Origin of the sequence: Nostocoides japonicum T1-X7, assembly GCF_001046855.1 — a bacterium.
In the GTDB taxonomy this organism is placed as follows: Bacteria; Actinomycetota; Actinomycetes; order Actinomycetales; family Dermatophilaceae; genus Nostocoides; species Nostocoides japonicum.
Window position 1 is genome coordinate 919217 of sequence record NZ_HF570958.1, and the last position, 41140, is coordinate 960356.

General features: G+C 69.9%; 44 protein-coding genes, 1 tRNA gene and 3 pseudogenes. 17 read left to right on the top strand and 31 right to left on the bottom strand.

The features are described 5' to 3' along the window. From BN12_RS04145 to BN12_RS04160, 4 genes are all read left to right on the top strand, one after another. Nucleotides 1-914 (top strand): molybdopterin molybdotransferase MoeA (locus BN12_RS04145; protein WP_053079946.1); only part of this gene is annotated, 914 nt, incomplete at its 5' end. Next, nucleotides 914-1474, top strand: coding sequence for a cyclic pyranopterin monophosphate synthase MoaC (moaC, locus tag BN12_RS04150; protein ID WP_083454400.1), 561 nt, complete (start codon nt 914-916; stop codon nt 1472-1474). The genes BN12_RS04145 and moaC, both read left to right, overlap by 1 nt. After that, nucleotides 1471-1965 carry a MogA/MoaB family molybdenum cofactor biosynthesis protein gene (locus BN12_RS04155; protein WP_048550311.1) on the top strand — a complete coding sequence of 165 codons (495 nt, stop codon included), beginning with the start codon at nt 1471-1473 and terminating at the stop codon, nt 1963-1965. The genes moaC and BN12_RS04155 overlap by 4 nt, the downstream gene beginning before the upstream one ends. Then, nucleotides 1931-2668 (top strand): GNAT family N-acetyltransferase, encoded by a 738-nt coding sequence (locus BN12_RS04160; RefSeq protein ID WP_235432295.1) that lies wholly within the window; start codon nt 1931-1933, stop codon nt 2666-2668. Before BN12_RS04155 ends, BN12_RS04160 begins: the two co-directional genes overlap by 35 nt. Before the next feature lie 24 nt (nt 2669-2692). Here the strand turns inward: BN12_RS04160 and BN12_RS04165 are convergent, their stop codons facing one another. The 7 genes and pseudogenes from BN12_RS04165 to rpmB form a co-directional block, all read right to left on the bottom strand. Then, a complete protein-coding gene (locus BN12_RS04165) occupies nt 2693-3076 on the bottom strand; it encodes a CobW C-terminal domain-containing protein (protein WP_053079947.1) in 384 nt (127 codons plus the stop codon). Further along, complete coding sequence (locus BN12_RS23635; RefSeq protein ID WP_083454402.1) at nt 3016-3207, bottom strand: GTP-binding protein; 192 nt, start codon at nt 3205-3207, stop codon at nt 3016-3018. Before BN12_RS23635 ends, BN12_RS04165 begins: the two co-directional genes overlap by 61 nt. 4 nt (nt 3208-3211) lie before the next feature. Next, nucleotides 3212-3373: a 50S ribosomal protein L32 gene (rpmF, locus tag BN12_RS04170; RefSeq protein WP_048550314.1), complete on the bottom strand. Its 162-nt coding sequence runs from the start codon at nt 3371-3373 to the stop codon at nt 3212-3214. Further along, a pseudogene (ykgO, locus tag BN12_RS23640) lies at nt 3373-3496 on the bottom strand (type B 50S ribosomal protein L36). Before ykgO ends, rpmF begins: the two are co-directional and overlap by 1 nt. Further along, nucleotides 3493-3780 carry a type B 50S ribosomal protein L31 gene (locus BN12_RS04175; protein ID WP_048550317.1) on the bottom strand — a complete coding sequence of 96 codons (288 nt, stop codon included), beginning with the start codon at nt 3778-3780 and terminating at the stop codon, nt 3493-3495. Before BN12_RS04175 ends, ykgO begins: the two are co-directional and overlap by 4 nt. Nucleotides 3781-3822: 42 nt before the next feature. After that, a pseudogene (gene rpsN, locus BN12_RS04180) lies at nt 3823-4124 on the bottom strand (30S ribosomal protein S14). Beyond that, nucleotides 4124-4360, bottom strand: coding sequence for a 50S ribosomal protein L28 (rpmB, locus tag BN12_RS04185; protein WP_048550320.1), 237 nt, complete (start codon nt 4358-4360; stop codon nt 4124-4126). The pseudogene rpsN and the gene rpmB overlap by 1 nt, the downstream one beginning before the upstream one ends. A 199-nt stretch (nt 4361-4559) precedes the next feature. Between rpmB and BN12_RS04190 the strand changes: the two genes are divergently transcribed. The 6 genes from BN12_RS04190 (at nt 4560) to BN12_RS04215 (ending at nt 9807) form a co-directional block, all read left to right on the top strand. Then, nucleotides 4560-5552, top strand: coding sequence for a hypothetical protein (locus tag BN12_RS04190; protein WP_157635335.1), 993 nt, complete (start codon nt 4560-4562; stop codon nt 5550-5552). Between the two features lie 254 nt (nt 5553-5806). Beyond that, on the top strand, nt 5807-6475 hold the full coding sequence (locus BN12_RS04195) for a DUF4956 domain-containing protein (protein WP_048550324.1): 669 nt from the start codon (nt 5807-5809) through the stop codon (nt 6473-6475). Nucleotides 6476-6480: 5 nt separating this feature from the next. Next, complete coding sequence (locus tag BN12_RS04200; protein WP_157635336.1) at nt 6481-7278, top strand: polyphosphate polymerase domain-containing protein; 798 nt, start codon at nt 6481-6483, stop codon at nt 7276-7278. 41 nt (nt 7279-7319) lie between these two features. Further along, nucleotides 7320-7676 carry a hypothetical protein gene (locus tag BN12_RS04205; RefSeq protein WP_048550329.1) on the top strand — a complete coding sequence of 119 codons (357 nt, stop codon included), beginning with the start codon at nt 7320-7322 and terminating at the stop codon, nt 7674-7676. 35 nt (nt 7677-7711) lie between these two features. Continuing rightward, nucleotides 7712-9139: a sensor histidine kinase gene (locus BN12_RS04210; protein ID WP_200901141.1), complete on the top strand. Its 1428-nt coding sequence runs from the start codon at nt 7712-7714 to the stop codon at nt 9137-9139. Then, the gene (locus BN12_RS04215) at nt 9136-9807 is read left to right on the top strand and encodes a response regulator transcription factor (protein WP_048550331.1); all 672 of its coding nucleotides are present in this window, start codon (nt 9136-9138) and stop codon (nt 9805-9807) included. The genes BN12_RS04210 and BN12_RS04215 overlap by 4 nt, the downstream gene beginning before the upstream one ends. A 467-nt stretch (nt 9808-10274) precedes the next feature. Here the strand turns inward: BN12_RS04215 and BN12_RS04220 are convergent, their stop codons facing one another. Further along, nucleotides 10275-11432 (bottom strand): AI-2E family transporter, encoded by a 1158-nt coding sequence (locus BN12_RS04220; RefSeq protein WP_048550332.1) that lies wholly within the window; start codon nt 11430-11432, stop codon nt 10275-10277. Between the two features lie 117 nt (nt 11433-11549). Between BN12_RS04220 and BN12_RS04225 the strand changes: the two genes are divergently transcribed. Next, nucleotides 11550-11622, top strand: a tRNA-Ala gene (locus BN12_RS04225). Nucleotides 11623-11800: 178 nt separating this feature from the next. On the opposite strand, the gene BN12_RS23345 is transcribed toward BN12_RS04225, so the two are convergent. From BN12_RS23345 to BN12_RS04280, 12 genes are all read right to left on the bottom strand, one after another. Beyond that, nucleotides 11801-12706 (bottom strand): recombinase zinc beta ribbon domain-containing protein, encoded by a 906-nt coding sequence (locus BN12_RS23345; RefSeq protein ID WP_162233030.1) that lies wholly within the window; start codon nt 12704-12706, stop codon nt 11801-11803. A gap of 152 nt (nt 12707-12858) precedes the next feature. Next, entirely contained in the window at nt 12859-13080 is a 222-nt protein-coding gene (locus BN12_RS23350; protein ID WP_053079949.1) for a recombinase family protein, read from the bottom strand. A gap of 285 nt (nt 13081-13365) precedes the next feature. Then, on the bottom strand, nt 13366-14232 hold the full coding sequence (locus BN12_RS04235; RefSeq protein WP_053079950.1) for a nucleotidyl transferase AbiEii/AbiGii toxin family protein: 867 nt from the start codon (nt 14230-14232) through the stop codon (nt 13366-13368). After that, nucleotides 14229-14822, bottom strand: coding sequence for a type IV toxin-antitoxin system AbiEi family antitoxin domain-containing protein (locus BN12_RS04240; protein WP_235432296.1), 594 nt, complete (start codon nt 14820-14822; stop codon nt 14229-14231). Before BN12_RS04240 ends, BN12_RS04235 begins: the two co-directional genes overlap by 4 nt. Nucleotides 14823-14908: 86 nt before the next feature. Then, nucleotides 14909-16534, bottom strand: coding sequence for a DUF6119 family protein (locus tag BN12_RS04245; RefSeq protein WP_162233031.1), 1626 nt, complete (start codon nt 16532-16534; stop codon nt 14909-14911). A 95-nt stretch (nt 16535-16629) separates the two neighbouring features. Further along, the gene (locus BN12_RS04250) at nt 16630-17970 is read right to left on the bottom strand and encodes an AAA domain-containing protein (protein WP_048550336.1); all 1341 of its coding nucleotides are present in this window, start codon (nt 17968-17970) and stop codon (nt 16630-16632) included. Continuing rightward, nucleotides 17970-19385, bottom strand: coding sequence for a hypothetical protein (locus BN12_RS04255; protein ID WP_048550337.1), 1416 nt, complete (start codon nt 19383-19385; stop codon nt 17970-17972). Before BN12_RS04255 ends, BN12_RS04250 begins: the two co-directional genes overlap by 1 nt. Beyond that, nucleotides 19382-20551: a hypothetical protein gene (locus BN12_RS04260; protein ID WP_048550339.1), complete on the bottom strand. Its 1170-nt coding sequence runs from the start codon at nt 20549-20551 to the stop codon at nt 19382-19384. The genes BN12_RS04255 and BN12_RS04260 overlap by 4 nt, the downstream gene beginning before the upstream one ends. Further along, nucleotides 20548-21363 carry a hypothetical protein gene (locus BN12_RS04265; RefSeq protein WP_157635338.1) on the bottom strand — a complete coding sequence of 272 codons (816 nt, stop codon included), beginning with the start codon at nt 21361-21363 and terminating at the stop codon, nt 20548-20550. Before BN12_RS04265 ends, BN12_RS04260 begins: the two co-directional genes overlap by 4 nt. A 43-nt stretch (nt 21364-21406) precedes the next feature. Next, the gene (locus BN12_RS04270; protein ID WP_157635339.1) at nt 21407-22654 is read right to left on the bottom strand and encodes a hypothetical protein; all 1248 of its coding nucleotides are present in this window, start codon (nt 22652-22654) and stop codon (nt 21407-21409) included. An 84-nt stretch (nt 22655-22738) separates the two neighbouring features. Continuing rightward, nucleotides 22739-23080, bottom strand: coding sequence for a helix-turn-helix domain-containing protein (locus tag BN12_RS04275; RefSeq protein WP_048550345.1), 342 nt, complete (start codon nt 23078-23080; stop codon nt 22739-22741). Between the two features lie 152 nt (nt 23081-23232). After that, entirely contained in the window at nt 23233-24057 is an 825-nt protein-coding gene (locus BN12_RS04280; protein ID WP_083454404.1) for an IS5 family transposase, read from the bottom strand. Nucleotides 24058-24815: 758 nt separating this feature from the next. Between BN12_RS04280 and BN12_RS04285 the strand changes: the two genes are divergently transcribed. After that, entirely contained in the window at nt 24816-25754 is a 939-nt protein-coding gene (locus BN12_RS04285; RefSeq protein ID WP_048550347.1) for an amidohydrolase family protein, read from the top strand. A 19-nt stretch (nt 25755-25773) separates the two neighbouring features. On the opposite strand, the gene BN12_RS04290 is transcribed toward BN12_RS04285, so the two are convergent. The 3 genes from BN12_RS04290 to BN12_RS25730 form a co-directional block, all read right to left on the bottom strand. Then, the gene (locus tag BN12_RS04290; RefSeq protein WP_048550348.1) at nt 25774-26565 is read right to left on the bottom strand and encodes a helix-turn-helix transcriptional regulator; all 792 of its coding nucleotides are present in this window, start codon (nt 26563-26565) and stop codon (nt 25774-25776) included. 341 nt (nt 26566-26906) lie between these two features. After that, nucleotides 26907-27302 (bottom strand): (R)-mandelonitrile lyase, encoded by a 396-nt coding sequence (locus BN12_RS04295; protein ID WP_048550350.1) that lies wholly within the window; start codon nt 27300-27302, stop codon nt 26907-26909. 266 nt (nt 27303-27568) lie between these two features. Continuing rightward, a complete protein-coding gene (locus BN12_RS25730) occupies nt 27569-28213 on the bottom strand; it encodes a CGNR zinc finger domain-containing protein (protein WP_200901143.1) in 645 nt (214 codons plus the stop codon). Nucleotides 28214-28297: 84 nt separating this feature from the next. On the opposite strand from BN12_RS25730, the pseudogene BN12_RS23645 reads away from it, so the two are divergent. Next, nucleotides 28298-29455: pseudogene (locus BN12_RS23645) on the top strand (MFS transporter); the annotation flags it as partial. A 36-nt stretch (nt 29456-29491) separates the two neighbouring features. Here the strand turns inward: BN12_RS23645 and BN12_RS25995 are convergent. Both BN12_RS25995 and BN12_RS04310 read right to left on the bottom strand, forming a co-directional pair. Continuing rightward, nucleotides 29492-30313 (bottom strand): ABC transporter permease, encoded by an 822-nt coding sequence (locus BN12_RS25995; protein WP_048550355.1) that lies wholly within the window; start codon nt 30311-30313, stop codon nt 29492-29494. Next, entirely contained in the window at nt 30310-31137 is an 828-nt protein-coding gene (locus BN12_RS04310; RefSeq protein WP_048550356.1) for an ABC transporter ATP-binding protein, read from the bottom strand. Before BN12_RS04310 ends, BN12_RS25995 begins: the two co-directional genes overlap by 4 nt. Nucleotides 31138-31197: 60 nt before the next feature. On the opposite strand from BN12_RS04310, the gene BN12_RS04315 reads away from it, so the two are divergent. Continuing rightward, nucleotides 31198-32013 (top strand): TetR/AcrR family transcriptional regulator C-terminal domain-containing protein, encoded by an 816-nt coding sequence (locus tag BN12_RS04315; RefSeq protein WP_048550358.1) that lies wholly within the window; start codon nt 31198-31200, stop codon nt 32011-32013. 71 nt (nt 32014-32084) lie between these two features. Here BN12_RS04315 and BN12_RS04320 read toward each other — a convergent pair whose 3' ends face one another. Next, entirely contained in the window at nt 32085-33119 is a 1035-nt protein-coding gene (locus tag BN12_RS04320; RefSeq protein WP_083454407.1) for a hypothetical protein, read from the bottom strand. 74 nt (nt 33120-33193) lie between these two features. Between BN12_RS04320 and BN12_RS04325 the strand changes: the two genes are divergently transcribed. Continuing rightward, complete coding sequence (locus BN12_RS04325) at nt 33194-33802, top strand: TetR/AcrR family transcriptional regulator (protein ID WP_048550360.1); 609 nt, start codon at nt 33194-33196, stop codon at nt 33800-33802. A 45-nt stretch (nt 33803-33847) separates the two neighbouring features. Here BN12_RS04325 and BN12_RS04330 read toward each other — a convergent pair whose 3' ends face one another. The 4 genes from BN12_RS04330 to BN12_RS04345 are packed head-to-tail and all read right to left on the bottom strand — an operon-like array spanning nt 33848 to nt 37381. Then, nucleotides 33848-34504 (bottom strand): response regulator transcription factor, encoded by a 657-nt coding sequence (locus BN12_RS04330; protein WP_327152638.1) that lies wholly within the window; start codon nt 34502-34504, stop codon nt 33848-33850. After that, nucleotides 34495-35667 carry a sensor histidine kinase gene (locus tag BN12_RS04335; RefSeq protein WP_048550363.1) on the bottom strand — a complete coding sequence of 391 codons (1173 nt, stop codon included), beginning with the start codon at nt 35665-35667 and terminating at the stop codon, nt 34495-34497. The genes BN12_RS04330 and BN12_RS04335 overlap by 10 nt, the downstream gene beginning before the upstream one ends. Nucleotides 35668-35705: 38 nt before the next feature. Next, complete coding sequence (locus BN12_RS04340; RefSeq protein ID WP_157635341.1) at nt 35706-36434, bottom strand: hypothetical protein; 729 nt, start codon at nt 36432-36434, stop codon at nt 35706-35708. Continuing rightward, complete coding sequence (locus tag BN12_RS04345; RefSeq protein WP_048550367.1) at nt 36431-37381, bottom strand: ATP-binding cassette domain-containing protein; 951 nt, start codon at nt 37379-37381, stop codon at nt 36431-36433. The genes BN12_RS04340 and BN12_RS04345 overlap by 4 nt, the downstream gene beginning before the upstream one ends. A 261-nt stretch (nt 37382-37642) precedes the next feature. On the opposite strand from BN12_RS04345, the gene BN12_RS26000 reads away from it, so the two are divergent. After that, nucleotides 37643-37963: an RNA polymerase sigma factor gene (locus BN12_RS26000; protein ID WP_235432297.1), complete on the top strand. Its 321-nt coding sequence runs from the start codon at nt 37643-37645 to the stop codon at nt 37961-37963. Further along, nucleotides 37899-38600 (top strand): RNA polymerase sigma factor, encoded by a 702-nt coding sequence (locus BN12_RS04355; RefSeq protein ID WP_048550371.1) that lies wholly within the window; start codon nt 37899-37901, stop codon nt 38598-38600. Before BN12_RS26000 ends, BN12_RS04355 begins: the two co-directional genes overlap by 65 nt. Nucleotides 38601-38782: 182 nt before the next feature. Here BN12_RS04355 and BN12_RS04360 read toward each other — a convergent pair whose 3' ends face one another. Further along, nucleotides 38783-40507: a glycoside hydrolase family 13 protein gene (locus BN12_RS04360; protein WP_048550373.1), complete on the bottom strand. Its 1725-nt coding sequence runs from the start codon at nt 40505-40507 to the stop codon at nt 38783-38785. Nucleotides 40508-41140: the final 633 nt, after the last annotated feature.

Consider the following 41140-nt stretch of genomic DNA (forward strand, 5'->3'; position numbering starts at 1 on the left):
CCTTCGTGCCCGTCGAGGCGACCGACGGCGGCGTCGAGCGGGTCTCGATCCGCGAGCCCGCTCCGGTCGGGCAGCACGTCCGCCGCCGCGCGGGCGACGTGCAGCGCGGTCGCACCGTCCTCGCCGGTGACGGACGGGTCCTGTCGCCGGGCCGGGTCGCGCTCGCCGCGGCCTCCGGTGTGTGCGAGGTCGTCGTCGGCGCTCGGCCCCGCGTCGCCGTCGTCTCGACCGGTGACGAGCTCGTGCCCGTCGGCCAGGTGCCGGGGGAGGGGCAGATCGTCGACAGCAACTCCCTCATGCTCGCCCTCCTCGTCACGGCGGCCGGAGCCGAGGTCGCCGTGCGGACCTCCGCCCGCGACGACGAGGCGTCCGTCTCCGCCACCCTCGCCGAGGCCGGCGACACGGCCGATCTCGTCATCACGACCGGCGGGGTCTCGATGGGCGCCTACGACACCGTCAAGCAGGTGCTGTCGTCCTCGGGTGCCGGTCGGTTCTCCAAGGTCGCCATGCGCCCGGGTATGCCGCAGGGCAGCGGTCGGGTCGGGTCCCGCGGCACTCCGGTCATCACCCTGCCGGGGAACCCGGTCAGCGCGCTCGTCTCCTTCCACGTCTTCGTCCTGCCCGCTCTCGCGGCGCTCGGCGGCGCGTCCGTCGACGCGTCGCGATGGCCCGACCCGCTCGGCCGAGGCACGGAGGCGGTCGCCGGCGAGGAGTGGCCGTCGGCAGCTCACAAGGTCGAGCTGACCAGGGTCCGCGTCGACGAGCGCCGGATCTGCCGGTCGGGAGGTCAGGGGTCGCACATGCTCGGCGCGCTCGCCGAGGCGACGCATCTGGCCGTCGTCCCTGCTGAGGTCGAGCGCGTCCACGTCGGTGACGTCCTGCTCTGCCTGCCCCTCCTCGGGACGGTCCCCTGATGTCCGCAGACCCCGGCACACCCTCCGACCCTGGCGGTCTGGCACCCGATCGGGGCCTGAGCACCACCTCGGACCCCGGCCCACCGCCCGGCGCCCCGCTGACCCACGTGCGGGCCGACGGGTCGGCGCACATGGTCGACGTGTCGGGCAAGGCGGTCACCGTCCGGGAGGCGAGCGCGGCCGGCCGGGTCCTCGTCTCCGAGACGGTCGTGGCCGCCCTCCGTGGCGACGGAGTGTCCAAGGGCGACGCCCTCGCGGTCGCGCGCGTGGCCGGCATACAGGCCGTCAAACGGACACCGGAGCTCATCCCGCTCGCCCATCCCATCGCCGTGCACGCCGTCGCCGTCGACCTCGCCGTCGCCGACGACGCCGTCGAGATCACGGCGACGGCGCGGACCGCCGACCGGACGGGCATCGAGATGGAGGCGCTCACCGCGGTGAGCGTCGCGGCCCTGACCGTCGTCGACATGGTCAAGGCCGTCGACAAGCACACCCGCATCACCGACATCCGGGTCACCGCGAAGTCCGGCGGTCGCTCGGGGGACTGGCGCGAGACGTGAGCGCGGGCCCGCTCGACGGGGTCCGGGCCGTCGTCATCACGTGCTCGACCCGGGCCGCGGCCGGCATCTACCCCGACCGCGGAGGGCCGCTCATCGTCGAGTCGCTCCGCGCATGGGGGGCCGACGTCGAGGACCCGACCGTCGTGCCGGACGGCCCGGACGTTCCGCGGGCCCTGCGCTCGGCCCTCGTCAGCGGCGCCGACCTCGTCCTCACGACAGGGGGCACGGGCCTGTCGCCGACGGACCGCACGCCGGAGGCGACGGCCCAGGTCGTGGAGCGCCAGGTGCCGGGGATCGCCGAGGCGATCCGCGCGGCCGGGGTCGCCAAGGGCGTTCCGACCGCGATGCTCTCGCGAGGCCTCGCCGGCGTCACCGGGACCGCGCTCGTCGTCAACCTGCCCGGCTCCTCCGGCGGGGTCCGCGACACCCTCGAGGTTCTCGGCCCCGTCCTCGGCCATGCCCTCTCCCAGCTCCGGGGCGGCGACCATTGATGCAGGGGCGATGCGGTATGCCGACGCCACCGTCGAGGTCCGCCCGACCACCGGCGACGGGCCGGGCCCGGTGATCTTCCACCGGCGTCAGACCGTCGGATGGCCGGTGCGGCTCGAGGCCACCTCACCGGCGGGCGACCGCGTCGTCCTGCGGCCGCTCACCGCCGAGGACGAACCGGCATACCTCACCCTCCGGCGCGAGAACGCCGCGTGGCTCGCCCCCTGGGACGCGACCCAGCCGAATCCCGCCGAGCCGGGACGCACCTACACCCAGATGCTGCGGACCGTCGACGAGGAGGCCGACGCCGGGCGGGCCCTGCCCTTCGGCATCGAGGTCGGCGGGTCACTCGCCGGGCAGGTCAACCTCAGCAACATCGTCATGGGCTCCTTCCGGAGCTGCAACGCCGGGTACTGGATCGCCCGGGCGGTCGCGGGACGTGGGGTCATGCCGACAGCGCTCGCGGCGGCCGCCGACCATGCCTTCTTCACCGTCGGCCTCCACCGCCTCGAGGTGAACATCCGGCCCGAGAACGCCGCCAGCCTCGCCGTCGTCCGCAAGCTCGGACTGCGCGACGAGGGGATTCGTGAGCGCTACCTCCACATCGCCGGCTCCTGGTGCGACCACCGGTCGTTCGCCGTGACCGTCGAGGAGCTCGACGGCGGCCGGCTCGCAGACCGGTTGACGGCGCCGAACACCCCCTGAGTCGGCACCCCTGAGCCGGACGTCTCAGACGCTGAGGCGCTTGTGCTGCACGAGACGGCGCACTCCGTCGCGTGTCGAGCGGCCTCGGGCGGGACGCAGGGCGCCCTCCAGCCGTGCCCTGACGGCGGCCTTGTCGAGGCTCGTCCCGATCGCGACGAGCCCGGGCTCGACGCCCTCCGGCCCGGTGGCGATGTGCACCTGACGACCGACGACGTTGACGACGTAGGGCCGCGCTCCTCGTCCCGCATCGACGGCGACGACGCCCTTGATCCGGTACGCCGACGGCGGCGGGTCCTCGAGGAGGTCGACGAGCGCCGCCGCGTCGACGGGTCCCGCCGCTCGCACGGTCACGGAGTCCGCGTGGACGTGCCCGCCCTGCCCGCCCTGCTCGGCCTGTCCGGTATGCATCCGATCCGAGCGCCCGGTGCACGGAGCAGGTGGTTGAGCACGGTCGTCTTGCCGGCGCCGAGGAACCCCGACAGAACGATGACCGGCACCTGGGCGGGCGTCGACCGCGGCGCGCGGGGGCGAGCGGTCACGGCCTCAGATCAGGCCGCGCCGGACAGCGGTCGCGAGGCGCGCGGGCACGTGGACCGTCTCGCCGGACGGGCTGCGCACGGGGACGAGCTCCGGCGCGGACGCCGTCCACTGCGCCCGGCGGCGGCGGGTCCGGCTCCGGGAGAGCTTGCGCTTGGGGACCGCCATCAGCCCTGCCGTCCCTTCCAGCGCGGATTCTGCTTGTTGATGACGAACGTCCTGCCCCGGGCGCCGCACGACGATCGAGCCCGGCTTGTCCTTGAGCGAGCGCAGCGAGGCGCGGACCTTCATCGCGTCCCGCCGTTCCGTCGGCCGTAGCGGCGGTTGAACTTCTCCACGCGACCGGCCGTGTCGACGACTCGCGCCGTGCCGGTGTAGAAGGGGTGGCTCGCCGAGGAGATCTCCACGTCGACGACGGGGTACGTCCTGCCGTCGGTCCACACGACGGTCCTCTCGGGACGTCCCGGGCCGCCCGCAGCCCTGCCGGCGAGCGTCGATCGGGTGAGGAAGGCGAATCCCGCTGAGGCGTCGCGGAACACGACCGGGCCGTATGCGGGATGGATGTCCTGCTTCATGTCTCCTCCTGGAGATGGGGTGGCGACGGAGGATGCCGGTCACTAGCTCGACTTCGTGACACCGGGGAGCTCGCCCCGGTGCGCCATCTCGCGCAGCCGGATACGACTGAGCCCGAACGCGCCGAGGTAGCCGCGTGGGCGTCCGTCGACGACGTCGCGGTTGCGCAGCCGGGTCCGGCTGGCGTCGCGAGGCTGGCGCTGCAGCTCGACGACCGCGGCCCGCCTGGCCTCCGGGGTCGAGCGCGGCGAGGCGATCACCCGCTTGAGCTCCGCGCGCCGTGCGGCGTAGCGCTCGACACGGCGCGCCGCTGTTCGTTGCGCACGATCTTCGACGTCTTCGCCATCAGAGCCGCTCCCCTCGAGCGAGCAGCTCCGCCACGACGACGTCGATCCCGCGCTTGTCGATGGTCCTCATCCCCTTGGTGGACACCGTGAGCCGGACGTGCCGGCCGAGCGAGGGCACCCAGTACCTCTTGCGTTGGATGTTGGGATCGAACCGACGCCTGGTGCGCCTGTGCGAGTGCGAGATCGCGTTGCCGAACCCGGGACGCTTGCCCGTGACCTGGCAGACGGCGGACATGCCTTCTCCTTCCGAGGGACTGGTCGAGCAACCATAGCTAATGATAATCATTATCGAGAATCGATGCTCGTTCGGGGATGTCGAGAGGGCCGGTCGGGCCCTCCCGGAGGGTCCCTGAATCGGGCGCCACAGCAGTCACTTTGACGACACGCCGCACCACGTGTGCGTGATGCGCAACGCACCCGTCTACCGTCGACACGTGTCCCCGAGCGGCCTGATCTTTCTTGTCATCGTCGGGGTCTGGGCTGCCTACTTCACGCAGTACTGGATCCGCCGGCGCGAGCACCTGTCGACCGCCCGCTCGATGGACCGATTCTCCGAGTCGATGCGGGTCCTGGCCCGCCGCGCCCCGCGCTCCGAGTCCTCTGCCGCGTCGTCGACGTATGCCATGTCGTCCGCGCGTCCGCGGATCCTCGTCACGAGGGCGGATGAGATGGCGGCCGCGACCCCGGCGCCCCGGGGCGACGAGATGGCTTCGGAGAGCGTCGGATCCGGCGGCTCGGCACCGACCTCGGACGACCCGCGAGGCAGCCGCGGATCGTCCTCGCCCGCCTTCGACCGCCGCCCCGTCATGGCGGACCGGGCGCCTCGTAGACGGTCCCCGCGACCCGTGCGTGCCGCCCTCGGCCTCCTCCTGCTGGCCTCTGTCGTCGCCGCGTTCCTCATCGCGGCCCTCGTCCCCTTCACGACCTTCCTGTGGTGGGCGCCGGTCGTCGCACTCCTGCCCGGGGTCGGTGCACTCGTCGGTCTGCGTGCCCTCACCCGCGTCGACCGCCGCCGGGTGAAGGCCTCTCGCGTCGCCCGGCCCGCCACGTCGAGGTCCGGTGTCGACCGGGGCGGCCTCGCCCGCGACCTTGCTGACCACGACGAGCCGCTCGGCGACCAGCTGCCCGAGCGAACCGGCGACGAGACCGCCGCCGACGACGACCCGCGGTCGGAGGTCTACGACGGAGACCCCGAGCCGGTTCCCCACACGCCCGCGCCCGGCCAGTTCGTCGACGAGGACGACATCCCGCTGACCTGGGACCCCCGGCCGGTGCCCCCGCCGACCTACACGATGAAGGCCAGGGTCGAGCGCCCGCAGCCGTCCACGGTGACACCCGAACCGGTCGCCGCGGTCCCGGCGGACGACGACATCCCCGACGACGTTCCGGTCGAGCTGGCCTCCCGTCGGCGCGCCGCGGGCGCCTGAGCGACCCGGCAGCCGGCGCCTGAGCACCGCCCTCGTCGACCGTCACGGGCGCCCCGACGGCGGGATGCTGAACCCGCGTGACCTCGACCCCGCGCGAGCCCGGGCAGCGGGGAACCCGACAGCACGGGAGTCCCGGGGCCTCGCATACAGGAGGTCCGGCATACGAGGCGGATGAGAGCTCTCTCATCGTCGTCTCACGGTGATCTCATCCGGTGACCGGACGGTGGAGCCGTCCCCGACCGGAAGGAACCACCATGACCGCCGCGATCGCCGTCGCGACCGATGTCGTCGCCATCGGCGTCCTCACCTTCGGCCTCTACCACCGCCGCCACGGACGGCGTGACCTGCTCCTCGCCTTCGTCGCGCTCAACACCGGTGTCCTCGCCGTCACCCTCGCGCTCTCTTCGGCCGGTGCCGGCCTCGGGCTCGGCCTCGGGCTCTTCGGCATCCTGTCGATCATCCGGCTGCGGTCGGACCAGATCGCCCAGGAGGAGATCGCCTACTACTTCACGGCTCTCGCGCTCGGGCTCCTCGCCGGCCTCCATCCCGACCCCGCCTGGGTGAGCCCGGCGCTGGCCGCCGGGATCGTCCTCACGATCGCCCTCGTCGACGCTCCCTGGATGCTCCGGTCCTCCCGCCGGATCGTCCTCACCCTCGACGCCGCCTACCCCGACGACCGCACGGCCAGGGCCGCCGTCGAGCGGCTCGTCGGCGGGCGGGTCCGTCAGCTCGTCGTCCTCGAGGCCGACCTCGTCCGCGACGTCACCGTCGTCGACGTCCGCTACGTGCGCGGCGCGGGGGCGCCGGCGGAGCCCCGTCCGGCGGAGCCCCGTCCGGCGGAGCCCCGTCCGGCGGTGTCGCTCGACGCGGAGCGGACCGTGGAGCCGGTTCGGAGGGCCGAGCCGGCGCTCTCGGGGCGGTGATCCCGATGACCGACCCCGCCGTCGCCGCTGCTCTCGACCTCGCGGAGCGGGCCGGCCCGACGAGCCTCGCCGAGGTCTTCGACGCCGCAGCCCTCCAGGAGAGAGTGGACCGCAAGTACCTCGTCCGCTCCGCTGACCTCACGACCCTGCTCGGGCCTGTGCTCACCGGATCCCGCTGCCTCGAGATCGAGGGGGTGCGTCAGTTCCGCTACGAGAGCGTCTATTTCGACACGGCGGACCTGCGGTGCTATCGCGACCATGTGCAGGGCCGCCGGATCCGCGCCAAGGTCCGCACGCGGACGTATGCCGACTCCGGCGAGTGCGTTCTCGAGGTCAAGCGAAGCGGCAGCCGGGATCTCACCCTCAAGGATCGGATGCCGTGGGACGCCGTCCGCGCCGACGTCATCGGCCCCGAGGGTGAGGCCTTCGTCGCCGAACGGGTGCCGTTCGTCGCGGGTCCGTGGCGGCCGGCGGCGGCGACGAGCTATCTGCGCTGCACCTTCCTCGTGGGCCGGCAGGAGCGGACGACGGTCGACGCGGGTCTTCGCTTCTCCCGGGGCGAGCGGGTCGTGAGGGCGCGACCCGCGTGGACGCTCGTCGAGTCGAAGACGGCCGGTCCGCGGGGTGCGGTCGACCGGGCCCTCGCCGCGGGTGGCTACCGGCCGGTCTCGGCGAGCAAGTACTGCCTCGCCGTGGCGCTCCTCGAGCCGTCGGTCCGCAGCAACCCGTGGCACCGGATCATGCGCCGACAGTTCGGCTGGCGCCCCACGCCCGGGGTGGGCCGGGCGGGGTGGGCGGCATGACCGCGCGCCGGCTCCGGGAGGGCTTTGCCAGACTGGACGCCATGGGACGGATCGGCTGGGCTCTGCTCACCAGCGCGCTTCTCGTGCTCGGGGTCGTGTGGGTCGGCACCGGCGCCCTCGCCTCCTCCGACGACGCGGAGCTCGGCGAGGTCGTCGTCATGACACCGCCCCCGACGAATCCTTCGCCGTCGTCCACGCCGCCTTCCCCGTCGTCGGCGGGGCCCACGTCGGGGTCGCCGTCGCCGCGGACCACGGCCCCGTCGCATACCGCCTCCCCGACGCCCGCTCCGAGCTCGTCCGGCGCGCTTCGCGTGCCCGTGCCGAGCCAGTGTCCCGCCGGTGCGGATGACGACGATGACGACGACGCCGACGACATCGACGACCGCTGCGACGACTAGTGGTCGGCACCCGACGGCTCCCTCGTCTGCGGTCCGTGACGGACGGCATACGGCACTCGGCACGCGGGCGGATCGTCGCCTGGCTCGCGCTCCTCGTCGCCCTGACCGTCGCGGTCCTCGTCGTCGTCGTGGGGCGCGTCGTCATCGCACGCGCCGACACCCAGCTGGACCTCGAGCTCTCCCACGAAGGTGACAAGCTGCGCGGCTTCGCGGCGCGCGGGGTCGACCCGGCGACGGGCCAGCCGCTCGCCAGCGCCACCGAGCTGCTCGACGCATTCCTCCGGGAGAACCTCCCCGAGGACGACGAGACCTTCTTCAGCGTCGTCGACGGCCGGGCGGTGAGCCGGAGCGCGCAGCAGCCCCTCGCGCGCGTCGACCTCGACCCGGCGGTCGTCTCGGTGGCTGCCGACGCGAGCGAGCCGGTCCTCGGGGATGCCTCGTCGACCGCCGGGCCGGTGCGGTATGCCGTGTTCCCCGTCCGCGTCGACGGCTCGCCGCCGACGACGGGCGCGCTCGTCGCCGTCGAGTTCGCCGGGCCGTCGCGGGCGGAGGCGTGGGGGCTCGTCCGCGTGCTGTGCCTCGTCGGCGTCGGCGCGCTGGGGCTCGCCGGGGTCGGCAGCTGGTTCGTCGCCGGGCGCGTCCTCGCCCCGATCCAGGTCGTGCGCCGGGCGGCGAGCCGCATCGGCGAGACCGACCTCGACCGTCGCGTCGAGGTGACCGGCGACGACGAGGTGTCGCGCCTCGCCGAGACCTTCAACCACATGCTCGACCGACTGCAGCGCGCCTTCGAGGGACAACGCCGGTTCCTCGACGACGCGAGCCACGAGCTGCGAACCCCGTTGACCGTCGTCCGCGGCCACCTCGAGCTCATGGACGAGGACCCTGTCGAGCGGGAGCAGACGCGCCTGCTCGTCCTCGACGAGCTGGACCGGATGACCCGGCTCGTCGACGACCTCGTCCTCCTCGCGCGGTCGGACCGGCCGGACTTCGTCACCCTCGGGGAGGTCCCGCTCGCCGACCTCGTCATCGAGGTCCTCGCCAAGGCCCAGGCGCTGGCTCCGCGCCACTGGGTCATCGACGCCCTCGACGAGGGGATCGTCGACGCCGACGCGCAGCGACTCACCCAGGCGCTGCTCCAGCTCGCCGCCAACGCGGTCGAGCACACGCGGGAGGCGGACACCATCGCCTTCGGCGCCCGCACCGACGGCTCGGGCGTGGCCTCGGTGTGGGTCCGGGACACCGGTACCGGCGTGACCCCCGCCGAGCGTGAGCGGATCTTCCATCGGGCCGTCCGTGCGGGAGGACCTCGGCCGGCCGGGTCCCGCGAAGGACTCGGACTCGGGCTCGCCATCGTCTCCTCGATCGCCGAGGCGCACGGGGGCCGGGTCCGCCTCGACAGCGCGGTCGGCGTCGGGTCGCGGTTCACGATCGAGATCCCCGCCCGACGGCAGGAGGTGTCATGAGTCGCATACTCATCGCCGAGGACGAGGCGCGGATCGCCTCCTTCATCGAGAAGGGGCTGCTGCGCGAAGGGTTCACGACGGAGACCGCGTCGGACGGCGAGAGCGCCGCCCTGCTCGCGGAGTCGGGTCGCTTCGACCTCGTCATCCTCGACATCGGGCTCCCGGAGCTCGACGGGTTCTCGGTGCTCCGGAGGCTGCGCGCCCGAGGTGTGAGCCTCCCGATCGTCATCCTCACCGCCCGCGACGAGGTCTCGGACATCGTCGCCGGTCTCGAGGGGGGTGCCGACGACTACGTCCGCAAGCCGTTCGCCTTCGACGAGCTCCTCGCGCGGATCCGCCTCCGGCTGCGTGAGCCGGGGTCCGCCGAGGACGACGTGCTGCGAGCCGGCGGGGTCGAGCTCGACCTGCGACGGCGCCGCGCCGTCGTCGAGGGCCGCGCCGTCGACCTCACCGCACGGGAGTTCGCGCTCGCGGAGATGTTCGTCCGCCACCCCGAGCAGGTCCTCACCCGGGAGCAGCTGCTCAGCCGGGTCTGGGGGTTCGACTTCGACCCAGGGTCCAACGTCGTCGACGTCTACGTCCGGTACCTGCGGCGCAAGCTCGGGGAGGGACGCATCGAGACCGTCCGGGGAGTCGGGTACCGCCTGCGCGACCGGGCCTCGGCCTGATCCGCTCGGCGCGTCCACCCCGGCTTCGGCAGGTGTGGGCTTTTCGTGGCTGGGTGAGCGAGGTCGACCGACGACAACCCCCGCACGTGCCGAGTTGTTGTCGTCGCGAAGGGGTTCGGGCGACATCTTCTCGGCACGTGCGGGAGCCAGAGGGCGTCGAGGCCTCGTGGGGAAGCTGGCCAGAGTCCTGGCTCTGGCCAGCTTCCCCAGAAGGATTCGTCCCGCCCGCCCGCGACGGACCTGATCACGACAACCCCGCATACGCCCTGAGCCGTGTCGACAGGTGCGGGCTTTTCGTGGTCGAATGAGGCGAGCGACCACGACAACCCCGCACGCGCCCTGAGCTCGCGTCGGCAGGTGCGGGCTTTTCGTGGTCGAACGAGCCGAGCGACCACGACAACCCCGCATCTGCCGAAGCTCGGAGGACTCCAGGAGGTCGGCCGACGAGTCCGGGAGGCCCGACTCGCTCAGCCGTCGGTACGGCGTTCGGCGCGCCGGCCACCCTCGCCGACCTCGTCGCGGGCGGGGACCGGCTCGGGGTCGAGCGCGCCGGTGTCCTCCTCGGACGGGTCGGGCGTCGGCTCCGCGGGCTCCTCGAAGAGGTGGTGGACGACGCCGTTGACGCAGGCCGCGAAGGGGACGGCGATGAGGGCGCCGAAGATCCCCGCGACGATGACGCCGATGGCCAGCGCGAGGATGACGGCGAGCGGATGGACACGGACCGCCCGGCCGAGGAGGAACGGTTGCAGGACGTGCGCCTCGATCTGCTGGACCGCGATGATGACGCCGAGCATGATGAGGGCGACGAGCGGACCGTGCGCGACGAGCGCGAGGAGCACGGCGACGATGCCACTGATCGTCGCGCCGACGACGGGCACGAACGCGCCGATGAAGACCAGGAGCGCGATGGCGACGACGAACGGCACGCGCAGGATCGCCGCTCCGAGCGCGATGCCGATGGCGTCGACCGCCGCGACGAGCACGGTGGCGTGCGTGAACGACGTGAGCTGCCGCCACGCGATCTCCCCGGAGGAGTCGACCCGGTCCCGGGCCCGACGCGGGAAGAGACGGACGACCCAGGCCCAGATGCGCTCACCGTCGTAGAGGAAGAAGAAGAGGCTGAACAGCGTGATGAACAGGCCGGCGACGAAATGGGTCGCCGTCACTCCGGCCTGGGTCGCCGTCGAGGCGAGGTTGCCGTTCTGCTGGACCGCGTGACGGAGGTTGTCGAACCACGTCGTGAACTGGCTGTCGGTGATGCCGAACGTCTCGTTGATCCAGGTCCGGATCTGGGTGATCCCCTGGGCCACCTGGTCGACGATGTCGTCGAAGCCGTTCGAGAACTGGGTGCCGACGATGGTGAGCGATCCGACGATCGCCGCGAGCGTCCCGATGACGATGATGCCGGCGGCCGCCCCGCGGGGGATCACCCTGGCGATCGCCCGCGTCGGGGTGCCGAGGAGCGCGGCGAGGAGGAGGGCGACGACGACGGGGACGACGACCTCGGTGAAGTGCCCGAGGACCCGGCCCACGACGTAGATGCCGAGGCCGATGAGCAGCAGCCGCCACGTCCACTCGGCGGCGGCGCGCACCCCGGCCGGCACGACGCTCGCGTCGTCGGACATGGGATCCCCCTCGATCGGTCAGGCGGTGTCGGGGCCGGTATGCGACCCCACGCGTCCGAGCCTACGTCCCGTTTTCGTGTCGCCGCGCGCCCAGTGTTATCGTTTCGCCTGCCCCATGGGGCTGTGGCGCAGTTGGTAGCGCGTCTCGTTCGCAACGAGAAGGTCAGGGGTTCGAATCCCCTCAGCTCCACCCAGTTGCTCTTATCAAAAGTGCAACTGACGCTTGTGAGGCCGTCCGAGAGGGCGGCCTCAGTCGTCTCCGGGCGCGCAGTCAGCCCTGGGCGTTGGCATCAGCACGTGGTTTGAGTAGGTTCTCCTTGCTTCATCGCCAAAGAGGTTCTACTACGGCGACTTGGGTTGGCGGGGTCTCATCCGGGTTGGGTGATGCTGGCGAAGGGCTCGTTGAGCTCGGCGCGGATCTGGGTGGGATCTGGGCCGAGGAAGATCCCGGCGAAGATGGCTCGGTTGAGTTGCTTCCGCACCGTGACTGGCGCATCGGTGTAGGTTGCGTGGGCGTCTTGGAGCAGGTCGAGGGCGTCGCAGAGGCGCTGCCGGATGTCGGCGTTGTTGGATTCCATCTTCGCCTTCTCGCGGACGAGGTTCGCCTGTTCGGCGTTGAGGCGTCGTTGGTGGGTGAGGAACAGCTCCCGAGGGATAGCGCCGGCGTAGTAGGCCTCGAGCAGCTTGGCCTGATTCGCGTCGATCGTCTGGGCCTCGACTGCGATCTGCGTGAGTCGTTCGTCGTTGACTGCCTGCTGTCGGTGGAGCTTCACGAGCACAATCTGTTCGATGCGTTCACGCTGGGCCGGATTCAGCTCGATCGTGCGGTAGAGGTCCGCGACCCGCTGCTCGACCTGGGCGATCGGCAGGGCCTTGCGTTGCGGGCAGACCGTGTCTCGGCTTCGGTGGCAGACGAAGTACTCGTAGACTCGGCCGGCCTTGGTCCGCGTGTGCTGCACGATCAGCCGCCTGCCGCACTCGACGCAGAACACCGTGCCCTTGAGGTAGTGATCGTGCTCGCGTGAACGCTCGCCGTTGCGGCGGCTGGTGAGGATGTCCTGGACTGTCGACCAAGTCACCTGGTCGATCAGTGGCTCGTGCCGCCCGGGATGTTCGACGCCGTTGTGGACGACGACACCCTTGTACAGTAATACGGGCGGCGCAGCAGACGGTGCAGCCCGTTCACGGTCAACGGCCCTGCCGGGGTGTTCGGTCCCGGCCTGGTCGTCAGGCCACGTGATCCCAGTTCGGCGGTCAGACGGGTGACGCTCCACTCGCCAGCGGCGTAGGCGTGGAACGCCCAGACGACATGCTCAGCCCGCTCCGGGTCGATCGTGATGGTGCGGACCTCACGGCCATCGTCGAAGCGACGCTCGTTGAGATAGCCGAGCGGCGCCCGCCCCGGCGTTCCTCCCTGGATCGCCTTCTACCGCATCCCCTTCATCACCTCGGTAGCGAGGTTCTGGGAGTAGAACTCCGCGATGGACGCCATGATCCCATGCAGCAGCCTCCCGCTCGGCGTCGTGCTGATCGCCTCAGTTGTAGAGACCAGGTACGCGCCCGCTCCCTGGATTGTCTTCGTGATCGCCACGTCGTCGGCGCGGTTGCGAGCGAGGCGGTCGATCGTGTGCACGATCACGAAGTCCACCGGGCGGTCCTAGATGTACTCCAACATCCGCCGCAACTCCGGCCGCTCCAGCGATCTGCCCGAGCGGCCACGTTCGACGAACTCCGCCACCACCAGCGCGCATCTCCAACGCCCGCCGCCGGTTCGCCTCCCTCTGCGCCGGGATCGACAACCCCTCCGGCTCAGAACCGCGGCGGGCCTGATCGAGGGTGGAGACACGGACATAGGACACCGCCCGAAGCGGCGACATCGAATCGTGAGTGGTTGTAGCAGTCATGCCCCCAACGCTTCGGGCGCGGGCACGTGCTATATGCGAGGCGGCGCGGTGTCCCCCTGACTGAACACCGGATCCAGGTAAGAGGCCACCAGTGCCATCTGCTGGTCGAGGTCTGCTTCACAGACCTCCTCCAGTCGTTCCTTGCGACGCCATGCCGCCCATTTGGCCTGACCGATTTGCCCGTAGCCGATCACCTGCGGTGCGATGGGTTCGAGGGTGACGCCCCGGTAGCGGGCGACGGCCCGCGCTGAGCGAAGCAGTTCATCGGTATCGATGCCCTGCCGGACGAGCTGGACAATGTCGACGTAGTCGCGCCACCTCGTGCTGGTGATCCCCCGCTCCAGGATGGTCACGCCCTTCTCGGCGATCGTCGTCTCGGGCGCATAGCCGAGCAGCACGAGCGGTTCGCCCACGACGCGATCGATGCGCACCTGCCGCGGTGCGGGCACGATCGGATCTCCAGTGGAGATATCCCACGCAGCGGTGCCCTTCCACGGCCCGATCGACGCACCGACCCGCACCCGGAACCCGGGGTAGTCGGCGTGCTCGCGGATCTCCTGCACGCTGATCGAGTCGAGATCGAACACCACCCCGTCATCGGTCTCCACGGCGGCGATGTCGCGAACCACGGCAATCAGGTGGTCAGCGGTGACGTCCGCTCCGATGGCGTTCGCGTCCGCGTCCTTCGTTGGGCGCCGTACGCCGTAGGCGGCCAGCAGGATCCCGCCCTTGAGCACGAAGTCCTCGGCATGGGCGGTGCGAGTGAATCGGTCCAGGAACGACTCCAGCGTGTGCCGGATCAGATACTCTTGCGTCGGCGCACCCGTCCCAGCCTTCGCCGCTGCCGAGCGTGCCGCGGACTGGATGCGGCGGAACACCTCGTCGCCCACACTCACGCCAGCGCCTCCAATGCCTGGAGGAGAGGGGACTTCGCCCGAGGGAGCCGAGAGGCGATCTCCATCAGATGGGTTGGTTTCCCGCCGCGGCGCAGCCACTCCTTCAACGCTTCCCGTGCCAGCTCGTACCCGACCTCGCCACGCATCCGGAACGCGTCCGCGATCGACCGCTCGGCCGAGTAGATCCCGATCGTCTGATCCGTGCCCGGAATCGGGATCTCCTCCCGGCCGATCTCGAACGTTGGCCGGTCGAACTGATGCCACGCGATCGCTCCCGTGGTCGCCGGCGTACGTGACCCGCGCGGGATCGCGACATCCAACGCAGCGGGAATCACGACCGTCAGCTCATGATAAGCGAGTGCTGACGTCAAGCAGATCGTCGCATCCCGGCGACGGGTCGCTGCCTCGATCCAGTCCCAGTCCGCCGCCGGAGCATCCGCCGGCAGGTAGATGCCTCGAGCGATCCGCTCCAACCGTCCCTCACGCGCCGCACGGTAGAGCCCGCTGCGCGACATGCAGGCATCCCCGGCCGTGCTTGGCCGGAGCGTGGGCATCGCCAGCACCTCCTTGTTGAAATGAAACGTATACACCTAACTATAGCTGATGACGGATCGTGTCGCCTCTCGCGATCCCTTCCATCGACACCCTCGGTGATCCCCCTACGATCGACTCTCGCTCAGTCGTTGGACGAAGTTTCGGCCTCGACGGGTACTCGCATCAGGGCGATCTTGGTGAACCCGAGTCGGTTGAGATCTCGTACTGTCTGCATGAGGGTGAGGCGGCTGAAGAACGGGAGCCACTCGACACCGGTCGCGGATGAGTTGGCGACTACTGCATAGGTCACAGTCACCGTGTCGCGTGCTGCGTTGGAGTCACTCGGAGGGATGAGATTGAGCCATGGGGAAGGGTCCGTGGCGCCGGCTGCGTTCTGAATCGCCGAACGCACCTGATCGCGGAGCTTGCCATCGGCGAAGGCCTCGGCGGAGACATGACCTTGTGCAAAGAGGTGGCTCAGGGTGGAGGAGCGCGACTTCCGCTTGACGTGGACAAGCGATCCGTCGGTGCTCATGAGGTCGCAGAACTCGATCCTCGTCGGCGCCCCATCTGGGGCGACGAGCATTCTATCGAGCAGCGTTAGGTCCGCCGAAGCTGCGGCGGCTCTTGCGTTGTACTCGCGTTCGGCCTCACCAGGACGCCCAGCCGGAAGTGTGACCGTTGCGCTTGGGAGTCCGGAAATGGCGGTGTCCACTTGGCTGACGAGCGAGTCCGCGACTACGAACCATCGGCCTTCGATGAGGACGTAGAGCTTCCCGTCGACTTTCTGCTCGGAGACGAGGCACTGGTAGACGCTCCATCGGGCGACGGCATCGGCGCTGCTGATGAACTTGACGAAGATCTTTCGGTGCCTGAGGTGACCGACTGTGATCTCAGCGGTCTTCGTCGCAGGCTGTGCAAGATATCTGTCAAGGTCGAGCTCTTCGAAGTCCGTCTGCCGCTTGGTCGGCACGATCAGGAAGTGTTCGATATCTTCCCACTCCAAGTTCTCGGGCATCGCCATGTGCGTCGTGCTCGTGTCGCACGTCCTGAGCTGCTCGATCAGCAGCGAGTCCAGCGCCTCGATACGGCCCGGATCTCTCACCTCCGCGAGGTGGTCTACCCAACCGAACGCCGCCCGGTACTTGGTGGCCGTGTAGTGCGAGTAGAGATCGCGAAGGAGTGCTGGGAGGTTGGTGACCGGCTGGTCTACTCCGAGGACGAGTGCGTCGGCTCCGCTCACCGACCTATAGCCGCTGTTCTCCGGCGCGATCCCCGTGACTGCTCGGAGAATGTCCCTGAGTATGTCGACACCAAAAGTCGGCAGCTCTGTGGTCCGGCTTGTCTGCGTGTTGGTCGACACGACCATTTCATCGAACTTCTTCGTATCAAGACTGCGAATCTGGCGTTCGTCGATCAGGTTCAGCGCCACCTTGAGCCCGAAGCGCCGTTCAATCTTCGCCTGGTTCAGGAAGCTTCGGCCGTAGCCAAAGGTCAACGCGAAGGTGTGCTCATCGACGCTCAGTAGTAGTAGCCCGGATGCCGACGCTGATCGGAGCCCTTGTACGCCGCCTTCCACGGCCGGCTCGACATACCTGGCCCAAGCTGGTGCCCTAGGAAAGCTCTTCTTCGAGTAGAACCGACCCGAGAGACCTGATGCAGCGGTCAGGTCTCTCGCATCCAGCCCCACGGCACCATCGTCGGCAAGGGCGTCATCAAGTTTGTCGACGTCACGCAGGAGAAAGATCGTCAGTCGCTGTGTGGGCACGCTAGTTCTCCTCGCCGACTGGATAGATCAGCAATGGTTTCGCAGGCGCTCAGTCGAACAATCCTGAAGACGTTCAGTTGCATAGGGCAGTCTTCCTAGACCGCATGGGCTGTTAGGTGGTCCAGAACAGCGAGATGGGCGTGCCAACCGTCCAGGACTGGAGCTGATTCGCCGAGCCAGACTGGTTCTGTTGGTGCATGGGACGCGAGCTGGTCGCGGATGCCGCCGCGAGAGATGACGATGCAGGCTTGGCGATGTCGACTCAGCAGCACGCACAACCGGCCGGCATCGAGGTGGAACTGGCTGGCGTCACGGCGGCCCGAGAGGGGATGCCAGACCACGACGACCTGGAACTCGCGGCCCTGAAGCACGTTGGCGGTGTCGACGACGACCTCATCGACCGGCAGCCCGGTGCGGGCGCGGTTGGCCTGGAGCGCGGTCCGGACGTGGTCGCGTTGATCCCGGTGGGTGACCCCAACGGCGATGTTACTTGGCAGCAGGGTCCGGGTGCCGTACTCGTCCTCAAGGGTGATGTTGGCGTTGATGAGCTCCTCGACGACGTCGACGATCGCCTGAACGGCATCGGGATCGGTGGTGGGCATGGGCACGTCGTCCAGCTCGAGGTAGGCCCACGCGGCCCGCGCGGCTGTGTGCACGGCGTCTGCTGCCCGTCCACGGTGGAGTGGAGTGACTCCCCGGCGCAGGCGACGCTGGTGAGGCTGAGTGCCGGCGGTGAAGGGGATTTCGTAGAAGGCGTCGGAGATCAGGTGGGCTGCGTGACTGGGCAGTCGCCAGGAGACCGGCAGGGCCAGCCGCGTGGTCTCTGGTTGGGTGGTCAGAATGGTGGCGGCGGCGGTCTCGACCGGTGACAGCGGCCGGCCCCGGAACCGGGTGTCGTCAGCGGTGGTGAACGGCGCGAGCTGGCCGGGGTCGCCCACCATCAACAACGAGCTCATCATCGCCCCGATCGGGAGCAGCGCATCCGAGCGCATCTGATAGGCCTCGTCCACGATCCCGAAGGGCCAGGAGTGGTCGAAGTCGACGGTGGCCCACTTGGCGGCCGGGGCCACGATGACGTCGCAGTCGCGAAGATCGTTGATCGACTTGCTGAAGCTCAAGCCTTGCTCGGCACGTATGTCGGCGGGCGGCAGGTAATCGCCGCCGTGGAGGCGCCCCAGCCGCACGGGTGCAGCTCCCCGGCGCTGGTCTGCGATGTATCCGCGGACCATGTCGTCGGCCTGGTCGTTGGTCTGGACAACGATGGGTACCTGGGCCTGTCGGTGGGCGCGCCGACCGATCTCGCGTACGAGGGTGGACTTGCCGGCACCGGGAGGGCTGTCGACCAGTGTGGAGCGGCCACCCTCGGTGAGGGTGGACCAGATCTGCTCGCGGGTGGCGGCGGCGGCCTCCGCAGGAGTCACGGGCTCGGCGTGCATTACGACTCCTCGCTGTCGTCGACGAGCTGCAGGTGGGTCCAGGGAATCTCCTGCACTGTCGAGCGCTGGTAGAACTCGGTCCGCCCGTAGGGGCTTAAGACGATCTCGTCGCCCGCGGTGGGCAGAAGGCCGACGGTCTTGGTCTGGTTGGCGCCCTTGAGCACTTCGGCGTGGATCAGTCCGCTGGCGTCGTTAGGCAGGACCTCCAGCTTCACGCTCGGATGAGTCGCGAGGTAGAGGTTGGTTCCGGCTGGCCGTGCGAAGTCGAGGGTGGGCTCGATGGTGATCATTGGTCGCCGCTGCCTCCGCCCGTTGGCGTTGAGGGTCTGGCGGCTGGGATCCACGGCGACGACTCGTCCGGCGAGAGCCTCTCCGGAGGCAACCAGAGCCGCCATGACCAGTGGGTCGTCCCACGCCATCTCGCGCTGGAACTCCTCGGTACGCGACTCCAAGAAGCGCAACCGGGTCGCTGCCTGGAGCGGAGTAGGGATGTTGCGGAAGAAGGCCCGACCTTCGGCCATCCGGGCGCTGTGGGCTGTCCACGCCTTGCGGTCGGACAGCCACCGGTCTGCGACGTGGTCTCCGGCCGACAGGGCGGCGAGCTGGTCCAGGGCGTTCCAGCAGGCCAGCCACGCGGGCATCAGCTGCTCGCGGGCGTCAGCTTCGAGCTCCTCGCGCACCGCTGCCTGTGCGGCCTGGTCGTCTCTGGCAGCGTGCCAGCTCTGGATCAGGTCCGCGAGAACCTTGGCGTCCCAGTTGGGGTCGGAGTCGGGTCCGGCTGGAGGTGCCTGTTCGCCCAGCCGGGCTGCCGCGGGGCCGTCCAGCCCGTCGGGTGGGGCGATCCATCCCAGCAGGGCGGCGAGGTTGAGGTCCTCGGAGGGAAGCTGCCCGGTCTGCCAGTGGAGGGTGAGGGCCTCGGTGGCGGCGATCACCAGGCTGCTTCCCGGAGGCAGGTCGCCGAAGAAGGACAGGTGCTTGCCTGTCGTCGGGACCGACGCCGGGGGCGGCGCGTCACCGTCGGTGCGGAGGTTGCGGGTGAAGCGTCCGACGATCCCGCCGAGCCATTCGGCAGTTGCCGCGTTGGGGACCACGAGCTGCGGGGCGTCCACGCACGTGCCGTCATCGTCCCTGGCCTCGAACTGCGACAGGTAGGTCAGAAGGTCAGTGGCGAACTCGTCGAGTGCCTCGAATCGGAGGGCGCGGTTGCGGGGTTCGGGCACGACCGTGCAGTGCGGTGTCTCGTCTCGAGCAGTACCCCAGACCAAGGCGAGCGGCGCGCCGGGGTCGCCGGCGAGGTGGTAGCCGACGACAACGAGCGGGCGGGAGCTGAGGTGGGCGTGTCGACGAGTCGTCGTGGGGACGGCGCGTCGCTCGGCGGCAGCCTGGAGGGTCTGGTGGGTGCGCAGGGCGTTCATGCGAGTCCCCTCGTAGCGATCCGGGCCGCGGCGGCTCCGCGGGCGAGGGCGGCGGCGACAGCGGCTTCGGATGCGTTGGACGGTGCCCGACGGCCGTCGGCGAGGTCGAGCGCCGCGGTGATGCTCGTGACGTTGCCACACGAACCCGCCACTGCGGTGCCGAGCCGGGCGATGGAGCCGTGCCGCTCTGCCTCGTCCCGGCAGGAGTGGAACAGCGGGCAGGAGACGCAGCCATCGGTGAACCGCGGGGGCAGGACGGCGAGGGCCTCGCGGGCTGCCGTCGCCGCCGCGGCGACCTCGTCGTTGTCGGCGCCGTCGTCGGGGTGGGCCGGCAACTGGGTGCCATCGGGGATGGCGTCGAGGATGTCGGCGGCGCGGGGGACGGAGGCGAGCTGGTGGGCCAGGCGGCGCACGTACATGTCGATGTCGATGGTCACCGCGGTAGGCCGGAACGAGAGGTTCTCCGGCAGCACGATCATCGTGGTGGTGTTGACCACCTCGGGCGGTGCGCCGATCTCGACCACGAGCTGTTGCAGGCTCAGCACATAGACCGCGGTCTGGCGGACGGTCGCGGACGCCTTGGTGGGGTCGGCGCGGCCATCGATGCGCGGGTAGGACTTGATCTCGACGACGTGGATGCGTCCGTCAATGGCGAAGGCCAGGACGTCCTGCTCGAGGAAGACGGTCTCGCCGCCGAAGTCGATTCGGGTCATGGCGTGGCGGATGAGGTTGTAGGCCTGGGCTGGGTCGGTGAGCATCTCCTCAGTGCGCTGGCGGGTGAGCCGCGCTCGGAGTTCGTTCATCCTGGCGCCGGTGACGCCGGGGTAGGCCTCGCGCAGGGCGGCCGCGGACAGGTCGTGTTGGCGGACCTCGGGGATCGTCAGGTCGAGGTGGCGCCGTGCGAGCGCGACGATCTCGGCCATCCCGTTGGCGACCACCTGCTGCTCGAACTGGTTGCCGCGGGTCAGGGCGAACGGCGACTGCCGGTCGCGGGGCTCGCCGCTGATCAGGCTGCCGAGCTTGTCGAGGTTGACCCCGGCGGCGTCGAGCGCGGTCCGGCGCTGGCACCCGGGTGCATCGAGTGCGCCGGCGACACGACGGGCGTTGAGGGGTTGGCGCGGGAACTCGCCGCGGAAGCTCTCGAGCGTGACCGGCGCGCTGGTCATCGTGAGCCTCCGGCGGCGCGGGAGGTGAGCGTGCGAATCGCGGTGCCAAATAGGAGCGACTCGCGGTCCAGCTGGACGTGGGCTCGCTCCGAGGCATCGGACCGCTCGTTCTCGTCGGTCTCCTCGATCTCCTCCAGCTCTGCTCGGGCAGCATCGATCACGGGGCGAGGGTCAGCGCCGAAGGGCTTGACGCCGGGGATGGTGGCTCCAAGCCGGGCGACCAAGCGCAGCATGGGCGCCTCGTAGTTCGTATTGGTCAGGGTGATGGCCTCACCCGCCAGGGCGATGGCGCTGTGCAGCATGTCGACTCGTGGGGACAGCGGTGCGATCAATCGCTCGCTGGTGGGCCAGGTGGACAGGGCGACCGTTCCGCGCACGGGTGTGAACCGGTCGTAGGTCAGGGCCGGCACGACGTAGACGTCGCGTTCTTGTCGGCCGGGCAGCTCCTGCGACTTCCGCCAACTTCTGGCCTCGTCTCGTCGCAGCGAGGAGAGCTTGGCGGTGTCGACGCGCTCGGCCCAGCGGGCCTTGGTGGCATCGGAGACCAGCCGGGCGCTGGACGGGCGACCTGTGAGTTGCAGGGCTCGGATCACCTGATCGCGCAGCGGGATCGAGGACTCGTACGGGGAGGCGACTGGCGTGGAGTCCTGCTTGGTGTGCACCAGCCGGTTGCGCCGCCGCTCCAGCACGGCTACGTGCTGGAGCAGTCGGTTCACCTCGGCCGCGTCGCCGGAGGTCGTTGCCTCGATCAGCGCGTCGTTGGCATTGCTGAGCGCGGCGACCACCTCGACCAGCTCCCGCGTGGATTCCATGGAAGCCATGCTACCACGGATTCCACGTTTTCCATGTTATCTCTCAGCGGAGGAGGAGGATGCTCTCCACGGCCGAGGCCCTCGTGCGGTACTGCCGGGTCCGGGGGTTCATGCTCGCCCGGTTGCGGATGACCGGGAAGTCGTGTCGCTCGGCGGTCTCGAACCCGAGTGTGGTCGCCATCTCCCCCAGGATCTTCGCCGTGTCGTTGTGCAGGTCCTTGTAGTAGTTGTCCTGCACGACTAGCACCGCGGGTGCGCCGTCCTTCAAGACCCGTCTCAACTCGTCTAGGGAGTCCCACATGCCGGCGTAGTACTGCCGGAAGTAGTTGGTGTAGTAGCCCGCCGATGCCTTACTAGCGTGAGCGGCTACGCCGTCGAGGAAGGTGGCCGCAGTGGGCCCCCATTGCTCGGCCGCGCCACGCTTGCCGGTCATCGTCGGCGTGCCGACCATCTGGTCGCGTAGCTCCTTGAGGTCATGCTCGCCGGCGCCGAGGATGGCCAGTTCCGGCCGGGTAGCCACCCCGTAGTCGATCCGGGTGCAGTACGGCGGGGAGGTTACGACGCCACCGACGGTGTTGGCATCGAGGGCCAAATGCCGACTGTCACCGAGGCGTGCCTGAACGTCGACACCGCCGTCGAAGTTGTCCCGGTGGAGACCAGCAGCTAGCTCCGTTGCTGACGCCCGGAACTGCTTGACTATCGCCTCGCGGCTCGGGTCAAGTCGGTCCGCCTCGACAACCCGCTTCCACCACGTCGGGTTCGTGCCACCGCGAGGCGCGATGAGCACCCGCACTGTCCGGAACAGGACGGTATAGAAGAAGGCGGCCAGCGTGCTCATGCCGGAGGCTCCCTGGTACGCCGGCCGAGAGGCCAAGGCAGGGTCCACCAGAAGTCGATGGACGCTCTGCTGTAGTCCGCGAAGAGATCCCGCGGACTCGGGCGTGAACCAGAACAGTAGTGGGTCTTCATCCAGGTCGACGCTCGCCGCGTGCGAGACAACGTCTTGCCCGAGCGGGTCGATGCTTGCCCACACCCCCGCGCCGAGCAGCCTCGCCCGGGCTACCACCACGAGCGCTGGGTTTACGTCGAGACCGATCGCGGGGACGTTCTTGCTTGCCGCGACGACAGTGGTGGTGCCGGTCCCGTTCCACGGGTCTAGCACTAGTTCCGCCGAGCCGACCAGTTCACTCAACGCTTGCTCAACGAACCCAGCCGAGTAGCCCGCATAGTAGCGATACCAAGAGTCGACGGGGTCCGAAGCAGTACCAATTTTCGGGTTGATGAACTCCAACGTGCCCACTTCACATCTCCCTTCTCGTCAACGACCTCAGCCTTCGCACCGCCAGTCTTCCGTGAAGCTCCCAGACGCGCCGCGTCATCGCATCTGGGAGCGGGGGCTGGCTCCGCCATGCGTGGGTGATAGGAGGAGCTTGCGGTTGCCGAAGGTGGCGGTGACTTCGATGTTGCCGCCGAGAGCTTCGATATAGGCCTTAACGGTGGCCAGGCCGGAGCGGTCGAGGTTGCCGGCTTCGAGCCCGGAGATGGTGGGCTGGGTCAGGGCCATTCGTTCGGCGAGTTCCTTCTGCGTCACGCCCTGCTCCTCGCGGATCTCGCGGAGTCGGTAGGCGCGCCTCTCAGCCTCCATCCGGCTGACGTGCCCACCGCCGGGGCGCTTGGCGTGTACCTCGCTCCGAGAAGCGGACTTCGTGTTGCACATGTCGCTCCTCCTCGCTGGCGAGCCATCATCGAACCTGTCGTCCGCGATCGGACAACACCAACATAGGCCACAGTCGATATTGACTCAAGCCTATGTAGGGATATGGTGGCGTAGGTAAGGCAGGTTCGATGACTCGCGTGGGCTAGGGCCTGTTACGAAAGTCGTTTGAGCCAGTGGTCGATGCTGGCGATGTGGACGGTCGCGGTGTAGCCGACGGCGAGCTTGTCGTAGCGGGTGGCGAACGCGCGGTGGTGTTTGAGGTGGTTGAAGCCGCATTCGACCGCGTGTCGGTCCTGGTAGGTCTCGGCGTTGAAGGCTGGCGGGCGGCCGCCGGCCGAGCCGCGTCGGCGGCGGTGGCCGGCTTGGTCGGCCGGGACGGGGATGGTCGCGGCGATGTGGTGTTGGCGAAGCCAGGCCCGGTTGGCCGCTGAGGAGTAGGCCTTGTCGGCCAGCACCCGGTCGGGTCGTTGCCGGGGTCGTCCGGGTCCGGGCCGGGCGATGCTGATCGCCTCCAGGACGGGGATCATCTGGGGGCTGTCGCCGTCCTGGCCGGGGGTCAGGATGACGGCGAGCAGGCCGCGGTGTTGGTCGATGGCGGCGTGGGTCTTGGTGCCCCAGCCACCGCGGGAACGGCCCAGCGCGTGGTGATCTGGTTCTCCCACCACGCGTCCGACGCTGTCGCGGCGGGCGCCGGCGGCGTGGATGTGGGCGCGGGCGGTGGTGGAGTCGATCGACACCTGCCACGACAACCGGCCGGTCGCATCGGCTCGGGCCCGCAGCGTGGCCTCCAGCCGCGCCCACACGCCCAGCAGCTGCCAGCAGGCGAACAGGGTGTACACCCGCCACCACGGGCCGTACCGGTCGGGCACGTCCCGCCACGGGCACCCGGCGCGGGTGCGGCGCCGGACCCCGTCGACCAGCCCGCGCACCGGCCACGCATCGACGGTGCCGGCAGGATCGGCTCCAACAGCGCCCACTGAGCGTCGGTCAGGTCATGACGAGCTGCGGCGGATACGGTGGGCATCGAGGCCTCCGGCAGTAGTGGGTGATTCGACACCACTTCCTCTACTGCGGAGGCCTCACCTCACCCCACCGGACACGCCGAAACCCCACCAGTCACTTTCGTAACAGGTCCTAGACGTGCTGCCTCTTCCTCGTGTGCTCCCAGACCGTCGCTCTGTGAACTCCGAACCGTTCGGCGATCGACAGCACGCTCTCGCCGCCCGCCCGGGCGGTTCGAATAGCTTCTACTTCCTTGTCCGTCAGAGGGGTTCTACTACGTCTACTAGGGTTCTCGACGACATCGAAACCCTCATCGAACACGAGCGGCGACGACGCCTCAAGGGTCGGAGATCCCTGGATCCATGCGGAATCAAAGCGATCCAGCCTGCGCATGTGGTTCAAGTTGGGTGGCCTAGAGACCACCCATCGGAAGGGGCCATGCCGCTCCGCGACGGGCCTCCTTCCACTCTATGGACCCGAGTAGGCCCATCAGAGCCCTCGGCGTCGTAGATGCGGGCGCTTCTGCGTGATCTTCCGGACCGGGAGGATGGCGTATCGCTGGGCGGTCATGGGTTCGTGTCGATCCGTTGCACTGCGCGCCTCCCCGGGCACGTGCCATAGCGCGGCGGCCGCGTCGAGCGTGATCAGGAACCGGACGCACCATCCTGGCGGGGTGGGGGTGGTATGAATCTGCCCCCTCCCCGCCGGCGTCGTCCGAACGCATGCTCTCTTCATGACCTCAGCACACCGAATTGACGTTCACACCCACCTCGTTCCGCCCTTCTGGGGGGAGAGCCTGGCTTCGCACGGTGGCGATCCGTCCGGCTGGGCGCTGCCCGAGTGGAGCCCGGAGGCGCACCTCGAGTTCATGGACCAGAACGCGATCGAGACCTCGGTCTTGTCCTTGACCGCGCCGAGCGTCACCGGCTGGTCAGCGGCGGAGCGGCCTGAGATCGCCCGTCGGGTCAATGAGTACACCGCCGACCTGGTCGCGCACCACAGCACGCGATTCGGCAACTTCGCGACGGTACCGCTGCCCGATGTCGAGGCGGCGTCGGCCGAGGCCACCTACGCCCTCGACGAACTGCACGCCGACGGTGTCGTGCTGCTGTCCAACTACAACGGCGTCTACCTCGGCGAGCCTGGCCTCGCCCCACTTTGGCAGATCCTCGATGACCGATCCGCGGTGGTCTTCGTGCACCCGGCGCGCCCGCTGGCCCCGCTGCCCGGTGTGCCAGGACCACTGGTCGACTATCCGTTCGACACGACGCGCAACGCCGTGCACATGGTGTTCAACGGGGTTCTCACCCGGTACCCGAACGTCAAGATCATCTTGTCTCACGCGGGTGGTTTCGTGCCCTATTCGGCGTTGCGGTTCAGCCTGCTGCAGCCGGCGCTACAGCCCGAGGGCCCGACCGCCGACGAACTGCTGGCCCAGTTCAAGCTGTTCTACTGGGACACCGCGCTGTCCTCGGGCAAGTACGCGTTCGGTGCCTTGACCGAGTTCGCTGATCCCGAGCGGATTCTGTTCGGCAGCGACTTCCCCTACGCTTCGTCGGACGTGTCCGCGGAGTTCACTCGCATCCTCGACGAGGAGACTGGACTCACAGCCGAGCAGGCCACCGCGATCAACTCCGGGAACGCCAGGAAGCTGTTCGGTCGCTACCGGTGAGACGAGGTATGACGACGGCCTACCGCAGGAAGAGAAGCAGCCGTTGCGACGGATCGTCGAGCAGCAGCACGATCAGATCGACGACCATCTCTGTGCCGTCCGGATGACGCAACGGCACGTGCGAGAGCCCGCGAGGCTGGGCCACCCCGAACTGATGCCAGCGGTCGTGGAAGGCCGGACTCATTGTGGACAGCACCTGCAGCTGGGCCGAATACACCCGATTGTCCAAGGAATCCGTGCCGGTGGCCCGGAGGATGCCCACGACCACATCTTGCATGCTGGCGAGATCGAGAAACCGGCTCTGCATGGTCGCGTCGTCGAAGAGGAGGTATGCGAAAGTCCTCCGATCCACCGGGATCGCGGCGAAGTCGATGAACAGATCGGCGGCGGCGGCATTCCACTCCAGAACGGAGGTCTGCGGACCGACCAGAATCGCAGGCACATCGGTGAGGTGTCGCAGCAGTCTGCTCAGCGGCTCGGTAGCGACCGGTTCGGTAGGTGCTGGCGAGGCCCGCAGTCCGGCGCCGGCGAGAAGCTGACGTGCGTATCTGGCCTCGTCCTCGGTGGGACAGAGCAGCGAGATCAGCCGATCGAGCACTTCGTTGCTGGGCGGAACCCGCCCCTGCTCGATCCGGAGGTAGTACTCCCGGCTGATGAAGGTCAGATCGGCGACCTCTTCCCGGCGCAAACCGGCAACTTGCCGGCGAGCGGGCGGAAGGTCGAGTCCGACGTCCCCGGGTCGAAGCTGGTTTCTCCGAGCGCGGAGGAACGCCCCCAACTCGTGAAGCCGGGGGTTCCGATCGGCGCTCATGACGGCACCCTATGGCCCACGATCGTGGGTCGGTTGCGGCGATGCCGCCGGCTCCTTGGCGCGTGACCTGACATCAGATTCGTCCACGTGTCCACAGGTACCTCCGGTACAGCATGCGAGGTCATGGCGAGGCCGTCTGTGGGCAACCACGGTGCCCGCGTCCAGAACGGGGCCGACACGACGGCCCCGTCACTCCCTGGCCCGCACCGCGCGCGGTGGATGAAGAGGCCGCAGAACCAGGGTGTCGGCGATGCGCGAGCCATCCCGAGGTGGCGGACCACCCGGGGATCAGACGCGCGCGTCCGCTCATGGCCGCATACGACGGGTTCGCGCGGGTGTGCTCAGGCGCCGTACCCCTCGTCGGTCACGTGGTCGAGCCAGGTCACGACCTCGCCGTTCTCGTCGGCCTCCTGCATCGCGACGTGCGCCATGAACCGCTCGGCCGTGGCGCCGTGCCAGTGCTCCTCGCCGGGCTCGATGAAGACCACGTCGCCGGGCCGGATCTCCTGGACCCCGCCGCCCCGGGTCGCGACGAGTCCGATGCCGTCGGTGACGTAGAGGGTCTGACCCTTGGGGTGGTGGTGCCATGCGGTGCGGGCGCCGGGAGCGAACCGGACGTGGGCACAGCCGATCGCCGACTGCTCGTCGGGATTGCGGATGCCGTCGATCTGCACCGTTCCGGTGAACCATTCCGTGGGGCCGGCGGCTGTCCGACCGCCGCTCTTCGCGTACTTCATCGTGTGGTCTCCTCGGTTGTGCCGTTGGTCTACCGCGGTCTCGTCGATCATCCACCGCGGGGTGAGCAGCTGGCGATACCCGTCCGGTGCGGGGCACGTCGTTGAGCAGCACCGCGGTGATCGGCGGCATGATGAGCGGACCGGCGAGGCCGACGGGCAGCATGAGGAGGGTCCACAACGCCCAGCGGCGTTGTCTCCGGCACCACGGCGAGCACCCCGAGGCGCTCGACGATCCGGGGGCGAACGGGGTGGGTGCCGAGCACCTGTCAGCGCGGTGTGTGCGCGGCGCGGAGGCGGGCGGCTTGTCGTTGGCTCTTCTCGCGACCGCCGCAGGTCCGCATGCTGCACCAGCGGCGGGTGTTGCTCTTGGTGTTGTCCAGGAACAGCCAACCGCACTGGCCGTCGTCGCCGGGGCACTGCTTGATCCGCGCGAGCCGGCCGGAGGTTGCCAGGTCGACCGCCGAGCGGGCCAGGGGCCAGAGCACCCGTTCCAGCGGGCCATGTTCGGGCCAACTCCAGTCCAGCCCCGTGGGCACGGTCGCGAGACGCGCGTGGCGCAGGGCTGCCACGTAGGCGTCCTGGATCGTCGCCAGCGCGGCCGGCGGTGCCTGGCGACCGTGGGCGATATCCGCGAAGGCTTGGTAGATCGCCTCCCGCAGCCGCAGCGCGTCGCGGTGGATGGCGGCGGCACCCTCCGGGTCGGCCTCCGCGGCCCGGATCAGCCGGCGCTGCTGGAGAGGGGTCAGGAGCCCGCGGTGGACGGCCCAGGTAACCAGCTCCTGGTAGTCCGGGAGGTCGTCGTGCGGTTCCACCCCTGGCCGAGGTAGGCGCGGCCCGACGGTGTTGGCAAGGTCCAGGCAGGCCCTACCCCCGACCGATGAGGGCAGTACCTGCCGCGTTGTCGTCACCATGTCGACCTTCACGCACCTTCCGTCAAAACTACTTTAGATGGTATACCTCGTGAGGTGTTCACCAACAAACAGGGTTTAGACGGTATGCATGCTGGTTGTGACGTGCGAGCGACCGTGCGCGGCTCCAACGCGGCCGCGGGTGCCCGGGTAGCCGCCGGCTGGGGCGGTCGTGACTGGAGGCGGACGTTTGCCGGGGTCTTCGTCTCGGTGGCCTGCAACTTCACCGCTTTCGGCCTGGTCGTGCCGGTGATCCCCCGCGTGGTCACCCAGACGTTGCATGGATCCGCGTTCGTCGTCGGTGTGGTGTTCGCGACGGCTGCCGTTGTGGCGTTCGGGCTTCGCCCGTTCGGCGGGCAGCTGGCGCAGCGACTCGGTGCGCGGCGGGTCATGACCCTCGGCACGACCGTCGCCGTGGCGGCAGGCGTGGTGTACGCCCTCCCGCTGGGTGCAGTCGGACTGCTGGCCGCACGTGTGGGCATCGGTGTGGCCGAGGCGCTGCTGATGACGGCCGGGTCCGTATGGGCGGTGTCGCTGGCCCCCTCCAACCGGCGCGGGCAGGTCGTCGGCTGGTACGGACTGTCGATGTGGGGCGGTCTGACCGCGGGTCCGGTCCTCGGCGAACTGCTGTACCGGGCCGGCTCCTACACCCTCGTCTGGACAGCGGCCGCCGCGTTGCCCGCGGCCGCGCTCGTCGTGCTCTCCCGGCTGCCACGGGGCGAGCTGACCGACGCACCGGTTTCCCGCAGGCTGCTTCCGCGCGCTGCCATTCGTCCCGGCCTCGCCTTGGCGGCCGGAGGCTTCGGCTATGCATGCGTCACGAGCTTCGGCGCATTGGCCATGACCGACCGAGGCATCGCGGAAGGCTCGATCCTGCTCAGCCTGTTCAGCGCCGCCTACGTCAGCGTGCGACTGCTGGCCAGCCGCCTACCCGACCGGCTTGGTCCACGACCCATGATCCTCACCTCGGCCCTTCTCGAAGCCACCGGGCTGCTGCTGATCGCTGTCGCTCCCGTCTGGTGGATGGCGGCTCTGGGTGCCCTGCTCGGCGGTGGCGGGTTCACCTTGCTCTACCCCGCGCTCGCGCTGATCGCCATCGACACGACGCCGGAGGCCGAACGCGGCGCCGCCCTCGGCGCGATCAGCTCCTTCCTCGATCTGTCCATCGGCCTGGCAGGCCTGATCGGTGGCCTCATCGCCGGCTCGAGCTACGCAGCGGTATTCGGCCTCTCCGCCGCGCTGGCCCTGACCGGCATCGCCGGCGGCCGCCAGGCGCGTCGGTCAGTTCGCGAGGGCTCGGTACTGACGGGCGGCGAGCGGGAGGAAGACGACGGTCAGCAGCGCGGGCCAGGCGAGGGCGAGGACGATCGCGTGGTCGCCGGCCCAGTCGCCGGCGTTCCACCCCGGGTTGCCGAAGAGGTCCCGGATGGCGGTGGCGGTCGCCGAGAGGGGATTCCAGGTCGCGATGGCGTCGAGCCAGGCGGGCATGGTGTCGGGTGAGACGAACGCGCTGGAGAGGAATCCGACCGGCCAGACGAGGATCTGGACGGCGACGGCCGATTCCGGTGTCTTCAGCAGGAGTCCGAGATAGCTGCCGACCCACGTGAAGGCGAGTCGCAGCCAGAGCAGCAGGCCGATGGCCGCGAGGGTCGGGGCGACTCCCCGGTGAGGGGACCAACCGACGAGCAGGCCGGTGACGACCATGAGGGCGAGGCCGACGACGGCGTCGAGCAGGTCGGCGGCGCTTCGCCCGGCGAGCACCGCCGTCGTGGTGATCGGCAGGGAGCGGATCCGTTCGGTGACCCCCTTGGCGGTGTCGTGGGTCACCGACACGACGAGCGACTCGAGCCCGAAGAGCATCGTCATGGCGAGCATGCCGGGGACGAGGAAGTCCATGTAGTCGCCGCCGGGCAGGGCCATCGCGCCGCCGAAGAGGTACCCGAACATGAGCACCATGAGGACTGGGAAGAGGAGGCCGAGGAGGATCGAGATGGGGCGTTGCCGCCAGTGGGTCAGGACCCGGCCCGCGAGCGTGGCGGTATCGCGCAGCGTGTGTGCGCGGGGCCGCCGCGGCGAGGTCGTCGGTGCGGTGGTCGCGCTCATGCGGCAGGCTCCGTGGGCTCGTCGGCGGTCCTTGTTGCGTGACGTCCGGTGAGGCGCAGGAACACCTCGTCGAGGGTGGGCTTGCGGACGACGGTCTCGACGCGGTCCGGGCCGACGCGGGCCTTGAGCTCGTCCGGGGTCCCCTCGGCGACGATCCGGCCCGCGTCGATGAGGGCGATGTGGTCGGCCAGCCGGTCGGCCTCCTCGAGGTACTGCGTGGTGAGCAGCGCGGTCGTCCCCGTCGCGACGATCGTCGTGATCAACGCCCACACCTCGATACGGGCCCTCGGATCGAGGCCGGTCGTCGGCTCGTCGAGGAACAGGACGGGGGGCGAGAGGATGAGGCAGGCTGCCAGGTCGAGGCGGCGGCGCATACCACCGGAATAGCCGGCGACCGGCCGGTCGCCGGCCTCGGCCAGGCCGAACCGGTCGAGCAGCTCCTCGGCCCGCCGCCGGGCCACGGCGGCGGGGAGGTGGTAGAGCTTGCCGAACATGACGAGGTTCTGTCGACCGGTGAGGATCTCGTCGAGCGACGTGCTCTGGCCGACGAGTCCGATCCGGTAGCGCGCCAGTGCGGGGTCGGCGCGGACATCGCAGCCGGCGACGTGGACCCGGCCGGCGTCCGGCCGCAGCAGGGTCGTGAGGATCCGGACCGCGGTCGTCTTGCCGGCGCCGTTCGGCCCGAGCAGGCCGCATACCGAGCCCGGTCTGACCCGCAGGGTGAACCCGTCGAGGGCCACCGCGTCCCCGAAGCGCTTCTGGACGTCGACGGCCTCGATGGCCCAGTCACCCGTCGGCGTCGCGAACAAATCTCCGTATGGCATACGAAGAATTCTAGCATAATCCCGTATACCGTACGAAGCAGCGTTGGCTAGCCTTCGCTCGTGGCGACGGACGGCGACAGGGGCAGCGACGGGGACAGGCGGACGGCAGACCCTGCCCGGACGATCGCCGCGCTCTGGGGCACGCGGCCGCCACCCCGACGCGGCCCCCGCCACACGCTGACGACCGCGCAGGTCGTGGCCGCCGCGATCGCCGTCGCCGACGGCGACCAGGACCTCGACCTGCTGTCGATGCGGCGCGTCGCGGAGGCGCTCGGGGTCGGGACGATGTCGCTCTACACGTACATCGCGTCGCGCGACGAGCTTCTCGAGGTCATGCTCGACACCGTCTACGCCGAGGCGGTGGACGAGCTCGCGACCCCCGGGCGGGCCGAGGACTGGCGCGAGGGCCTGCGCCGCGTGGCGGACGTCAACTGGGACCTCGCCCTCCGCCACCCCTGGGTGCTGCAGATCTTCACCGGCCGGCCACCGCTCGGGCCCCACACCATCGCCAAGTACGAGCTCGAGCTGAGCGTCGTCGACGGCATCGGGCTGACCGACGTGGAGATGGACGCGGTGGTCACCCTCGTGCAGACCCACGTCGAGGGTCTCGCCCGCCGGCGCGTCGAGGCGGACCGGACCGTCCGGCGCACCGGGCTGACCGACGAGCAGTGGTGGTCGCTCGTCGCGCCGCCTCTCGCCGAGGTCCTCGATCCGGCGCGGTTCCCCATCGGGTCACGGGTGGGTCAGGCCGCCGGGCAGGCCCACCAGGCGGCGCACAACCCGGAGCACGCCTACCGGTTCGGCCTGGAGCGTCTCATCGCCGGCATCGACGCCCTCATCCGCAGCCGGACGACGCCGCGTCGCACACGTCGCTGAGGCGTCGACGCCTCGTGGGGAAGGCGGCCCGAGTCCTGGCTGCGACCGGTTTCCCCACAAGGGACTCGCGGCTATCGGATGCCGAAGATCCGGACGAACATCGGGGTGTCCATGAGCGTGTGCGGCGCGATCGCGTGGTATGCCCACACGTGGGTCCATGCGTTGGCGCTGCGGATCGTGATGAACGCCTTGAACATCCCGGGCCCGGTGTAGAAGAGGAGGACGAACAGCGTGGACAGCACCGCGTCGACGGGGGAGTGGAACGTCGTCCAGCCGTCGGGGAGGTGCAGCAGCGCGTAGGTGGTGCCGCCGAGGACGACGGCCGCGGGCACCGACCTGGTCAGCTTGAGGTAGCGGGGGACGAGGATGCAGGCGACGAAGACCATGGTCGGCAGGACGGTGCCGGCGAAGGACAGGACGAACGTCAGCGGTGCGCCGAGGAGCACCTGTCGCCCGGTGAGGTCGAGGATCTCGTGGTTGAGGGACAGCTGCACGGTCGACTCGATGAGCAGGACGACGGCGACGAGGAGCAGGTCGGCTCGCCGGTCGGCCGAGCGGAGGTTCAGCTGCTCGCTCGTGTAGCGGCGCCGGAACCAGACGAGCGGCACGACCGCATACGCCACGACGTTGTAGACCGCCCAGGTGACGGCCTCCGCGGGGACGACGGGCTGGCCGGTGCGCACGACCATCCCGTCGAGGTGGAAGCCGAACGCGTGGTAGCCCAGGGCCCGCCCGAGGAGGTAGCCGCCGACCATCGCGAGGACGCCGTAGCCGATCGTCGCCGCCGTCTCCCGGGCCGCGACGGCGCGGCTCGGCACACGGGCCGCGATGTCGGGGACGCGGCGGCGCCGGGTGAGCAGGTGAACGACACCCATGAGGGCGAACACCTCGAGGAACATGGCGTCGGTCTGTGCGACGACCCCCGCGGTCGGCGGGTCCGCGAGCGTCGAGGCGTGGAAGGGCAGGTGCCCGCCACCGAAGGCGAGGAGCGCGAGGTTGACGAGCGCCCAGCCGGCCACCGCGAGCCAGATGCTGCGGTGGCGCAGCACGGGACGCCACCGGTCGGCGAGACGGGGCGGACGCGTGGCGATCGGGGTCTCGGTCATGATGGTCACCATACGGCTGCATGGTGCATCTGTATAGTGCAATTGTATGGTGCGATCGTATAGCATCGGTGACCATGGAGACGAAGGACGGCGCGACGCCGGCCGTCAAGCAGCGCGTCATCGACGCCGTCCTCGCGATCACCGCCTCGCGCGGGCTCGACCAGGCCACCATGCGCGAGGTCGCCAAGGAGGCCGGCGTGTCCGTCGGCAGCGTCCAGTACTACTGCCGCACGCGCGACGACATGCTCGTCATCGCCTGCCGGCACGTCATGGACCGGATCGTCGCCCGCGGTGAGGCGCTGCCGCGCACCGGACCCGTGGGCTCGGTCGTCCGGGCGTATGCCCAGGAGTTCCTTCCCCTCGACGAGGTCCGTGCCGACGAGCAGCGGGTCTACCTCGCCTTCGTCGCCCGCGCCGCCGTCGTGCCGGACCTGGCCCGGCTCCAGCACGAGTTCACCGCACGGCTGCGCGCGGCGTGCGCGGAGGCGTTCCGCCTCGCCCAGGAGCGCGGCGAGACGCACACGGCGTTCGACGCCGACGTCGCGGCGAGCGCCACCGTGGCGATGCTCGACGGGCTCCTCGTCCACCTCCTGAGCGACCCGGAGGGTATGCCGGGCCCGCTCGCCATCGCGATCCTCGACGAGCACCTCGCCCGCTTCGTCGACATCGGAATCCCGGTGTGACCAGCGCCCCTCGACCTCGGCCCGTGCTCAGGACGTCGGGCCGGGTCACGCGAGGCCGGCGTGGTGGGCGAGGATCGCCGCCTGGACGCGGTTGCGCACGCCGAGCCGGGTGAAGATGTCCCTGAGGTAGCCCTTGACGGTGCCCTCGACGAGGAAGAGCTCCGCGGCGATCTCGGCGTTCGAACGGCCGCGGGCGAGCAAGGTCAGGACGTCGCGCTCCCTCGGCGTGAGGTTGGCCACGGCCCGCGAGGCGTCTTGCATGGGCGTCGTCGAGGTCGTACGGAGAACCTCGATGAGGTGGGCGGCGACGGCGGGCGAGAGCGTCGCGCCGCCGGCTGCGGCGGCCTTGACGCCGCGGATGAGGTCGTACGGGTCGCCGGACTTGACGAGGAATCCGTTGACACCGAGGCGCACGGCGCGCGCGATGTAGTCGTCGTCGCCGAAGGTCGTGACGATGAGCACGGCCTGCCGCGGTCGGGCACTCCGGATCTGCTCGACGGCCGCGAGCCCGTCGAGCTCGGGCATCCGGATGTCCATGAGGACGACGTCGGGACGCTCGGAGAGGGTGAGCGTCACGGCCTGTCGGCCGGTCGCGGCGACGGCGGGGACCACCTCGATCTCGGGGTCGGACTCGAGGATGGCTCGGAAGCCGGCGCGGATCGCGAGCTCGTCGTCGGCGAGAAGGACGCGGATCACAGCCACGACTGCTTCCGGAGGTCGGTCAGCCGCACGACGACGCCCTCGTCGGAGCACACCTCGAAGACGGCGAGGCCGAGGGGGAAGTTGCCGTCGGTGTAGTACGCGCACGACCAGTCGGGGTCGTGCGCGTGCGTCGGAACGAGGCGGACGGGTGCCTGGCGGGGCGGCAGCAGCCGCTCAGCGGTGGGGGCGGGTATGCCGACCCGCAGCCTGGCGAAGACGCTGTCCTCCACGACGTCGTCATGGGTCGACCAGGCGTAGAAGCCGATGAGCACGAGAACGGCGACCGTGGTGGGGACGAGGGCGGACGCGACGGTTCGCCGCAGCGGCGAGCGACGTCGGGTCCCGACGTCCGCCGGGGTCGACGTTGGGTGTCGCGGGATCCGCGCCGCCACGACGAACTCGCCATCCTCGACCATGTGGTCGAGTCGCCCGCCGGACAGGGCGAGCCGGCGGCCCAGCGCGTCGAGACCGGTCGCGGACGTGCTCGTCCGCGACCGCTGGATCTGGTCGGAGGGCATCGGGTTGCGCACCTCGACGGCGACGACGTCGGGGTCGGTGCGGTAGGCGATGGTGACCGGCCGGCCGGGCGCGTGGGTGAGGGCGTTGGTCAGCGTCTCGCGGAGCACCTGGTGCAGCCCGTGCTCGACGGTCGTCGGAAGCCGTGGGGGTCTACGTCCGGTCTGCGAGATCGACACGCCGGATGCGGTGAGCCGGTCGATCATCGCGTCGATGCTCTCGGAGGTGGCGTCCTCGCGGGCGGACTCGAGCGCACGGTGGAGCTGTTCGACGGCCTTGGCGACGTCGCGGCGGATGTCGGCGGCCTGCTCCTGCACGGCTCCGGTCGTGCGGACCTGGAGGTTGCCGGCCTTGAGGGCGATGAGGCTCAGCTCGTGGCCGAGCGCGTCGTGGAGCTCGTCGGCGAGCCGGCTGCGGTCGGCCAGGATCGCATTCGTCGCGATCGCCTGCTCGTAGTCATGCCGGAACCCGCGGTAGCGGATGACGAGGAGCCCGAGCCAGACGAGGACGACGAGCACGAGCTGGAGAGCGACGAACAGGACCGTGGCCCGTGTCGCGGCCCACCAGCCGAGCATGGCCACCTCCAGCACCACGCACGCGACCGCATACACCGCGACGGTCGACGCACGCGGCGGCAACCGGATCATGCCCTCCACACTAGGCATCTCTCTGCGCGCCGCAGCCGTCATGCGTCACGACGTGCGAGCTGCACGGAGGCGATCGCATAGGTCGCGGCGGCCCACGCCGTCACGACGAGCAGGCCGACGAGGGAGGGATAGTCGGCGTCGCTCGCGACGATGAACCGTGCGGCGCCGCCCGCCGGCGTCCACACACTGACCGATGACGGCAGGGCGAGCATCCCGACGAGGAGGACGACGCCGACGCAGAGGGTGCCGACGGAGTGGCGGAGGATGGCACCGATCGCGACGAGCAGGACGACGGCCGCGGCGAACACCGCCCCCACGCGCAGCATCGTGACGACGGGCGTCTCGGCGAGCGGCGCCGCGTGACCGGCGAGGGCGAGAGTCGCTGCGGCGAGACCGAGCCCGGCGGTGGCGCAACCGCTGAGGAAGCCGACGACGACGCCGACGACGGTCTTGCCGGCGAGGACGACGGCTCGCCGGGGCTGTGCCTGGAAGGTGGAGCGGATGCTGCCGCTGGAGTACTCGGCGGTGATGAGCACCATGGCGAAGGCCGCGAGCGTCAGCAGACCGAACTGCACGGCGGGGCCCAACGCGTCGATGGCCCGCATCGTCGCCTGCGCCGGGCGGTCCCCGGTCCCGATGTCGTGGACGAAGTCGTTGCCCAGCGACGCCGCCGTGACGAGGACGAGGACGACCGTCCCGACGAGGCACAGCAGCGGGGAGAGGAGGGAGAACGTCTTGCCCCACTCGGCACGAAGCGCCCGCATCATCGGCTCGCGCCTTCAGGCCCGCCCGACGCCGATGGCGCGTCGGCTCTGCGGAACTCGAAGGCGTCCTCCACGAGACGGAGGTATCCCTCCTCGAGGGTCGCCGGGGTCACGGACAGCGAGTGCACTCGCATCCCCTCGTCGAAGGCGGCGTCGCCGATGCGCGCGGGTGTGCCGCCCGTGATCTCGAGCTCTCCGGGCGACGTCTCCGCCACGGACATCCCGGCCCGGTCGAGGGCCCGGGTCAGCCCGGGGGCCGCGGCGACGTCGGGCGTCCGCAGGACCACGACGTCGGAGACCGAGGAGACCAGCTCGTCGGTGCTGCAGTCGGCGAGGAGGCGTCCCTTCCCCATGACGATCACCCGGTCGACCGTCTGGTGCATCTCCGCCATGAGGTGACTGGAGACGAGAACGGTACGACCCTCCGACGCGAATTCCTTCAGCAGCAACCGGATCCAGCGGACACCGTCGGTGTCGAGCCCGTTCATCGGCTCGTCGAGCACGAGCACCGCGGGGTCCCCGAGAAGGGCTGCGGCGATCCCCAAGCGCTGCCCCATCCCCAGGGAGAAGCTGCCGGCACGGCGTCGGGCCACCGATTCGAGCCCGACCAGCTCGATCACCTCGTCGACCCGGCGCGACGGGATCCCCGCATACCGGGCCAGCGCGAGCAGGTGCGCCCGTGCGCTCCGTCGAGGGTGGTAGGACCGGGCGTCCAGGTGCGCGCCCACCGTCTGCAACGGGCGAGGCAGTCGGGCATACGGGATACCGTCGATCGTCACCCGTCCGCGTGTCGGACGGTCGAGTCCCAGGAGGAGCCGCATCGCCGTCGACTTGCCCGCGCCGTTGGGTCCGAGCAGTCCCGTCACATGCCCGCTGCGGACCTGGACCGTCACGGCGTCCAGCGCCGTCGTCGCGCCGTAGTGCTTGGTCACCGCGTCGAAACAGATCATCGCTCCATGGTGAGCAGGCGCGTCGCCCGCCACCACTGCCGAAAGGAAGGGACCTCGCCGTCCTCGGCGGAGGCCCGGGTGGCCGGTTCGACGGTATGCCGCGGGAGTCCGCGACCGACGAGCAGGAGCGCCAGGGTCGCCGCGATGCCGCCGAGGCCGAAGCGGGCGCAGCCGAGGACGGCGTACCTTCGGCAACACCGTCCGGTGGACAGACGGGAACTCTGGGCGCGTCGTCGGGCATAAGGAGGTGTGAGGGCATCGATGGACGTCGACTCCGACGCAGTGCTATGGGCGCGATCCCAGGGCGGGCTGGCGTCGGCATTCGGCGAGCTGTTCCGCCGCCACTCCTCGGCCGTGTACAACCACGCGTTCCGGCGGACAGCCTCGTGGGAACGGGCCGAGGACGTGGTGTCCATCGTGTTCCTCGAAGCGTGGCGAGCGCGAGGCAAGGTCGTCCTCGATGCTGACGGGTCGCTGCTTCCGTGGCTCCTCGGCATCGCGAACAACGTTCTGCGGCATGAGTATCGAGCCCGGGAAGCAGGAGGTCATCGCGTTGTGTGTCTGGGCGGAACTCACCTATGAGCAGGCAGCTGTTGCGATGAACGTCCCGGTCGGGACTGTCCGGTCCAGGCTGTCGCGCGCGCGAGCCAAGCTGCGCGCGAGGGTCGCGGCACCGACGCGCCCGATCTCGATGGCGAGACGAGACATGAGACGTCTGGACCTCCCACCGACCCGCTCGTTCGCCGGCCCTCGAGCAGAGGCGATCGAACACCTCTTGTATGAGGTCGTCGCCTCGAGGGCGCGGCCTCGGCGCAGTCGTCGTCGGATGGTGGCTGCGATCGCCGGGGTCGGTCTGGCGGGTGCGGGCGTCGCGGTCGCTCGGACCGTGCTGGCTCCGGCTGCTGATGACTCGCTGGTGCGGTGTCACTCCACGGTGCAGGTCGGGCGGGGTGACGACTTCGCCGGCACGTCGGTCGCTTCGGCGGTGCCCGGGGGTGGACCCGTTCCGATGGATCACGCTGTGGAAGCGTGCCGTGACCTCTGGCAGCAGGGCCTGCGTCGGGGATCGGATCGCGTGGGTTCCCCCGGCGCCGGTGGTAGCCGAACCGTGCCGCCGCTGGTCGGCTGTGTGGACACCGACGGGGTCGCCGCCGTGTTCCCCGGCGACCCGGGACTGTGCCCGACTCTCGGGCTCCGCTCGCTGCGAACGGGGGGCTGAACGGCGGGTCCCTCGGCCCGGCGGCGTCGGGCCGGTTGCCCATGCTTGTGGGGAAGGTGGTTGTCGTCCTGACGCCCGCCAGTCTCCCCACAAGCGTTGCTGCCCGCCATCGAGGACACGGCGGCCTCACCCGTGCGGCGTGACCTCCGGCATACCGGCATACCGGCTGACCGGCTGACCGGCTAACCGGACACGGTCCTGCGGAGCACGACCGCCTCCCATGACCGCAACGCGACCCGGTCGCCGTCCGTGGCGACGGGCGACGTGTAGTTGCCGATGACGAGTGAGGCGTCGCTCCACCCAGGACCCACCTCGGCGACCTGGGGATCGCTGCTGAAGCTGCCGAGCACGAGCAGCTGCTCGTCGCCCAGGGTGCGCGTGAACGCGTAGACGTGCGGGTCGTCGGGCAGGAGGAGGTGGAAGTCGCCGCGCTGCACGACGGGGTCCTCGTGGCGCAGGGCGACCAGCCGCCGATAGAGGTGGAACACCGAGTCGGGGTCGGCTCGCTCCGCGGCGGCATTGATCGTGTCGTGGTTGGGGTTCACCGCGATCCACGGCCGCCCCGTGGTGAACCCGGCCTGGGCGGTGTCGTCCCACTGGACCGGCGTGCGGGCGTTGTCGCGGCTGCCCGCCGCCAGGCAGCCGAGCAGCTGCTCCTCGCTGAGCCGGTCGCGCTCGGCATCCGCCCACCGCAGGGATTCGATGTCGCGGTACTCCTCGAGGGAGGTGAAGTGGGCGTTGGTCATGCCGAGCTCTTCGCCCTGGTAGATGTACGGCGTGCCGCGGTGCAGGTGGAGGACGATGGCGAGCATCGTCGCCGACTCACGCCGGTATGCGACGTCGTCCCCGTAGCGGGACACGATCCGCGGCTGGTCGTGGTTGTCCCAGTAGAGGGCGTTCCAGCCGGCCTCCGCCAGACCGGCCTGCCAGCGGCCGAGGGTCGCCTTGAGGTCCCGCAGGTCGAGGGGGTGCACGTCGAACCGCCCACCCGGGCCGTGGTCGAGGGAGACGTGCTCGAAGGTGAACACCATGTCGAGCTCGTGGCGGGCGGGGTCGGTGAGGAGGCGGCCGTGCTCGACGGTCGTGCCGGGGGTCTCGCCGACGCCGCGCCGGCCGTCGAACACCTCGCGGTGCATCTCCTGGAGGAACTCGTGCAACCGGGGGCCGTTCGCCGCCGCGACACCCGGTTGCCCGTACCGGCCGTCCTCGGCGGGCACGTCGGGCAGGGAGCCGTCCGGGCCGACGGTCTTGGAGATGAGGTTGATGACGTCCATCCGGAACCCGTCGACGCCCCGGTCCAGCCACCACCGCATCATCCGGTAGACGGCCCGGCGCACCTCGGGGTTCTCCCAGTTGAGGTCGGGCTGCTTCCGGCTGAACAGATGGAGGTAGTACTCACCGGTGGCCTCGTCGTGGTCCCAGGCGGGGCCGGAGAAGAACGAGCCCCAGTTCGTCGGCTCGGCCCCCGGCGTGCCCGGCTCCATGCCCTCCCGCGCCGGCCGCCACCAGTACCAGTCCCGCTTCGGGTTGTCGGTCGAGGACTGCGACTCGACGAACCAGGGGTGCTCGTCGCTCGTGTGGTTGACGACGAGGTCCATGACGAGCTTCAGCCCCCGCTCGTGGAGCGCCTCGAGGAGCCGGTCGAGGTCCTCGAGCGTGCCGAACGCGGGGTCGATGTCCTCGTAGTCGCTGATGTCGTAGCCGTTGTCGTCCTGCGGGCTGCGGTAGATCGGCGACAACCAGAGGACGTCCACACCGAGCTCGACGAGGTGGTCCACGCGCTGGAGGATGCCGGGCAGGTCACCGATGCCGTCGCCGTTCGTGTCCTGGAACGACCGCGGATAGATCTGGTAGACGACGGCGCGCGTCCACCACGGCTCGTCGGCGGGCTCGAGCTCGTCGGGCACAGGGTTCACGGGACTCCTTGGTCTTGAGGAGGTATGCGGCCACTCCGGATATGCCGGTCTCTCGCGACCCGCGGTGGCCGGGTTCCGGGGGACCGGTCGAGGCCCACTCCACCACATGCAGCCCCCGCGTGGGAGGCCCCGATCGGTACCCGACCCAGACGGTGGCGATCCAGGTCGTGGAGGAACGGCCACCCATGCGCGCCACGGAGGAGCATCGGAGCCGGCACGAGACGACGGAGTGCGCCGGCCACACGGGGTCGGCGTCGTCGAGGAGCCACCCGACGAAGTCGCCCGCTCCGCGGCGATGTCGGGCGCGGATCGCAATACCTCGACTCCCAGAGCCTCCGTCGGGTCGAGGTGTGTGGTGCTGTTCTGGTGGGGTCTGGATACCTCGATTCCAGGGGCCTCGGTCGGGTCGAGGTGCACAGACACCCGTCCTGGTTGGAAGCGATCGTCGGGAGGGGTCGGCCGCGGAGAGCGGAGCCGAATCAGCCGTGGAGGGCGGGCCGCCGCGACACGGTCGGCCGTTCCCGGGTACCACGCCGGACGGCTCGGCGCGTCGGCCAGGGCGCTAGGCAGCTCGCTGAGGAAGGTGCTCTGGCGGTCTGCCACCCGATCGGGGCCTGTGCACCA

Coding starts and splice junctions, on each gene's coding strand:
- moaC (WP_083454400.1), top strand. CDS start 914: ATGTCCGCAGACCCCGGCACACCCTCCGACCCTGGCGGTCTGGCACCC.
- BN12_RS04160 (WP_235432295.1), top strand. CDS start 1,931: ATGCCCTCTCCCAGCTCCGGGGCGGCGACCATTGATGCAGGGGCGATG.
- BN12_RS04165 (WP_053079947.1), bottom strand. CDS start 3,076: ATGCATACCGGACAGGCCGAGCAGGGCGGGCAGGGCGGGCACGTCCAC.
- rpmF (WP_048550314.1), bottom strand. CDS start 3,373: ATGGCGGTCCCCAAGCGCAAGCTCTCCCGGAGCCGGACCCGCCGCCGC.
- BN12_RS04175 (WP_048550317.1), bottom strand. CDS start 3,780: ATGAAGCAGGACATCCATCCCGCATACGGCCCGGTCGTGTTCCGCGAC.
- rpmB (WP_048550320.1), bottom strand. CDS start 4,360: ATGTCCGCCGTCTGCCAGGTCACGGGCAAGCGTCCCGGGTTCGGCAAC.
- BN12_RS04195 (WP_048550324.1), top strand. CDS start 5,807: ATGACCGCCGCGATCGCCGTCGCGACCGATGTCGTCGCCATCGGCGTC.
- BN12_RS04200 (WP_157635336.1), top strand. CDS start 6,481: ATGACCGACCCCGCCGTCGCCGCTGCTCTCGACCTCGCGGAGCGGGCC.
- BN12_RS04205 (WP_048550329.1), top strand. CDS start 7,320: ATGGGACGGATCGGCTGGGCTCTGCTCACCAGCGCGCTTCTCGTGCTC.
- BN12_RS04215 (WP_048550331.1), top strand. CDS start 9,136: ATGAGTCGCATACTCATCGCCGAGGACGAGGCGCGGATCGCCTCCTTC.
- BN12_RS04220 (WP_048550332.1), bottom strand. CDS start 11,432: ATGTCCGACGACGCGAGCGTCGTGCCGGCCGGGGTGCGCGCCGCCGCC.
- BN12_RS04250 (WP_048550336.1), bottom strand. CDS start 17,970: ATGCACGCCGAGCCCGTGACTCCTGCGGAGGCCGCCGCCGCCACCCGC.
- BN12_RS04255 (WP_048550337.1), bottom strand. CDS start 19,385: ATGAACGCCCTGCGCACCCACCAGACCCTCCAGGCTGCCGCCGAGCGA.
- BN12_RS04260 (WP_048550339.1), bottom strand. CDS start 20,551: ATGACCAGCGCGCCGGTCACGCTCGAGAGCTTCCGCGGCGAGTTCCCG.
- BN12_RS04265 (WP_157635338.1), bottom strand. CDS start 21,363: ATGGAATCCACGCGGGAGCTGGTCGAGGTGGTCGCCGCGCTCAGCAAT.
- BN12_RS04275 (WP_048550345.1), bottom strand. CDS start 23,080: ATGTGCAACACGAAGTCCGCTTCTCGGAGCGAGGTACACGCCAAGCGC.
- BN12_RS04285 (WP_048550347.1), top strand. CDS start 24,816: ATGACCTCAGCACACCGAATTGACGTTCACACCCACCTCGTTCCGCCC.
- BN12_RS04290 (WP_048550348.1), bottom strand. CDS start 26,565: ATGAGCGCCGATCGGAACCCCCGGCTTCACGAGTTGGGGGCGTTCCTC.
- BN12_RS04295 (WP_048550350.1), bottom strand. CDS start 27,302: ATGAAGTACGCGAAGAGCGGCGGTCGGACAGCCGCCGGCCCCACGGAA.
- BN12_RS25730 (WP_200901143.1), bottom strand. CDS start 28,213: ATGGTGACGACAACGCGGCAGGTACTGCCCTCATCGGTCGGGGGTAGG.
- BN12_RS25995 (WP_048550355.1), bottom strand. CDS start 30,313: ATGAGCGCGACCACCGCACCGACGACCTCGCCGCGGCGGCCCCGCGCA.
- BN12_RS04310 (WP_048550356.1), bottom strand. CDS start 31,137: ATGCCATACGGAGATTTGTTCGCGACGCCGACGGGTGACTGGGCCATC.
- BN12_RS04320 (WP_083454407.1), bottom strand. CDS start 33,119: ATGACCGAGACCCCGATCGCCACGCGTCCGCCCCGTCTCGCCGACCGG.
- BN12_RS04325 (WP_048550360.1), top strand. CDS start 33,194: ATGGAGACGAAGGACGGCGCGACGCCGGCCGTCAAGCAGCGCGTCATC.
- BN12_RS04335 (WP_048550363.1), bottom strand. CDS start 35,667: ATGATCCGGTTGCCGCCGCGTGCGTCGACCGTCGCGGTGTATGCGGTC.
- BN12_RS04340 (WP_157635341.1), bottom strand. CDS start 36,434: ATGATGCGGGCGCTTCGTGCCGAGTGGGGCAAGACGTTCTCCCTCCTC.
- BN12_RS04345 (WP_048550367.1), bottom strand. CDS start 37,381: ATGATCTGTTTCGACGCGGTGACCAAGCACTACGGCGCGACGACGGCG.
- BN12_RS26000 (WP_235432297.1), top strand. CDS start 37,643: ATGGACGTCGACTCCGACGCAGTGCTATGGGCGCGATCCCAGGGCGGG.
- BN12_RS04355 (WP_048550371.1), top strand. CDS start 37,899: ATGAGTATCGAGCCCGGGAAGCAGGAGGTCATCGCGTTGTGTGTCTGG.